Annotated in this window: 47 protein-coding genes and 1 riboswitch; of the genes, 21 read left to right on the top strand and 26 right to left on the bottom strand. The window is 70.0% G+C overall.

All coding sequences use genetic code 11. The annotated features are described in order from the left end of the window. Positions 1-263: 263 nt before the first annotated feature. Together IEY33_RS17420 and IEY33_RS17415 are read right to left on the bottom strand one after the other, a co-directional pair. Positions 264-1,484 carry a 2,3-bisphosphoglycerate-independent phosphoglycerate mutase gene (locus tag IEY33_RS17420; protein ID WP_188964567.1) on the bottom strand — a complete coding sequence of 407 codons (1,221 nt, stop codon included), beginning with the start codon at positions 1,482-1,484 and terminating at the stop codon, positions 264-266. Positions 1,485-1,561: 77 nt separating this feature from the next. Next, complete coding sequence (locus IEY33_RS17415) at positions 1,562-2,035, bottom strand: gamma-glutamylcyclotransferase family protein (protein ID WP_188964566.1); 474 nt, start codon at positions 2,033-2,035, stop codon at positions 1,562-1,564. 121 nt (positions 2,036-2,156) lie between these two features. On the opposite strand from IEY33_RS17415, the gene IEY33_RS17410 reads away from it, so the two are divergent. Continuing rightward, positions 2,157-3,338 carry a S1C family serine protease gene (locus IEY33_RS17410; protein WP_188964565.1) on the top strand — a complete coding sequence of 394 codons (1,182 nt, stop codon included), beginning with the start codon at positions 2,157-2,159 and terminating at the stop codon, positions 3,336-3,338. Positions 3,339-3,351: 13 nt separating this feature from the next. Here IEY33_RS17410 and IEY33_RS17405 read toward each other — a convergent pair whose 3' ends face one another. The 10 genes from IEY33_RS17405 to hydA form a co-directional block, all read right to left on the bottom strand. Next, positions 3,352-3,936, bottom strand: a complete 585-nt coding sequence (locus tag IEY33_RS17405) for a 5-formyltetrahydrofolate cyclo-ligase (RefSeq protein WP_188964564.1) — start codon at positions 3,934-3,936, stop codon at positions 3,352-3,354. Between the two features lie 97 nt (positions 3,937-4,033). Further along, positions 4,034-5,245: a GGDEF domain-containing protein gene (locus IEY33_RS17400; protein WP_188964563.1), complete on the bottom strand. Its 1,212-nt coding sequence runs from the start codon at positions 5,243-5,245 to the stop codon at positions 4,034-4,036. Between the two features lie 339 nt (positions 5,246-5,584). Further along, positions 5,585-6,337 carry a PucR family transcriptional regulator gene (locus IEY33_RS17395; RefSeq protein ID WP_188964562.1) on the bottom strand — a complete coding sequence of 251 codons (753 nt, stop codon included), beginning with the start codon at positions 6,335-6,337 and terminating at the stop codon, positions 5,585-5,587. 64 nt (positions 6,338-6,401) lie between these two features. After that, complete coding sequence (locus IEY33_RS17390) at positions 6,402-7,643, bottom strand: hydantoinase/carbamoylase family amidase (protein WP_188964561.1); 1,242 nt, start codon at positions 7,641-7,643, stop codon at positions 6,402-6,404. Positions 7,644-7,785: 142 nt separating this feature from the next. Then, on the bottom strand, positions 7,786-8,160 hold the full coding sequence (locus tag IEY33_RS17385; protein WP_188964560.1) for a DUF3060 domain-containing protein: 375 nt from the start codon (positions 8,158-8,160) through the stop codon (positions 7,786-7,788). Between the two features lie 346 nt (positions 8,161-8,506). Then, entirely contained in the window at positions 8,507-9,592 is a 1,086-nt protein-coding gene (locus IEY33_RS17380) for an ABC transporter substrate-binding protein (protein WP_188964559.1), read from the bottom strand. Positions 9,593-9,857: 265 nt separating this feature from the next. Next, positions 9,858-10,835 carry an ABC transporter permease gene (locus IEY33_RS17375; protein ID WP_229671126.1) on the bottom strand — a complete coding sequence of 326 codons (978 nt, stop codon included), beginning with the start codon at positions 10,833-10,835 and terminating at the stop codon, positions 9,858-9,860. Further along, the gene (locus tag IEY33_RS17370; protein WP_229671125.1) at positions 10,832-11,698 is read right to left on the bottom strand and encodes an ABC transporter permease; all 867 of its coding nucleotides are present in this window, start codon (positions 11,696-11,698) and stop codon (positions 10,832-10,834) included. Before IEY33_RS17370 ends, IEY33_RS17375 begins: the two co-directional genes overlap by 4 nt. After that, a complete protein-coding gene (locus IEY33_RS17365; RefSeq protein WP_229671124.1) occupies positions 11,695-12,513 on the bottom strand; it encodes an ABC transporter ATP-binding protein in 819 nt (272 codons plus the stop codon). Before IEY33_RS17365 ends, IEY33_RS17370 begins: the two co-directional genes overlap by 4 nt. 187 nt (positions 12,514-12,700) lie before the next feature. Next, the gene (gene hydA / locus IEY33_RS17360; protein ID WP_188964558.1) at positions 12,701-14,059 is read right to left on the bottom strand and encodes a dihydropyrimidinase; all 1,359 of its coding nucleotides are present in this window, start codon (positions 14,057-14,059) and stop codon (positions 12,701-12,703) included. An 88-nt stretch (positions 14,060-14,147) separates the two neighbouring features. On the opposite strand from hydA, the gene IEY33_RS17355 reads away from it, so the two are divergent. Continuing rightward, positions 14,148-14,525: a hypothetical protein gene (locus tag IEY33_RS17355; protein WP_188964557.1), complete on the top strand. Its 378-nt coding sequence runs from the start codon at positions 14,148-14,150 to the stop codon at positions 14,523-14,525. Positions 14,526-14,585: 60 nt separating this feature from the next. Here the strand turns inward: IEY33_RS17355 and preA are convergent, their stop codons facing one another. The 4 genes from preA to rraA all read right to left on the bottom strand — a co-directional run bounded on the left by preA (position 14,586) and on the right by rraA (position 19,434). After that, on the bottom strand, positions 14,586-15,965 hold the full coding sequence (gene preA, locus IEY33_RS17350; protein WP_188964556.1) for an NAD-dependent dihydropyrimidine dehydrogenase subunit PreA: 1,380 nt from the start codon (positions 15,963-15,965) through the stop codon (positions 14,586-14,588). Beyond that, positions 15,958-17,430 (bottom strand): NAD(P)-dependent oxidoreductase, encoded by a 1,473-nt coding sequence (locus IEY33_RS17345; RefSeq protein ID WP_188964555.1) that lies wholly within the window; start codon positions 17,428-17,430, stop codon positions 15,958-15,960. Before IEY33_RS17345 ends, preA begins: the two co-directional genes overlap by 8 nt. A gap of 581 nt (positions 17,431-18,011) precedes the next feature. Then, on the bottom strand, positions 18,012-18,851 hold the full coding sequence (truA, locus tag IEY33_RS17340; protein ID WP_188964554.1) for a tRNA pseudouridine(38-40) synthase TruA: 840 nt from the start codon (positions 18,849-18,851) through the stop codon (positions 18,012-18,014). A gap of 88 nt (positions 18,852-18,939) precedes the next feature. Next, entirely contained in the window at positions 18,940-19,434 is a 495-nt protein-coding gene (gene rraA / locus IEY33_RS17335) for a ribonuclease E activity regulator RraA (RefSeq protein WP_188964553.1), read from the bottom strand. A gap of 251 nt (positions 19,435-19,685) precedes the next feature. On the opposite strand from rraA, the gene IEY33_RS17330 reads away from it, so the two are divergent. The 3 genes from IEY33_RS17330 (at position 19,686) to IEY33_RS17320 (ending at position 24,553) form a co-directional block, all read left to right on the top strand. Then, positions 19,686-21,341, top strand: a complete 1,656-nt coding sequence (locus IEY33_RS17330) for a long-chain-fatty-acid--CoA ligase (RefSeq protein WP_188964552.1) — start codon at positions 19,686-19,688, stop codon at positions 21,339-21,341. Positions 21,342-21,510: 169 nt separating this feature from the next. Beyond that, entirely contained in the window at positions 21,511-23,337 is a 1,827-nt protein-coding gene (locus IEY33_RS17325) for an acyl-CoA dehydrogenase C-terminal domain-containing protein (RefSeq protein WP_188964551.1), read from the top strand. Positions 23,338-23,461: 124 nt separating this feature from the next. Next, positions 23,462-24,553, top strand: a complete 1,092-nt coding sequence (locus tag IEY33_RS17320) for a metallophosphoesterase (protein ID WP_188964550.1) — start codon at positions 23,462-23,464, stop codon at positions 24,551-24,553. Between the two features lie 323 nt (positions 24,554-24,876). Here IEY33_RS17320 and IEY33_RS17315 read toward each other — a convergent pair whose 3' ends face one another. From IEY33_RS17315 to IEY33_RS17280, 8 genes are all read right to left on the bottom strand, one after another. After that, positions 24,877-26,169 (bottom strand): MFS transporter, encoded by a 1,293-nt coding sequence (locus IEY33_RS17315; RefSeq protein ID WP_188964549.1) that lies wholly within the window; start codon positions 26,167-26,169, stop codon positions 24,877-24,879. 86 nt (positions 26,170-26,255) lie between these two features. Further along, a complete protein-coding gene (locus IEY33_RS17310) occupies positions 26,256-28,382 on the bottom strand; it encodes a molybdopterin-dependent oxidoreductase (protein ID WP_188964548.1) in 2,127 nt (708 codons plus the stop codon). Continuing rightward, positions 28,379-28,936, bottom strand: coding sequence for a hypothetical protein (locus tag IEY33_RS17305; protein WP_188964547.1), 558 nt, complete (start codon positions 28,934-28,936; stop codon positions 28,379-28,381). Before IEY33_RS17305 ends, IEY33_RS17310 begins: the two co-directional genes overlap by 4 nt. A gap of 1 nt (position 28,937) precedes the next feature. Further along, complete coding sequence (locus IEY33_RS17300) at positions 28,938-29,867, bottom strand: alpha/beta hydrolase (protein ID WP_188964546.1); 930 nt, start codon at positions 29,865-29,867, stop codon at positions 28,938-28,940. Between the two features lie 105 nt (positions 29,868-29,972). Next, positions 29,973-30,683, bottom strand: a complete 711-nt coding sequence (locus tag IEY33_RS17295; RefSeq protein ID WP_188964545.1) for a histidine phosphatase family protein — start codon at positions 30,681-30,683, stop codon at positions 29,973-29,975. Further along, entirely contained in the window at positions 30,680-31,768 is a 1,089-nt protein-coding gene (locus IEY33_RS17290; RefSeq protein ID WP_188964544.1) for a phosphotransferase family protein, read from the bottom strand. The genes IEY33_RS17295 and IEY33_RS17290 overlap by 4 nt, the downstream gene beginning before the upstream one ends. After that, complete coding sequence (locus IEY33_RS17285) at positions 31,765-32,565, bottom strand: SDR family oxidoreductase (protein ID WP_188964543.1); 801 nt, start codon at positions 32,563-32,565, stop codon at positions 31,765-31,767. Before IEY33_RS17285 ends, IEY33_RS17290 begins: the two co-directional genes overlap by 4 nt. Beyond that, positions 32,555-33,820, bottom strand: coding sequence for an acyl-CoA dehydrogenase family protein (locus IEY33_RS17280; RefSeq protein ID WP_188964542.1), 1,266 nt, complete (start codon positions 33,818-33,820; stop codon positions 32,555-32,557). Before IEY33_RS17280 ends, IEY33_RS17285 begins: the two co-directional genes overlap by 11 nt. A gap of 196 nt (positions 33,821-34,016) precedes the next feature. Between IEY33_RS17280 and IEY33_RS17275 the strand changes: the two genes are divergently transcribed. Beyond that, positions 34,017-36,119 (top strand): prolyl oligopeptidase family serine peptidase, encoded by a 2,103-nt coding sequence (locus IEY33_RS17275; protein ID WP_188964541.1) that lies wholly within the window; start codon positions 34,017-34,019, stop codon positions 36,117-36,119. Here IEY33_RS17275 and IEY33_RS17270 read toward each other — a convergent pair. Beyond that, entirely contained in the window at positions 36,094-37,986 is a 1,893-nt protein-coding gene (locus tag IEY33_RS17270) for a hypothetical protein (protein WP_188964540.1), read from the bottom strand. The two genes, IEY33_RS17275 and IEY33_RS17270, sit on opposite strands and share 26 nt — an antisense overlap. A 239-nt stretch (positions 37,987-38,225) precedes the next feature. On the opposite strand from IEY33_RS17270, the gene IEY33_RS17265 reads away from it, so the two are divergent. The 5 genes from IEY33_RS17265 (at position 38,226) to IEY33_RS17245 (ending at position 43,908) form a co-directional block, all read left to right on the top strand. Continuing rightward, entirely contained in the window at positions 38,226-40,340 is a 2,115-nt protein-coding gene (locus IEY33_RS17265; protein ID WP_188964569.1) for a protein kinase domain-containing protein, read from the top strand. A 305-nt stretch (positions 40,341-40,645) separates the two neighbouring features. Continuing rightward, on the top strand, positions 40,646-41,002 hold the full coding sequence (sdhC, locus tag IEY33_RS17260) for a succinate dehydrogenase, cytochrome b556 subunit (protein WP_188964539.1): 357 nt from the start codon (positions 40,646-40,648) through the stop codon (positions 41,000-41,002). 1 nt (position 41,003) lies between these two features. After that, positions 41,004-41,384, top strand: coding sequence for a succinate dehydrogenase hydrophobic membrane anchor subunit (locus IEY33_RS17255; protein WP_188964538.1), 381 nt, complete (start codon positions 41,004-41,006; stop codon positions 41,382-41,384). Between the two features lie 13 nt (positions 41,385-41,397). Then, positions 41,398-43,143: a succinate dehydrogenase flavoprotein subunit gene (sdhA, locus tag IEY33_RS17250; RefSeq protein ID WP_188964537.1), complete on the top strand. Its 1,746-nt coding sequence runs from the start codon at positions 41,398-41,400 to the stop codon at positions 43,141-43,143. A gap of 60 nt (positions 43,144-43,203) precedes the next feature. Beyond that, positions 43,204-43,908, top strand: coding sequence for a succinate dehydrogenase iron-sulfur subunit (locus IEY33_RS17245; protein WP_188964536.1), 705 nt, complete (start codon positions 43,204-43,206; stop codon positions 43,906-43,908). A gap of 67 nt (positions 43,909-43,975) precedes the next feature. On the opposite strand, the gene IEY33_RS17240 is transcribed toward IEY33_RS17245, so the two are convergent. Then, positions 43,976-44,692 (bottom strand): response regulator, encoded by a 717-nt coding sequence (locus tag IEY33_RS17240; protein ID WP_188964535.1) that lies wholly within the window; start codon positions 44,690-44,692, stop codon positions 43,976-43,978. A 276-nt stretch (positions 44,693-44,968) separates the two neighbouring features. Here IEY33_RS17240 and IEY33_RS17235 point away from each other — a divergent pair, with 276 nt between their 5' ends. The 10 genes from IEY33_RS17235 to IEY33_RS17190 all read left to right on the top strand — a co-directional run bounded on the left by IEY33_RS17235 (position 44,969) and on the right by IEY33_RS17190 (position 56,129). After that, positions 44,969-47,794, top strand: coding sequence for a 2-oxoglutarate dehydrogenase E1 component (locus tag IEY33_RS17235; protein ID WP_373288139.1), 2,826 nt, complete (start codon positions 44,969-44,971; stop codon positions 47,792-47,794). Positions 47,795-47,911: 117 nt separating this feature from the next. Continuing rightward, a complete protein-coding gene (gene odhB, locus IEY33_RS17230) occupies positions 47,912-49,180 on the top strand; it encodes a 2-oxoglutarate dehydrogenase complex dihydrolipoyllysine-residue succinyltransferase (protein ID WP_188964533.1) in 1,269 nt (422 codons plus the stop codon). Between the two features lie 132 nt (positions 49,181-49,312). Then, positions 49,313-50,020, top strand: coding sequence for a PIG-L family deacetylase (locus IEY33_RS17225; RefSeq protein ID WP_188964532.1), 708 nt, complete (start codon positions 49,313-49,315; stop codon positions 50,018-50,020). Positions 50,021-50,345: 325 nt separating this feature from the next. Continuing rightward, a complete protein-coding gene (locus tag IEY33_RS17220; RefSeq protein WP_188964531.1) occupies positions 50,346-50,864 on the top strand; it encodes an RNA 2'-phosphotransferase in 519 nt (172 codons plus the stop codon). Positions 50,865-51,051: 187 nt separating this feature from the next. Then, the gene (locus IEY33_RS17215; protein ID WP_188964530.1) at positions 51,052-51,792 is read left to right on the top strand and encodes a Sir2 family NAD-dependent protein deacetylase; all 741 of its coding nucleotides are present in this window, start codon (positions 51,052-51,054) and stop codon (positions 51,790-51,792) included. A 92-nt stretch (positions 51,793-51,884) separates the two neighbouring features. Next, positions 51,885-52,096, top strand: a riboswitch (FMN riboswitch). Positions 52,097-52,193: 97 nt separating this feature from the next. After that, positions 52,194-53,234 (top strand): bifunctional diaminohydroxyphosphoribosylaminopyrimidine deaminase/5-amino-6-(5-phosphoribosylamino)uracil reductase RibD, encoded by a 1,041-nt coding sequence (ribD, locus tag IEY33_RS17210; protein ID WP_188964568.1) that lies wholly within the window; start codon positions 52,194-52,196, stop codon positions 53,232-53,234. Between the two features lie 59 nt (positions 53,235-53,293). Then, entirely contained in the window at positions 53,294-53,950 is a 657-nt protein-coding gene (locus IEY33_RS17205) for a riboflavin synthase (protein ID WP_188964529.1), read from the top strand. Then, positions 53,947-55,152, top strand: coding sequence for a bifunctional 3,4-dihydroxy-2-butanone-4-phosphate synthase/GTP cyclohydrolase II (locus IEY33_RS17200; RefSeq protein WP_188964528.1), 1,206 nt, complete (start codon positions 53,947-53,949; stop codon positions 55,150-55,152). The genes IEY33_RS17205 and IEY33_RS17200 overlap by 4 nt, the downstream gene beginning before the upstream one ends. A gap of 62 nt (positions 55,153-55,214) precedes the next feature. Continuing rightward, complete coding sequence (gene ribH, locus IEY33_RS17195; RefSeq protein WP_188964527.1) at positions 55,215-55,679, top strand: 6,7-dimethyl-8-ribityllumazine synthase; 465 nt, start codon at positions 55,215-55,217, stop codon at positions 55,677-55,679. A 141-nt stretch (positions 55,680-55,820) separates the two neighbouring features. Next, positions 55,821-56,129: an IS1/IS1595 family N-terminal zinc-binding domain-containing protein gene (locus tag IEY33_RS17190; RefSeq protein WP_188964526.1), complete on the top strand. Its 309-nt coding sequence runs from the start codon at positions 55,821-55,823 to the stop codon at positions 56,127-56,129. Positions 56,130-56,216 lie beyond the last annotated feature (87 nt).

The raw sequence follows: 56,216 nt of genomic DNA, 5'->3' as shown, positions 1-56,216 counted from the left end.
CCGTTTTTGACGATGCGGACGGCGCCGCAGTGCGGACACGTAAGCTCGTTCATGGTTCATTGAACCACTGTCGTGCCCAAGAGTCCACGACCACCCGCGTGCATGAGTTGACACCGGGTGCATACCGGGGTATACTTTCCTTATCAGCGTCCGAAAGGGCGCTTTTTTTGTGCCTGCCGTGTGGATGGCCGGGCGCATGCGGCGAACATCAATGGAGGAGGGCCGACCGCGCATGGCAGGTCGGCCCTCCTCCACTGCTGGAGTTACGCGCCGTACTTCTGGAGTTTCAGGGCGTTCGCCATCAGGAGCGGCATGACGTCCGTGCCGCGGCGCAGGCCGAGCGTGCCTTTCTGCGCTTCTTCCTCGGTGTAGCGGGCCGCCACGTCCTTGCGGGCGTACTCGCTGTGGATGAGGAGCGGGACGGGATGCCAGCTGTGGCTGGCGAGCTTGCTGGGCGTGCTGTGGTCACCGACGATGGCGATCACGTCGGGCTTCAGCGCCAGGAGCTGCGGGAGGAGCGCGTCGAAGATCTCGATCTTGTGGACCTTCTCGTGGAAGTCGCCGTCCTCGCCGGTGCTGTCCGTCTTCTTGACGTGGAAGTAGAAGAAGTCGTACTTGTCCCAGTTGGCCTGCAGGGCGGCGACCTTGCCGTCCAGGGCGTCCTCGTGCCCCTCGACGTCCAGCACGTCCATCCCGACGAGGCTCGCGAGGCCCTTGTACATGGGGTAGCTGGCGATGCAGGCGGCCTTCAGGCCGTAGATGTCGTCCATGCTGGGGAAGTGCGGCACGTCGCTGTACCCGCGGAACAGCACGCCGTTCACCTGCGGCTCGTCCTTGAGGGCCTCCTCGGCGCGCGTGACGAAGGTGTTCACGAGGTCGGCCGTCTGACGGCTGGCGTCGTCGTGCGCCTGCGCGGTGAGGGGTTGCACGCCGGTCGCCTGGGGGTCCACGTCGCTGATGTTCGCGCCGAGGCCCGCGCCGGGGTTACGGAACACCACCACGAAGCGGTGCTCGGACTCGGTGTAGATCTCGACCTTCACGCCGCCGATCTCGGGAATGGCGGCCCTGAGCTGACCGACGATCTCGGCGTTCTTCTCGTCGCTGGGGCGGCCCGCGCGGCGGTCCTCGACGACGCGGCCCGCACCGAGCGTCGCGAAGTTGCCGCGCACGGCCACGTCGCCCGCGCCGAGCTTCACGCCGATGCCGACGGCACTCAGGGCCCCGCGACCGACGACGAACTTCAGGGGGTCGTACCCGAACAGGCTGAGGTGACCGGGGCCGCTGCCGGGCGTGATGCCCGCCCCGACGAGTTCCACCTGCCCGAGCTGCGCGTTCTTGGCGAGTGCGTCGAGGTTCGGCGTGACGGCAGTGGCGAGTTCGGTGTCGCCGCCCAGTTCGAGCGGGAGGCCGCCCACGCCGTCCAGCACGACCATCAGAATCTTCGAGTCGGTCTTCTTGGCGAGTGCCTTGATGGTGTCAAGCATACGCTAAGTGTAGGCCACGCAGGCGTGCCGGGGGTCAGGGCGGGATAGCCAGCCCGTTCATGTTCACGCGCGCCGCGTCACGCCTCCGTCTCGTCGCCGGGCCAGGGGGTGGGAGCGTGCCGGTCCGGGACGTCCGTCCAGCGTCCGGACGGCACCGGGACAGCGCCGGGCGCCGAGAGGCGCGCCTCGCGGGCGTACACGTACACCCACGCGCGGCCCGTCCCGGCGTCCGTGACGGGCGTGGCCGGAACGCGCCGGTACAGCGGCGGGCGCAGGTGCAGGCCCTCCAGGTCGTCCAGGTGCGCGAGCGCGGCCGCCCACGTGCCGGGCGCGTAGTGCAGCACCCAGCCGTGCACGGTCCCCGCGCCGGGCGTCACGGCCGGGTACCCTTCGGGGCTCAGGTGGTGCAGCACGAAGCCCGGCAGGGTCGCGCGTTCCGCACGTTCCGGCGCTCCGGCGGCCGACGCGACGCCCGAGTACCGTTCGTCCGGCATCAGGGTGCCGTACACGAAGACGCTGCTGGGAAGGTCCGGGGTGGGATCGGCAGGCATGCCTCCAGTGTGGCACGCCGCCCGGACCGGCCGCGCGCTCAAGGAAGCGTGAACGCCTCCCCGGCCCGGAAGTCGGGGATGGCGTACAACTGACCGGACGGGGCGCGGCGCATACTGAAGCATGAACGTTGCGCGCGCCCACCGCCGGGTCCTGGGGCTGTCCGTCCTGCTGCTGCTCGCCGCGCCCGCCGGGGCGCAGAAGACCTCCCGGCCCGCCCCGGCCGCCCCGCAGGTGGCGGCCGGACTGCCCGCCACGCTCGCGCCGCTCTACCAGAAGTTCCGGCCCGCCGCGCTGGAGATCGACGACTGCGCGCCCGCCGAGGAAGACCCGCAGTGCGAGGACCCGAACGGTCTGGGCAGCGGCGTCCTCGTCAGCGCGGACGGCAGCGTTCTGACGGCGTACCACGTCGTGTTCGGCGCGGACCGACTGCAGGCCGTCACGCTCGACAGGAAACGCTACCCGGTCACGGTCGTCGGCTTCGACGAACCGCACGACCTCGCCCTCCTGAAGATCGACGTGAAGGGCGCGCCGTTCGTGCCGCTCGCTCCGCAGGCCCCCAGGGTCGGTCAGCTGGCGCTCGCCATCGGCAACTCCGGCGGGAAGTTCCTGCAACCCAAGAGCGGACGCCTTCTCGCGCTGGACGCCCAGGCGGGCCGCGCGGACTTCCCGCCCGGCACCCTGCAGCTCGACGCGCCCCTCGCGCCCGGCGACAGCGGCGGCCCCATCCTCAACGAGGCAGGGCAGCTCATCGGGATCACCAGCTACATCCGCCTGCAGCCCGGCCCGAAAACGGACGCGCTCCCGCCGACCGCCAGCGTCGCCGCGTACCGCGCCACCCTGAACACCAGCTCGTACGCCGTGCCCGTCACGGCCAGCAGCGCCCTGCTGGCGCAGCTGCGCGCCGGACTGAAACGCGAGGCGCCCGTCGTCGGCATCAGCACGTCCCTCGCGGACTACGAGCTGCCCGTCAGCTTCTTCCGCAACCTCGGCCTGGGCGGCCGGGTCGGCTTCGTGTTCGACCGCGTCATTCCCGGCGGTCCCGCCGACACGGCAGGCCTGCGCCCCCTGAAAGCCACGCGCTTCGACGAGAACGGCGTCCCCACCCACGCGACCGGCGACGTCATCACGGCCGTGAACGGCACCGGCGTCAGCGACTACCTGCAGTTCCTGGCCGCCATCCGCAGCCACAGCGTCGGGGATCAGGTCACGCTCACCGTGTACCGCGACGGGGCGCTCACGCCACTGCGGTTCACCGTGAAGCTCGCGCCGCGCACCATCTCGCTCGGCCAGACGAAACCCTGACCCGCCGCCCGCCTCAGTCCGGCCGGATCTCGCGCACCCCGTCCTCGGTCGCCACGAACCTCACCGGCAGGTCATGCGCCTCGTGCGGTACGTGCGGCACCCACAGCGCCGCGGGCGTCACGCCGACCGTCGGTACGTCCCAGACTTCCAGCAGCCGGTCGTAGAAGCCGCCCCCGTACCCCAGCCGCCACCCGCGCCGGTCGAAGGCGAGGCCCGGCAGCAGCACCACGTCCACCTCGCCGCGCGGCACCTCCGGCGTCCCGCGCGGCGGCTGCAGCGCCCCGAAACGACTCACTTCAGTCGCAGCATGCCAGTCGTGCAGCGTCAGGCGCGCACTGGGCCGGAACACGGCACGCGTCGTGAACAGCTGCACGTGCCCCGCCAGGCCCGACACGTCCGGCTCGCCCGGCAACGCGTGATACGCCAGCACCCGCCGCGCCCCGCGCGCCCGCAACCACGCCAGCAGCTCCGCGCACACGCCCGCGTGGTCCGGTTCCGGCAGTGCCGCCCGCACCGCCCGCGCCCACGCACGCCACACCGACTTCGGCGCGTCCGGTGCCGGCGGCCCGAACTCGGGAGAGGGGAGAGGCGACGTCACCCGCCCATTGTGCCGCGCCACGGCACGTTTCGGCTCAGGACCGGACCTGTTGCTCGCCTCGCCCGGCCGAACTTCAGAAGTTCAGCTCAACACCGTATCAGTCGCCGGGCATGCGCCGGGCTGCCTGCCTCGCCTCGCGGCGGTCCTGGCGTGCCGCTGTGCCGGGTGCAGTGTCCGCGCCGGGCGCCGTGTCGAGTGCGGTGTCGGCGTCCGGCAGGTCGAGCCGTGTCAGGCGGCCGTCCTCCATCGCGACGCGCACCCCGTTGCGGCCCTGGCGTTTCGCGGCGTACAGGGCGGCGTCCGCGCGGCGCATCACCTTCTCCAGATCGTCGCCCACCGCGAATTCCGACACGCCGAAACTCGCGGTGAGGCCGCCCACCTGATCGAAGACGTGCTCGTACAGGTCCCGGCGGGCCGCTTCCGCCAGCTGTTTCCCCTCGCGCTTGTGCAGGCCCGGCAGCACCAGCACGAACTCCTCGCCGCCCCAGCGGGCCATGAACTGCGTGCCGTGCAGGTGACGGCCGACCACGCGGGCCGTCTCGCGCAGCACCATGTCGCCCGCCTGATGCCCGTACGTGTCGTTCACCTGCTTGAAGTGGTCGATGTCCAGCATCACCAGACTGAAGCTGCGGCCCGCCGCGAGCAGGTCCTCCAGCTGCCCCTGCGCGTACCGGCGGTTCGGGAGGCCCGTCAGGGCGTCCAGGTACGCGGCGGCCCGCACCTGATCCAGCTGCTGCCTCAGCTTCCCGACCGCGTACTGCGCGACGACCAGCACGCCGCTCGAGATCAGGAACTGCACGCACGACGCCACCATCCGGAACGTGAGCTGCCCCCGCCCGCCCAGCAGGCCCAGCTGCACCCCGCAGATCACGAGCGACGCCGCGAAGATTCCCGCGCACACCTGAATGGCCCGCTCCCCCCGGAACGCGATGAACGCCGTGGCGTACAGCACCGCGAACCAGAAGGTGCTCTCGCTGAGCATCTGGTAGTGCGGCACGAACCACCAGAACTGATGGTTGAGGCCCACCAGGAAGTACGCGGTGGTGCACAGGAACGTGATGCGCGTGGCCGCCGCGACACTCATGACGCGCACGGCCAGCGCGGTCGTCGTGAGCAGCAGCTCCAGCGCCAGCAGCGGCAACGCCACGCGGTCGAAGGGATCCATGCTGTGCCACTGCGTGGCGAGTGCCGCCGCGCACGCCAGCACCCCGACCGGACCGAACCACAGGTACACGGTGCGCTGCACGTTGTTCCACGTCTGCGTGGTCAGGCGGTCCTGCCCACCTCCCAGGCCCCACAGGCCCCTCACGCGCCGCCCCTCGCGTGGGGGCGCGCCGTCCTGGACGCGGGAGTGCTGCGCGGGCTGTGCTTCATGCTGCCGTCCGTCTCTCCATGGGTCGCTCCCGGCCTGCCGGTCGTGCTGCGCTGGATGTGATGGGTGAAACCGGTGAACCCCGTCGCGTGTGGGGAGCTGGAGATGGAGGCACGACGCTCTGCTCAGGGGCGAGCCGCAGCAGGCGATGACCCACACTGCCTGAGCTTGACATGAAGTATACCTGAAACCCGTTTCTTTCAGGCAGCGAAACCTTCACATGCCGCCCCACAGGAGAGGGGAGCTGCACGGACTGTTCACACCGGCCCTCACTCTTCAGGTGTGAGGCCGCTCCTCGCGCATCACCTCGCCCGCCTCGGACCGCGTCAACTCCAGCGCCAGATGCAGGCCCAGCTGCCGTTTCGGGTCGTTCAGGTCACCCAGCATGGCCCGCAGCTGCTCGATCCGGTAGTACATCGTCTGCCGCCGCACCCCCAGGCGCCGCGCGGACTCCGCCATGTTGAAATTCGTCTGCAGCAGCGCGTCCAGCGTACCCATCAGCACCGTGCGCGGCCGGGTCGGCAGGGCCAGCAGCGGCCCCAGCTGCCCCTGCAGGAAATCCACGCTGCGGCCCGTCTCGGCCAGCGCGTCCAGCAGCGGCGACAGCGACGCCTCGCGCACCTCGCCCCGCGCGCTCAGGATCCGCGCGTGCGCCACCCGCGTCAGCCGCGCGAAACTCACCTCCTGCCGGAACACCACCAGCGGAAACCCGTACAGCCGAGCCGCCCCCAGCACCTCGACCGGCACGTCCCGGAACCCTTGCACCAGCTCCAGCACCAGCCCCTGTGCGCCCCCCTCCGCCAGCGAACGCACGAAATCCGCCTGTCCCTGCGCGGACGCCTGCGCCAGCAGCGACCCGGTCGACAGCAGCAACTCACCGCCCGACAGGAACCGCGCCGCGTCCAGCACCTCCGACACGTGCACCCACGTCACCGGCTGCGCGAGCCGCGCGTGCCCGCTCAGCACCTCGGCACCCGAAAAGGCCGCCAGGGTCAACAGTTCAGCAAGCGTCGGAAGCGTGCGGGTCATCCGGTCCTGCTCCGGCGCCCACGCCACACGCGCCGGACCTCACGGAGCGCCGTGCGAGGACGTGTCACGCCTGTGCCTGAATCCAGGCCATCGTCTTCTCGGTCAGGGTGTCGAGCGCCTGGACGCTCATCTCGATGTGGTCCTCGAGCGTGTCCTCGATCCTGTTGTGGCTGATGCCGCGCAGGGACTGCACGAACAGCATCACGGTCGGCACGCCTGCCCGGGCGATCTCGGCGGCGTCGTGGAGGGGGCCGCTGGGGAGGCGGTGCGTGCCGGGCGTGAGGTTCAGGATGCTCGCCTCGGCCGCGTCGATCAGTTCCGGGTGGAACAGGATCGGTTCGATGTTCCAGATGTGACCGAAGCTCACGGTGCAGCCGCCCTCGTCAGCGAAGGTGCGGGCGGCGTCCTGCGCTTCCTGCCACATGGCGGCCAGGTGCTCGGCGTTCAGGTGGCGCTGGTCGAGGGTGATCTCGCAGGTCTCCACGACGCTCGTCACGATGCCGGGCAGGGTCTTGACGCTGCCGACGGTGCAGACGCCCGCGTGCCGCTGCGCGATGACGTAGATCTCCTGCGCCAGTCGCGCGGCGGCGAGCAGCGCGTCGCGGCGGACGTTCATGGGCGTGCTGCCGCTGTGCGCCGCCTGCCCGTGGAAGGTGACGGTGTGGCGCTCCACGCCGACCGTCCCGAGGACCGGGCCGAGCGGCAGGCCCAGGCCCTCCAGCACGGGGCCCTGCTCGATGTGCAGTTCGAGGTACGCGGCGGCGTTCCGCAGTTCCGCCTGCGCCTGCGGAGCGTCGGCGAGCGTCACGCCGACCCGTTCGAGCGCCTGGCCGAGCGTGACGCCGTCCCGGTCCGCGAGGGTCGCCATCTGCTGCACGTCGAAGTGCCCGCTGGCGGCGCTGCTGCCGTACAGGCTCCGGCCGAACCGTGCGCCTTCCTCGTCCGCCCAGTCCACGAGGCGCACCGTGACGGGCGGCCTGCCCGCGTACTGCTCGTTCACGCGCCGCAGGACCTCCAGGCCCGCGAGGACGTTCAGGCAGCCGTCCAGCCACCCGCCGTTCGGGACGCTGTCCAGGTGCCCGCCGATCAGGAGTTCGCGCGGCGATTCGCCCGGCAGGGTCGCCCACCAGTTCCCGGCGGCGTCCATGTGCTGCAGGACGGGCAGGGCGTCCAGGCGGTCCTGCAGGAAGCGGCGCGCGGTGAGCCACGTGTCGGTGAACGCGACGCGTTGCGCGCCGTGTTCGTCGCCGGTCAGGGCGCGGAAGTCCTTGAGTTCCTGCACGGTGCGTTTCGGGTCCAGGGGCATGAATGCAGACTCCTTGTCGTTGCGGCCGGGGCCGCTCCCGTACCGATCCCGGTGGAATCCCGCAGTGTGTGCAGGTGCAATCCGGGTGGAACGGGGAGGAAAGACGCGCGTTCCGGGATCCGGGAATGGAACGGAACGCGTCTCAGTAGTGGGGGGTGGTGTTGCCGCTGCCGGTGAGGGTGGCGGCGGGCCGCGTGCCGCTGATCGCGCGGTGCCAGCGGACGGCGTTGCCGCGCCCGTGAACGATGATCTGCCCGACCGTGCCTGCCGTGACGGTGTTGCCGTTGCCATTCACGCTCACGCGCAGGCAGCGGCCCTTCAGGGTGACGCGGTTGTCGTTGCCGTTCACGGTCATGGCGCCGCCCTGGCAGTCGAGCGTCTGCCGGGTCGCGTTCCCGGCGAGGACCTGTCCCAGGCCCGGCACGGTCATGGTGGCGCTCTGCGCGGCCGTCACGCCGTGCAGAGCGAGGACCGCCACGAGGGCGGCGGCGAGGGGAGACGTGTGGGACGTGGGCATGAGACCTCCGGCGGGAGCGGGCGGTCGGCGGCCGGGCCGCCTGACCGCCACGGGAGCGAAAGGATGGCCCCGCCCGCCGTCCGGGCCGGGGCCGGTGAAGCCGTGCCGTTCCATCCTCGCGCCGCCCGGCCGGATTCCGCAAGGGGCACGGGCTGACCACCGTGCGGGTTCCGCTTCCTCCTGCCCGCCCCGCCCGGGCCGACCCCGCTGAGGGGACGGAACCGGCCGGAACGGGCGTCATACGGTGTTGATCCGATGCCAGGGAAGCCCTTCCATCTCCTCAACACCGTACTCGTCAGTGCCCGCTTTGCTCGGCTGAACTCCTGGAGTTCAGCTCAACACCGCATCACTTCATGGCTTTCTTGCCGGTCGCCGCTTCCCACACGCCGTAATCGACCGCGCCCGCCGCCGGGTCGGCCTTGAGGATGCCGAGGGACTTCAGCAGCGTCACGTTCGCCCTGTACACGGCCGGGTCGAGGTATCCGGCCATGCCTTTCAGGGTGGGGCCCGCCTGGTACAGTTTGGCCACTTCGGTCATCTGCCACGTCTGGTGCCCGCTGGCGCTGGCGCGGCTGCCGCTGCCCTTGCAGGTGTTCCCGCACTGCACGAGCACGTCCGTCACGGCTTCCTTCTGGTTCGCGACGGCGTAATTCCAGCCTTTCAGGCTCGCGCGCACGAGTTTCGCGGCGATCTGGCGGCCCGTCATGCCGCTCCCCCTGAAGTTCTTGTCGTCCAGCACCCGCTGCGACGTGAACATCAGGTCCTCGAGCAGGTTGATGCCGTAGTCCGACGCGTGGAACACCTGCAGCTTGTCGAGCGGGTACCCGAGGCCCACGATCTGGTCGACCTCGTTGTACGTCATGGCGCTCACGAGGTCCACCTTGTCGGGGAACACGATGCTCGGATCGAAGGGGTACGTGACGGCCTGCACGCTGGGGTTGCTGACGGTGGAGTCCAGGCTGGTGGTCAGCCCGTACTTCTTGAGGAGCGCCACGGCCGGGTACTCGTTCCCGCTCGGCCAGACGCCCACGCGCTTCCCTTTGAAGTCGGCGGGCGCTTTCAGGCCGCTGCTCTTCAGGGCGACCAGGGTGTACCCGCTCTTCTGGAACAGCTGCGCGATGTGCACGACCGGGATGCCCTGCTGGCGGGCCGTGAGCAGGTCCGTGATCCAGGTGGTGCCGAAGTCCGCCGCGCCCGTCGCGACCGTCTGGATGGGGCTCTGGTCCCCGATGGGCAGCAGCGTCACGTCGAGGCCCTCGGCCTTGAAGTACCCCTTGGCCTGCGCGACGAAGAAGCCCGCGAACTGCGCCTGCGGGAACCACTTCAGCTGGAGTTTCACCGGCACGAGCTTCTGCGCGCCTGCGCTGGACGTGGCGGCCGAGACGAGCAGGGCGGCGGCGATGGTGGCGGTCAGTCTGGCGGTGTGCTTCATGGTTCCCTCCGGGGAGTGAGACAGATTCCGATGGAATCCCGCGGGGTGTGCGGGTTCAATCCGAGTGGCACGAGAAGGAAATGGATGCGTTCCGGGAGATGGACGGACAGGCGGTGAAGTCCCGACTGTCCGGGAATTGAACGGAACGCAGACGAGGCGGTACGGACTTGCGGTGAACGGCCGCGCGGGCCGGGGCGCCTGGCGCTGGAACGTCATGGCATGGCGGCTCCCGGCGGGACGGTTCCCGCTGCGGGCGCGGCGCGCGTCACGCGTCCCGTCCGGGCGCGCCCGTCACCAGGCGGCGCTCCAGCAGGCCCACCGCGCTGAAGAACGCGATGCCGACCACGCTGCTCAGCACGATGGCCGCCCACACGATGTCCAGGTTGAAGCGCCCCACCTCGATCTGAATGCGGAAGCCCAGCCCGTGCCCGTCCGTCCCGAAGAACTCCGCCACGATTGCCGAGATGAGCGCCAGCGTACTGCCGACCTTCAGCGCGCCGAACACGAACGGCAGCGCGCTCGGGACGCGCACCTCACGGAACGTCTGCGCGGGCGCCGCAGCGTACGTGTGCATCAGGTCCAGGTGCAGCGGCTGCGCCGACTGCAGGCCACGCACCGCGCCCACCACGACCGGGAACAGCACCGTGACGGCCACCACCAGCGTCTTGCTCGGCCACTCCAGCCCCACTGCCTTCACGATGACCGGCGCGAGCGCCACGATGGGAATGCTGGAGAACAGCGCCGCGTACGGCAGCAGCCCCAGCTCCAGGAAGCGGAAACGGACGACCACCAGCGCCAGCAGCAGGCCCGCCAGCGTGCCGAGCAGGAAGCCGAGCAGGCCCTCCAGCCCGAAGGTGTACAGCGTGTCCTGCAGGAGCACCGTCCGCGCGTTCCACAGGGCGCGCAGCACGAGGCTCGGCGTGGGGATCAGCCCGGCAGGCACCGCGTACGCGCGCAGCAGCGCCTCCGCGCCCAGCACGCCCAGCAGCAGCGTGAACACGGCCGGGAGGGTCCGCGCGGCGCGCGACTCGCCCTGCGCGGCCGAGCGCACGCCCACCCCGCCCAGCACCAGCAGTGCCAGCACGCCCAGCAGCCACGCGGCGGGCGACGTGGGCTGCGGCTGCCGGGCGAGCAGCAGGCACGCGCCCAGCAGGCCCGCCATGGCCACCGCCAGGGCCAGCGTTCCCACGCTCGCCGCGCGCCCCGGCGTGCGGGCGGGCACGCTCACCGTGCCGCCCGTCACGCGCGGACCTTCCAGGGCGTCACGAGCCGCTCCGCGAGGCCCACCAGGCCCACCAGCGTCACGCCCAGCACCGCGCCGTACACCATGATCACCCACAGGGCGATCGTGTCGCTCGCGCGGGAGTTCTCGGCCAGCATCTTGCCGAGCCCCGAGAAGCTGATGGTGCTGATCTCCGCGACGATGCTGCCCACCAGCGCCGCCGTCGCCGCGACCTTCAGGGCCGTGAACAGGTACGGCACGCTCGCCGGGAAGCGCAGCAGCCGGAACGTCTGACTGCCCGAGGCGCTGTACGTCCGCATCAGGTCCAGCTGCAGCGCGTCCGGGCTGCGCAGGCCCCGGCTCATGCCGACCGCGACCGGGAAGAACGCGATGAACGCCGCGATGATCGCCTTCGGCAGGAAGCCCTGCACGCCGTACTGCCCGAGCAGCACCGCCAGCATCGGCGCGATCGCCACGATCGGCACCGTCTGCGACGCGACCAGCCACGGCAGGGTCGCGCGCTCGAAGCTGCGGCTCGCGACGAGCAGCACCGCCAGCGCCAGCCCCACCACCGCCCCGAGCGCCAGCCCCAGCAGCGTCTCGCCGCCCGTCACGACCGCGTTGTACGGCGCGGACAGCGGCGAGGTCAGCGGCACGCTCAGCGCCCGGAAGCCGCCCGCCAGCTGTCCCGGCGACGGCAGCACCGGGTTGCGCAGCTGCGTCGCGCACGCGAGCGCCGTCCTGCACTCCAGTTCCGCGCCGCTCGCCAGGGTCCTGGCCGCCGGACCGTAGTTCGCCCACACCATCAAGGGCAGGTACAGCAGGGCCGCCACGGCCGCCACCACCAGCATCGGCAGCAGCGGCGAGCGGCGCGGCAGCGTCACGAATGCCCCCGTTTCAGCAGCTCGCGGATCTGGGTGGCGATCTCGAAGAACCTCGGCAGTTCGCGCGTCTCGTCGCTGCGCGGGTGCGGCAGGTCCACGTCCACGATCCCCTCGATCTTGCCGGGCCGGGCCGTCATCACCACCACCCGTGTGCTCAGGAATACCGCCTCCGGAATGCTGTGCGTCACGAAGATCACGGTCTTGCCCGTCTCGCGCCACAGGCGCAGCAGCTCCAGGTTCAACTTCTCGCGCGTGATCTCGTCCAGCGCCCCGAACGGCTCGTCCATGAACAGCAGCGGCGGGTCGAACGCCAGCGCCCGCGCGATGCTCACGCGCTGCTGCATCCCGCCCGACAGCTGCCACGGGTAATTCCGCTCGAACTTCTCCAGCCCCACCAGCCGCAGCATCTCGCGCGCCCGGCCCACGCGGTCTCCCGGCACGTTCATGACCTCCAGCGGCAGCAGCACGTTCTTCAGCACGCTGCGCCATTCCATCAGTGCGGGCGCCTGGAACACGTACCCGTACTGCCGCTCCTGCCGCGCCGCCTGCGCCGAACGGCCCGCGATCAGGATCTGCCCGCCGGTCGGCTGCACCAGGTCCGCCAGCAGGCGCAGCAGCGTGGTCTTGCCGCACCCGCTCGGCCCGATCAGGCTGATGAACTCGCCCCTCTCGATGCTGAGGTTCGCGTCCTGCAGCGCGACCGTCTGACCGCCCGGCACCTGAAACACCATCTGCAGGTCACGCACCGACACGATCGGCGCCTCCGGCGAACCCTGCAGCGGAACGGAAGTGGAACTCTGAGCAGTTTGCGTCACGGAAACCTCCCCTGAACCATCTGTCCTGCAAGCCGAGAAGCGTTCATGGCCGAGCGGAGCGAGTGAATGTCATTCCAGAGCGGTGGGGAGTGGAGCTGCTCGTGCGCCCTCGACAGGCGACGGAACGGACGACCGCCCCTGCACACCACCTCGACAGCGTCCTTCACGGCGCCCCGGCCACCCTCCACTACCGCCTGAGCAGCTGCCCGCGCCCCGCGTCACCCACGAACGCGCCGCCCTCCACCGCCACCTGCCCGCGCACCGTGACCACCTCGGGCCGCCCGTCGATCTCCCAGCCCTCGAACGCGCTGTAATCGGTGTTCATGTGACTCGTGGCCGCCGAAATGTGCCCCCGGTAGGCCGGGTCGTAGATCACGAGGTCCGCGTCACTCCCCACCGCCACCGCACCCTTGCGCGGGTACAGCCCGAACAGCTGCGCGGGCCGGGTGCTGAGCGCGTCCACGAACCTCGTCAGGCTCAACTCCCCGCGACTCACGCCGTACGTGTACATCAGGTTCACGCGGTCCTCGATGGCCGGAATGCCGTTCGGGATGAGCGTGAAATTCTCCCGCCCCATGTCCTTCTGCGCCACGTCGAACGGACAGTGATCCGTGCCGACCGTGTCGATCAGCCCGTCCTCCAGCGCCCGCCACAGCACCGCCTGATTCGACCTGTCCCGCAGGGGCGGCGACATCACGAACTTCGCGCCGTCCTCCCGCTCCGTCAGCGTCCGGTCCAGCAGGAAGTGCGGCACCACCCCCTCCACACTGATGTCCACCCCGCGCGCCTTCGCGTCCAGCGCCGCCTTCAATGCCAGCGCATTGCTCAGGTGCACCACGTACCCCTTCGCGCCCGTCATCTCCAGAAACGTCGCGAAGTGCGCCGTGCCCTCCGCCTCCACGCTCTCCGGACGGCTCGGCTCGTGCCACTCCGGCCCCGTCTTCCCCTCCGCCAGCAGCTTCCCCTGCAACTGCGCCACCAGCTCCGCGTTCTCGCAGTGCGCCGTCACGATCACGCCCAGCTCTTTCGCCAGCGCCAGCGTCCGGTACAGCGCCGCATCATCAATCCCGAACGCCCCCTTGTACGCCAGGAACACCTTGAAGGACTTCATGCCCTGCGCCGCCAGCTCCCGCAGCGTCGCCTCCGTCTCATCGTCCCAGCGGGTCACGCCGATATGAAAGGTGTAATCGCACGCGCTGCGACCCTCCGCCATGCCCGTCCACGTGCGCCACCCGTCCATCAGACGCTCACTCCCGCCCGGCGCGAGCATCTCGATGAACGTGGTCGTCCCGCCCACCAGTGCCGCCTGCGACCCCGTCGCATGCGTGTCCTTTGCGAACGTCCCCATGAACGGCAGATGGATGTGCACATGCGGATCGATGAAGCCCGGAAACACGTACTTCCCGCTCGCATCGATGACCCGCGCGCCCTCTGGCACCTCCAGATGCGCCCCGATGGCCGTGATGATCTCGCCCTCGATGAAAATGTCCGCCACGAATTGCCGCTCGTGCGTGACGACAGTACCGTTCTGAATGAGTAGGGTCATGCGGTCTCCTGAGGTTCTGCCCTGTGTTACCGTCCAGCCATGTACGCAGAGAAATCTGGACAGAATTTCAAATGGGGAGGAGGCGGAAATGACAACGAAGGCTCTTGATCGTCAGAATGTCATGACTTCTGTCGGGATTGCCCTGGTGGCTGAACTGGCGTTTGCTGGTCTGGTCGTTCGGGGACTGAATCATGCCCGGCAAACGTTTGGTATTACGGATGCTGCTGGTGTTTCCCTACCCACGTTGGGGGGCGCGATCGAAGTGATGAGTCGGCATCCTGTGAGCGTCATCGTCTGGCAGATTCTCCTGACCGCCGCTGCCACCGCACTGTCGCTCCGATTCCGGAAGGGGAGGCGTACCCTCATCCTGGGTGTCCTCGGAGCACTCCTCGGCCTGTTCGCTCTCGTGATCTGGATTTACCCGGTTGCAATCCTTCATGACGTTCTGCGTCAACTCGGTGCGTAAGTCTTCCCTCGGCAGAACAGAGGGAACACCATCGATCTCTGTGAAGTTCCCTCTGTCCCATCAGTGAATCTCGATTCCGGCTTCTTCGCGGTACTGCTGCATGGCGGTCCACTGCTGGGTGACGGCGGGCTGCTGGGCGGTCAGTTCGTCCCAGGTGACGCTCTCTCTGCCGCTGGGGACGGTGACCATGGTGATGCAGCCGTCGACGGGGCAGACGTTGGCGCACAGGGCGCAGCCGACGCAGTCGCTTTCGCGCACGACGGGGCGGGGGCGGGTGGCGGTGATCTCGCGGCCGTTCACGCGCATGTCGTAGCCAGGGTCGACGTGGATGCCGCCTGGGCTGACGAGGTCGATGCACTGGTGGGCGGTGTCGTTGCAGGCCGTGTAGCAGAGGTCGCAGCCGATGCATTTGTTCTGGTCGATGCGGGCGACGGACTGGTGGCTGAGGTCCAGCTGTCCAAAGGTGCTCATCTGTGGGAGGGAGGTGCCGGTCACGTCGGCGATGGTCTGGAAGCCGTGGTCGTCCATCCAGTTGCTGAGGCCGTCGGTGAGGTCTTCGATGATGCGGTACCCGTAGTGCATGGCGGCCGTGCAGACCTGCAGGCTGGTGGCGCCGAGGAGCAGGAATTCGGCGGCGTCGCGCCACGTCTGGATGCCGCCCATGCCGCTGATGGGGACGCCGCTGCGCAGCACCTGGGGGTCGGTCATGAGTTCGGTCAGCATGTTGAGCGCGATGGGTTTGACGGCCGGGCCGGCGTACCCGCCGTGCGTGCCGCGCCCACCGATGCTGGGCGTGACGAGGAGCGTGTCCAGGTCGACTTTCATGACGCTGTTGATGGTGTTGATGAGGGAGAGGGCGTGGGCGCCTCCGCGCAGTGCGGCGTGGGCGGGGTCGACGATGTGCGTGATGTTCGGCGTGAGTTTCACGATGACGGGGAGCCGGGTGACGCTGGTGACCCAGTGCGTGTTCAGTTCGCACATTTCGGGGACCTGGCCGACGGCGGCGCCCATGCCGCGTTCGCTCATGCCCTGCGGGCAGCCGTAGTTGAGTTCGATGCCGTCGGCGCCGGTGTCCTCGATCATCATGACGATGTCTTTCCAGGCCTGCGGGTCGGCGTCGACCATGGCGGACACGATGACGGCCCGGTCGGGCCAGAGGCGCTTCACTTCGGCGATCTCGCGGAGGTTGACGTCCAGGGGGCGGTCGCTGATGAGTTCGACGTTGTTGATGGCGAGCAGGCGTTGTCCGCCTAAGGAGAGTCCGCCGTAGCGGTTGCTGATGTTCAGGACGGGCGCGCCGATGGTTTTCCAGACGGCGCCGCCCCAGCCGTACTCGAAGGCGCGGTGGATCTGCGCGCCGCTGTTGGTGGGTGGCGCGGACGCGAGCCAGAAGGGGTTGGGGGAGCGGATGCCCGCGAAGTCGATGCTGAGGTCAGCCATGCTGGGTCTCCGTGGTGGGCGCGTGGGCCGGGGCGATCTGGTTCGGGCCGGTGGGGACGGGGCCGTGGGCGGCGAGGTACAGCGGGTGTTCGCGGACCTCGGCGGGCGGGGTGGGTTTCAGGGTGATGCGGGGCGTGCGGCCCAGGGCGCGTTCGATGCTGGCGGCGGCGATCTTGCCGTCCTGCACGGCCATCACGGTGCTGGCGTTCCCTCGTGCGCGCACACAGTCCCCGGCGGCGTACACGCGCGGCACGCTGGTCTGCAGGGCGTCGTCCACGCGGATGTACCCGGCGTCCAGCTCCAGGCCCAGCGCGGCGGCCAGTGCGGGTTTCTCCTGTCCGATGGCGCTGATGACGGTGTCGCACGGGATCACGAATTCACTGCCGGGCACGGGTTCCGGGCGGGCGCGGCCCGAGGCGTCGGGCGCGCCCAGGTGCATGCGGACGCACTTCAGGCCCGTCACGTGTCCGTTCTCGTGCAGGACCTCGACGGGCTGGGTCAGGAAGCTGAAGGTGATGCCCTCGTGCAGCGCGAACTCGTACTCGTGCCGGTACGCGGTCATTTCGTGCTCGGTGCGGCGGTACACCATCAGGGTGTCCGCGCCGGAGCGGCGGGCGATGGTGGCGGCGTCGATGGCGGTGTTGCCCGCGCCGACGATCACGGCGCGCGTGCCGACGCCGGTGGGCTGCTCCATCTTGCTGGCCTCGATGACGTTCAGGCCGTCCAGGATGTACTCCTCGCCGGGAATGCCGATGGCGGGCACGGCGCCCAGGCCCAGCGCGAGGATCACGGCGTCGTTGGCGGCGAGCAGTTCGTCCAGGCCCGCGCGGCTGCCGAGTTCGTGCCCGGTGACGACGTTCACGCCGAGGTCGCGTGCGGCCTGCACCTCGCGCAGCGCCACCTCGACGGGTTCGCGCAGCACGATGATGCCGTAGGTGCTGAGGCCGCCGCCCAGGTCACGTTTCTCGTACAGGGTGACCTCGTGCCCGGCCTTGGCGAGTTCGGCGCTGGCGCTGATCCCGGCGGGGCCGCTGCCGACCACGGCGACCCGGTGCCCGGTGGCGGGGGCGGGCGTGAACAGCTGGACGCCGCGTTCCTGCACGTGGTCGACCGCGTGCCGCTGCAGTCGTCCGATCTGGATGGGGGTGTGGTCCGCGCCGAGCACGCAGGCGCCCTCGCACAGTTCCTGCACGGGGCACACGCGGGCGCAGGTGCCGCCCAGGAAGTTGCTTTCCAGGATGGTGCGGGCCGAGCCGCGCAGGTTCCCGGTGCTGATCTTGCGGATGAAGGTGGGGATGTCGATGTGGGTGGGGCAGGCCTGCATGCAGGGCGCGTCGTAGCAGTACAGGCAGCGGTTCGCTTCGACGGCGGCCTCGTGCGCGCTCATGGGCGGCAGGAGTTCCTGGAAGTGGAAGGCGGCCGGGTCGGGGGTGTTCTCGGTGGGGTGTGGGCTGGCACGTTCCATGGGTGACCTCTCCTGTGAATGGTATCGGAGGTCGGTTCGTGCCCTCTCAGGAGCCGATTTAACCGATTGCGCCTTAATTGTAGGCCAATGAACTGCATAACGTCAACCTGAGAATGGATGTTTATGCTTCCCTGGCCTGCCATCCTGTGCTGGAATCTCTTCTGAAAGTCTCCCGCTGATGCGGGAAATAGACAGATTGTCCAGTGCGCGGGTGCAGTGGATGGTGGCGTTGGTGCATACGGATGATGAATATAAATACATCTCTTGCCCAGCCTGGACCCGGGCGCGAGAAGACCGAAACATGCGCCTGGCAGCGGCCCGTGCCGCCGAACGGTACGGCCCGCCGATGTGCAAGATGTCAATGATTATTCCTACGTTATGCACAGATGGTGCGGGGATTGGCTAATCCTCGTGCCAGAAGCCGCAGCTTGTCTTTAAAACGTTCGACATGGCGAAAGAAGCGTCGGCGCAGGGCGCGCGCGGACACCGGCAGAAGATGAGGTACACCTGCACTGTACTCCTCCGCCTGCCCGACTCCTCCGCCTGCCCGCCCCTGCCCGGACAATCCCCCTGTAGGGTCTTCAGTCGCCGGGGTAGCGTGCGCCCGTGAAGTACAGGCCGTGCGGCGGCACGTTCGGCCCGGCCCGCCCCCGGTCCCCGGACGCCAGCACCGCCACCACGTCCCCCGGCAGGCGCTCCCCGCGCCCCACCTGCAGCAGCGTCCCCACCAGCCCGCGCACCATGTGACGCAGGAAACTCTCGCCCGTCAGGTGCACCTCCAGCAGCGGCGACCCCGGCACGCGCCGCACCTCCAGCCGGTCGAGGCGGCGGCGCGTCTGCCGTTCCTCCCGCGTCGCGAACGCCGCGAAATCATGCTCGCCCAGCAGTTCCCGCGCCGCCGCCTGCATGGCGTCCACGTCCAGGCGCGGCGGCACCAGCAGCGCCCGCCCCGCCCAGAGCGGCTCGCGCTGCGGGGCGTTCAGCACGCGGTACACGTACTCGCGCGCCACGCACGAGTACCGTGCGTGAAAGTCCGGCGCGGCCAGCACGCAGCCCGTCACGGCCACGTCCTCCGGCAGGCGCGCGTTCAGGGCGCGGGCCAGCCGGTCCGGCGCGAGCCGCAGCGACCCTGGCACGTCCCAGTGCAGCGTCATGCGCTCCGCGTGCACGCCCGTGTCCGTCCGGCCCGCCGCGACCGGCCGGAACGCCGCGACCGGCGACAGCTCCGTCAGGGCCGCCTGCAGGGTGTCCTGCACGCTCCGCAGGCCCGGCTGCGACTGCCACCCCACGAAGTCCCGCCCGTCCCACTGCACGGTCAGCCGCAGCCGCAGCTGCCCCTCCGGCGGCGCGTAGGGAAGACGAGGCTCCCGGGCTGGAGCGCCGGGACCGGACACGGTGGATAAACTTGACTCGGCCTGCATACCGGGCTATCTTAAGGGTATCAGCGTCCTTCGGGGCGCTTTTTCCGTTCTGCCCGTCCTGTACCGTGCGCCTGCCCATGCCTGCAGTTCAGGGCAGCGTGAGCGGCACGGGGCTCACGAGCAGCCCGTCCTGATCGGCGTACACCCAGTCGCCCGGCTCGAAGGTCACGCCCGCGAACACCACGCTCACGCCCGCTTCGCCCACCCCGCCCTTGTGGCTGCGGCGCGGGTGCGCGGCGAGGGCCTTCACGCCCAGCGGCAGCCGGGCCAGCTGCGCCGTGTCGCGCACGCAGCCGTTCAGCACCACGCCCGCCCAGCCGTTCCGGACGGCCAGCCCGCCGAGCATGTCGCCCAGCAGCGCGCAGTTCAGGCTCGCGCCGCCCTCCACCACCAGCACGCGCCCCTCGCCGGGCGTCTCCAGGGTGGAGCGCACCAGGGTGTTGTCCTCGAAGGCGCGGACCGTGAAGGCCGGGCCGCAGAAGGCGGTCGTCCCGCCGTAGTCCCGGAAGACGGGCTGCGCGGTCCGCACGTCAGGGTAGGCGTCACAGAGGTCCGAGGTGGCGGGCGCGGCATGCAGGGTCATGCGCGCATGGTACTCCCCGCACGAACGACTTCCCCGTCCGGGCTGGCCCGGGTCTGGTCTGTCCCTGGTCTGAACGGGGGAGGCCCCGCCGGATGACGGAACCTGTGGCCCGGAACCGGGATGGGCGGTATACTCGCACTCTCTCTGCACCGCATCAAAACCTGTTTCGCTGCACCGGGTCCAACAGGTCCCGCGTTCCATGACCCTCACCCCGTACCCGGCCCGTCTTTCCGGACCACCCAGGAGGAACCATGACTGCCACCGCTCCCGTCCAACGGTACTGGCCCAAGAACAAGCCCCGCAGCATCCCCGTGCCCGTCACGGGCCTGTACGACAACCTGCACGTCACCGCGCACCGCTACCCGGACCGGCAGGCCGTGTGGTTCTACGGGCAGACGCTCACGTACGCCGCGCTCCTCGACCTGAGCGACCGCTTCAGCGGGCACCTCGCCGCGCACGGCGTGCAGAAGGGCGACCGCGTCATGCTGTGCCTGCAGAACAGCCCGCAGTGGATCGCGGCGGCGCACGCCATCTGGCGGCTCGGCGCGGTCGTGGTGCCGCTCGCCCCGATGCTCGGCCCGAAGGAGTTCGGGTTCTTCGTGCAGGACGCCGGGATTCGCGTGGGCATCGTCGCGGCCGAACTGTACGCGCACGCCAAGACGGGCGGGCTCGGGCACGCCGTCAGCGTCACGCTCGCGAACGGCCTGCCCGAAGACCGGGGCGGCGTGGCCTTCCCGGCGGGCCTGGACGCCACGCCGGACCTGCAGGCGGGCGACGTGACGTGGGAGGCGGCCGTGCAGGCCCAGCCCGCCCCGCGCGCCGAGGTGAGCGCGGACGACCTGTGCGTCATGCCGTACACGAGCGGCACGACCGGCTTCCCGAAAGGCTGCATGCACACGCACCACAGCGTGCAGGCGAACGCGGCGGGCGGCGCGTTCTGGGGGACCGTCACGAGCGGCGACACCACCCTCGCGACCCTCCCGTACTTCCACGTCACGGGCTTCACGAGCAGCCTCCTGAGCCCCATCTTCGCGGGCGCGGGCCTGATCGTGATGGCCCGCTGGGACCGCGAGACGGCCCGCGTCCTGATCCGCGACCACGGCGTGATGGGCTGGACGAACACCGCCACCATGGTGGTCGACCTGCTCGCCAACCCGAACCTCGTGAGCAGCGACCTCGTGTCCCTGAAGCTCGTGAACGGCGGCGGGGCCAGCATGCCCGAGGCGCTCGGGCGTCGCTGGAAGGAACTGAGCGGCCTGGAGTTCCTGGAAGGGTACGGCCTGTCCGAGACGATGGCGCAGACGCACAGCAACCCGCAGGAGCGTCCCAAGCTGCAGTGCCTGGGCATCCCGTTCTTCGGGGTGGACGCCCGTATCGTGGACCTCGACACCCTCAGGGAACTGCCGCAGGGCGAGACGGGCGAGATCGTGCTGAGCGGCCCGCAGGTGTTCCAGGGGTACTGGAACCGGCCCGAGGCGAGCGCCGAGGCGTTCATGGAACTGGACGGCAGGCGGTACTTCCGCAGCGGCGACCTGGGGTACATGGACGAGGAAGGGTACTTCTACTTCGTGGACCGCCTGAAGCGCATGGTGAACTCCGGCGGCATGAAGGTCTGGCCGGCCGAGGTGGAGGCCGCGCTGCACGCGCACCCGGCCGTGCAGGAGGCCTGCGTGATCGCGGTGCCGGACGCCCGGATGGGCGAGAAGGCGCGGGCGCTGCTGGTGCTGAAGGCCGGTCAGAGCGTGACGGAAGCGGAGTTCATCGAGTGGGCGCGCGGGCAGATGGCGCACTACAAGGCGCCGCGCGAGGTGCGCTTCGTGGAGGTGCTGCCGAAGGGCCCGACCGGCAAGGTCGCGTGGCGGCCCCTGCAGGAAGCGGCGCGGGCCGAGGCGGCCGCCCAGGGCTGACCCCGCCCGGGGTGAACGGGGCAGGGGAGTGTGGCCTGCGCCGCAGATGCCCACACCTCTCACGCCAGATTTGTTATACTCGGTTCAAAGAACCAACCCTCACCCGTGCCGCTCACCCGGCCCGGACCCGGTCACGGCCCGCCGCCCTCATTCCCCAGGAGGAACACCCATGCCCACCTACAAGGCCCCGCTGCGCGACATGCGCTTCCTGCTCAAAGATGTCCTCAAGGCCGAGCAGGCCCTCGCCGAACTGCCGTACTACGTCGGCCACGAGACCCACACCGCCGACCTCGCCGACCAGATCCTCGACGAGGCCGCCCGCTTCGCCAGCAACGTCATCCAACCCCTCAACATGAGCGGCGACGCCGAAGGCTGCACCGTCCAGGACGGCGTCGTCACCACCCCCAAGGGCTTCAAGGAAGCCTTCAAGCAGTTCGCCGCCGCCGGCTGGACCGCCCTCGACGGCGACCCCGAATATGGCGGGCAGGGCGTCCCTCACGTCGTCGGCAACGCCGTCAGCGAAATGATGATCGCCGCGAACGTCGCCTGGAGCATGTACCCCGGCCTGTCGCACGGCGCGTACACCGCCCTCAAGGCCTACGGCAGCGACGAAACCAAGAACGTCTACCTCCCCAAACTCCTCGCGGGCGAATGGACCGGCACCATGTGCCTCACCGAACCGCACTGCGGCACCGATCTCGGCCTGCTGCGCACCAAGGCCGTCGACAACGGCGACGGCACCTTCAACATCAGCGGCACCAAGATCTTCATCTCCGCCGGTGAGCACGACTTCGCCGACAACATCGTGCACCTCGTCCTCGCCCGCATCGAGGGCGCGCCCCAGGGCACCAAGGGCATCAGCCTGTTCCTCGTGCCCAAGTACCTCGTGAACGACGACGGCAGCCTCGGCGAACGCAACCCCGTCGTGTGCGCCAGCCTGGAACACAAGATGGGCATCAAGGCCAACGCCACCGCCGTCCTCAACTTCGACGGGGCGCGCGGCATCCTCGTCGGCCAGCCGAACAAGGGCATGCAGGCCATGTTCGTCATGATGAACGGCGCCCGCCTCGGCACCGGCATGCAGGGCCTCGGCCTCGGCGAAGCCGCGTACCAGAACGCCCTCGCGTACGCCAAGGACCGCATCCAGATGCGTCACGAGCCCCGCATCACGCCCGCCGAGCCCGCCGACCCCATCATCGGCTACCCCGACGTGCGCCGCATGCTCCTGACCGTCAAGGCCTACAACGAAGGCGCCCGCGCCCTCACGTACTGGCTGTCCCTGAACATCGACATCGAACACCACCACCCCGACGCCGCCAAGCGCGAGGACGCCGCCGACATCGTCGCGCTCCTCACGCCCGTCGCCAAGGCCTTCATGACCGACAACGGCTTCCAGGGCACCGTCCTCGCCCAGCAGGTCTTCGGCGGGCACGGCTACATCAAGGAATGGGGCATGGAGCAGTTCGTGCGCGACGCCCGCATCGGCCAGATCTACGAAGGCACCAACGGCATCCAGGCGCTCGACCTGCTGGGCCGCAAGGTCCTCGGCGACGGCGGCAAGAAACTCCAGAAGCTCGCCGGGATGCTCACCGCCTTCGTCGAAGAGAACGAAGGCAGCGAGGAACTCGCCCCGATGCTCGACGTGCTCGGCAAGGCCGCTCAGCAGGCCGGGACGCTCACCATGGTCATCGGCCAGAAGGCCATGCAGAACAGCGACGAAGCGAACGCCGCCGCCGTCGACTACCTGCGCTACATCGGGCACGTCACGTACGCGTACCTCTTCGCGCTGATGAGCAAGGCCGCCCTCGAACAGATCGCGCTCGGAAACGACAAGGACGGCTTCCACAAGGCCAAACTCCAGACCGCGAAGTTCTACTACGCCAAGCTCTTCCCCGAAACCAAGGCGCTCGCCGCCACCATCAAGGCCGGCAACGAACCCATGGAAGTCGACGACCTCGCCATGTTCGGCTTCGAGAAGGCCCTCGTCACGGCCTGAACGCCGCCCCGCCCACACCCCCGAAACGCACCCCGCAAGCCCCCGCCCCTCCAGAGGCGGGGGCGCTGCCGTTCCGGACCGCGATGACACCGGCATCACACGCGCGCCGCAGCATGAAGCCCATATGAAACTCCCTGCCCTGCTGACCGTGTCGGCCCTCCTGCTCTCCGCCTGCGCGCCCGCCATGCAGGGCGGACGCAACCCGGACGTGCTCTTCACGTTCAGCACCGTCGGCGACAGCCGCGAGGACCCCACCACCCCCAACCTCGGCGCGCAGGACAAACTCTGGCTGCAGAACACCCGCGCGTGGAGCCGCATCATGAACGAAGCGAACGCGCAGGGCGCCCGGGCCCTGTTCTTCAACGGCGACATGATCATGGGCTACACCACCGACCGCACCGTCCTCGACCGGCAGTACGCGTACTGGCGCGGCATGGCCGCCACCCTGATGGAGCGCGGCACGTACGTCGTCCCGGTCGCCGGGAACCACGAAGTGCAGGAGAAAGGCACCGACGCCGCCGGGAAGGGCTTCAAGCTCGCCCGTCCCGGCAACGAGGACGCCTGGCGCGCCAACATGGGCGACCTGATCCTCGACGCACCGCGCTTCAAGGCCATCACGGGCCTCGACGACGCCGCCTTCGACCCCGCCAACACCGCCACGCCCGGCAACGACAAGGTCAGCACCGACCAGAAGCAACTCACGTACAGCTTCGACGCGGGCAACTCGCACTTCGCGGTCATCAACACCGACGCCGTCGGCTGGGACAGCCACGCGCCCGCCGACTGGCTCGCCCGCGACCTCGCCGCCGCGAAGACGCGCGGCGCAGCGCACTTCTTCGTGTTCGGCCACAAACCCGCCTACACCTACAAGTACAACGACAAGGTCACGCCCGGCGGCTTCGACACCGACCCCGACAACCAGCGGGCCTTCTGGAACACCGTCGAACAGTACGGCGCCACGTACTTCAGCGGCCACGAACACATCTACCACGCCGAGCAGCCCACCCGCGCGCAGGGCGGCAAGGCCTGGCAGGTCATCGTCGGGTCCGGCGGCAGCCCCTTCGAAGCGAAACCCGGCGACAGCACGAACCCCCAGGACCGCATGTACGCCTGGGTGACCGTGCAGGTCATGAAAAGCGGCCGGGTCCACGTGGACGCGTACGGCTTCGACGAAACGTACGGCCCGACCCGCACCCTCGCCAGCTGGGACATGTAGCACCAGATTGAGCTGAACTTTTGAAGCTCAGCCGAGCGGAACGCGAAGCCGCCGCCCGGCCGCGAGTATCAAAAAGTACGGTTTGGAGGAGATGGAAGCGGGCAAGCGTCCCCTCCTGCGGAGCTGTGCCAGTCATGGGCGCTGTTTTGCCCAAGAAGCAGGCAGGCGTCCTGTAGGGCGTATCGTCGTGAACGGACGCGGCTGGCCACGCCACTCCTCCCGTTCTGCCCAAGAAGCGGGCAAGCGTCCTCATGGGCGCTGTTCTGCCCAAGAAGGGATGTCGGTCCTGTTCCCGGCATCCCTGGAATCGGATCAAAACCGTATCAGGATTCGGTCTGGACGGTCATTTCGGGCTTCACGGTCATTTCAGGGTCGTCGAGGTTCAGGTGGCGCAGCGCGGGGACCTTCGCGGCGACCATGCCCACGACGCCCAGCGTGACCAGTCCGCCCAGCCAGACGCTGCGGACCGTGCCGAGCCACCCGGCGGCCAGGCCGCTCTCGAAGGCGCCGATCTCGTTGCTGGACCCGATGAACAGCAGGCTGACGCTCGCCACGCGGCCCCGCAGGTGCGCGGGCGTGCGCAGGCGCAGGATGGCGCGGCGGATGACCATGCTGACTCCGTCGAACACGCCGCTGAAGAAAAGCGCGGCGAGACTGACGTACAGGTTCCGGGAGAGTGCGAACACGATGATGCTCACCCCGAAGCCCGCGATGTTCAGGAGCAGCGTGCGGCCCGCACGGTGCACGGGCGGGCGGCGCGTGGCCCACAGCATCACGAGCAGCGCGCCGACGCTGGGCGCGGCGATCAGGAAGCCCAGGCCGCGCGCGCCGACGTGCAGGATGTCGCTCGCGAAGACCGGCAGCAGCGCGACCGCGCCGCCGAACAGCACCGCGAACAGGTCGAGGGCCATGCTGCCCACCAGGACCGGGTCGCGCGTCACGAACTGCACGCCCGCGCGGATGCTCTGCCCGACGGGCTCCTGTTCCCCTTCGGGGCGCGGGACGGGTTTCGGTGCGATGCGCTGCACGCTCAGCCACGCCACGAGCTGAAAGACCGCGATGAGCAGGTACGCGCCGCGCACGCCGAGCAGGTCGAACGCGAAGCCGCCCAGGGCGGGCCCGACGATGCTCGCGCCCTGCCACGCGCTGCCCAGCCACGAGGACGCGTTCACGAAGGCCTGCATCGGCACGACCTGCGTCTCGAAGGCGCTCGCGGCCGGGTCGCCGAAGCCGCGCGCGAGGCCCGCCACGAACACCAGCGCGTACAGCGCGGCGATGTTCACGGTCCCGCCGTGCGACAGGACGGCCATCAGGAGGGCGCTGAGGATCAGGACGCTGCGCGTCACGAGCAGGATCGCGCGCCGGTCGTGCCGGTCCGCGAAGTGCCCGCCCAGCAGTGCCAGCCCCAGGGCGGGCACTGCTTCCACGAGTCCCAGCCAGCCGAGCGCGAGCGGGTTACGGGTGATCTGGTAGATCTGGTAGCCGATCACGACGGCCAGCGCGCGGCTCGCGAGGGTGCTGCTGACGCTGCTCGCGATCAGCCAGCGGAACTCCGGGTACGCGAGGGCGGACGCGCTGGCGGGCGCGGCGGTGGCGGGTTCAGGCGTGAAGGTCACCGCGTCAGCCTACGCCCGCAGGCGCGGCCTGAACATGAAGCGGGCGGCTGTCCGGACCCCGGTGACAGCCGCCATCCCCGGCATCCTCAGTCGGCGCTGAGGGCGACCGTCCCGGCGCGCTGCACGGTGACGGGCACGCCGCTCACGGCGGCATTCCCGGTCAGTTCGTCCAGCAGCAGCGGGTCGGCGAGGTCGTTGTAGCTCACGCCGGGGTGCTGCGCCGCCACCTCCAGGCGCGCGCCGTTCCGCCCGTGCCCGAAGCCGTGCGGGAGGCTCACCACGCCCGGCATGACGGCGTCCGTCACCTCGGCGGGCACCGTCACGCGGCCCACGCGGCTGTGCACGCTCAGCTGCTCGCCGGTCGTCACGCCGATGCGCGCGGCGTCGTCCGGGTGCAGCATCAGGGTGCAGCGGTCCGCGCCGCGCATCAGGCGGGGCGTGTTGTGCATCCAGGAGTTGTTGCTGCGCAGCTGCCGCCGTCCGATCAGCACGAAGTCCGGCACGGGCGCGTCCAGCGTCGCCTCCAGGCGCGGCAGGTCCGCCAGCAGCTCGGCGGGCGCGACGTGCAGGCGACCGTCCGGCGTCAGGAGGCGTTCCGGCAGGCAGGGCGTCATCGGGCCGAAATCCAGGCCGTGCGGCGCGGCGCGCAGGTCGTCCACGCTCAGGGCGTACGGGCCGTGCTTCAGGCCCAGCGCGAGCCGGGACGCGGGGTCGCTGCCTTTCTTGCCGGTCAGGCGTTCCCGCAGGCCCTCGAAGATCTGCCAGTCGAAACGCTGCCCCTCGTCGATCGGGAAGATCGGCGCGTTGAGGCGGGCGGTGTTGCGTACCGCGAAGTGATGGAAGATCGCGTCGTAGTGCTCCACTTCCAGGCCCACGGCGGGCGGCAGGATGACGTGCGCGTGCCGCGTCGTCTCGTTCAGGTACGGGTCGACGGCCACCATGAACTCCAGGCCCGCCAGGGCCGCGTCGAGGCGTTCGCCGCCCGGCGTGCTCAGCACCGGGTTGCCCGCGATGCTCACGAAGGCCCGCACCTGCACGCCCCCGTCCGTGGCGGGCGTGTCCATCTCCTCGGCGAGTGCCGCGCTCGGCAGTTCCCCGTCGAATTCCGGCAGGCCGCGCACGCGGGACGTGAAGCGTCCCAGGGGCCGTTCGCCCCGGCGGGCGCGCATGAGCAGGTCGAAGGCGGGGCGGGGCAGCATCGCGCCGCCCTGCCGGTCGAAGTTGCCGGTCAGGACGTTCAGGGCGTTCAGCAGCCACTGGCACAGCCCGCCGAACGCCTGCGTGCTCAGCCCGATGCGGCCGTACGCGACGGCCGACTCGCTCCGCGCGAAGTCCCGCGCGAGCTGCCGGATCACGTCCGCCGCGAGGCCCGTGCGGGCACTCACGCGTTCCGGCGTGAACCCGGCGGCCGCGCCGCGCAGGTCGTCCAGGCCGTCCACGAAGTCCGAGAGTCGTCCGGGGCGGTCCAGGCCCTCCTCGAAGATCACGTGGATGAGGGCCAGCAGCAGGGCCGCGTCCGTGCCGGGCCGGATGAAGTGATGCTCGGCCAGTTCGGCACTCTCGGTGCGGCGCGGGTCGATCAGGACCACGCGCCCGCCGCGCGCCCGGATGTCCTTCAGGCGGCGGCGCATGCCGGGCGCCGTCATGATGCTGCCGTTGCTGGCGGCGGGGTTCGCGCCCATCATCAGCAGGAACTGCGTGCGGTCCACGTCCGGGATCGGCAGGAGCAGCGGGTGCCCCAGCATCTCCAGGGCCGCGCGGTGGTGCGGCAGCTGGTCCACGCTCGTCGCGGAGTAGCGGTTGCGGGTGTCGAGCGCCTTCACGAACCCGCCCGCGCTGAGCAGCGTGCCGCTGTTGTGCACGCTGGGGTTCCCCTGGTACACGGCGACCGCGTCCGCACCGTGCGTGTCCCGCACGCGCCGCAGTTCGTTCGCCACGAGGTCCAGGGCGGCGTCCCACTCCATCTCCACCCACGTCTGCCCGTCCCGCCGCAGCGGGCGTTTCAGGCGGTCCGGGTCGGCGTGCAGGTCCGGCAGGGCCGTCCCTTTCGGACAGATGTGGCCCTGCGACAGCGGGTCCTGCGCGTCGCCGCGCACGTCCGTCACCACGCCGTCCTGCACGGTGAACTGCAGGCCGCAGATGGCCTCGCAGAGGTTGCAGGCGCGGTAGTACACGCCGTCGGCGGGCAGGGTGGGGGAGGGGGGTACGGTCATGGCTGAACTCCTTGAGGGCCGCCTGGCAGCGGGAATGAGGTGAGGTGGTCCATCACGTCGAGCAGGATGACTCCATCATGCACCGAGTAACTCCACGGCGGTTCCACGAACATGCTCCAGCGTTTGCGGCCGTGCAGGTCCCACGCGGCGAACTCCAGTTCGGCGGCCATCAGGACGGTGTCGCCCTGCCGGTCCCACCACCAGAAGCCCACGCTGGCGGTGTCCTCCCACAGGCGCACGGGCGGGTCGTCCAGCCGGTACGCGAGGAGCCGTTCGCCCGCCCCGACCAGCACGACTCCCGTCTCCGGCACGATCAGCACGCCGGGATCGAAGCCGCCCACGTCCGGAGAGAACCGCTGCGTCACGAGCAGGGCAGGCCAGATCTGAAACTGCGGGCTGACCGAGACGCAGAACAGGCTCCCGTCTTCGTCTTCCCGGGCGTTCAGGGGGCCGAAGGTCTCGCTCAGGTCGGCGAGGTCGCTCAGGGAACCGAAATGCCCCGGCAACTCCCTGCGCCACACCTGCACCGCGTACCCGCCCACCTGGACGCGCATATCAGGCGAGGCGCTCGCCCAGCCAGAGGGCCGCGTCGTCTACCGCGGCGGCCGACCCGGGCGACAGGGCCGCCAGCCGCGCGAAGGTGTGGATCAGGCCGGGACCGGGCCGGTGCGTGACCTGCACGCCCGCGCCCTCCAGCGCCCGCGCGAACCGCTCGCCGTCGTCGCGCAGCGGGTCGAATTCCGCCGTCAGGATCAGCGTGGGCGGCAGGCCCGACAGGTCCGGGGCGAGCAGCGGCGACGCGTACGGGTGCAGGGCGTCCCCCGGCCGCGCGACGTACATCCCGATGAAGGTCCGCATGGCGGCCGTCGTCAGGCCGTACCCGCGCGCGTTGTCACGGTAGCTGGGAGTGTCCGTGCCGCTCAGGTCCGTCGCCGGGTAGATCAGGAGCTGCGCGGCCAGGGCCGGGCCGCCCGCGTCCCTGGCCCGCAGCGCCACGCCCGCCGCGAGATTCCCGCCCGCGCTGTCGCCGCCCACCGCCAGCCGGGCCGCGTCGGCCCCCAGTTCGGCGGCGTGTCCGGCGGCCCAGCGCGTGGCGTGCCAGCAGTCGTCCAGCGGGCCGGGAAACGGCGTTTCCGGCGCGAGGCGGTACGCGACGCTCAGCACGCGCACGCCCGACACGCTCGCCAGGTCCGCGCACAGCGCGTCGTGCGTCTCCACGTCCGACGCCACCCACCCGCCCCCGTGAAAGTACAGCAGCAGGCCCGTCACGCCGCCCGCCGGGGGCACGTACAGCCGCGCGGGCAGCGGCCCGTCCGGGGTGGGGACGTGCAGGTCCCGCCGCGCCGAGAGCGGCAGGTCCCGTCTGGGCAGGATTCCGGCCGAGCGGGTGGCCGCCGCGCGGTACGCGTCCAGGTCCCCTGGCGGCGGGCCGGGCTGCGCCGCGAGACGCAGCAGGTGAGCGTGCAGTTCAGGTTCGAGCGGCATCGTGATGACTTCTCCTGTCGGTGTGATCCGGTGTTGAGCTGAACTCTTGGAAGTCAGCCGAGCGGAACGCGAAGCCGCCGCCCGGCCGCGAGCATCACAACCGTATCAGCGCCAGCTGAGCAGGTCCGGGGTCAGGTGCGCCGTCTCGTTGAAGCTGTCGAGGCTGACGCGGCCCGTCCCGAAGGTGAGGCGGGTGATGCTGGCGTTGCGGACGCGCCAGTTGAGCTTCAGGGCGGACGCGTCCGGTGCGTCCAGCACGCCTGCCACGACGCTCCCGATCACGCCGCCGGACGTGAAGGCGACCACGGTGCTGCCGGTGGGGGAGGCGAGCAGGTCGCGTACGGCGGCGCGCACGCGGGACCGGAAGTCCGCCCAGGACTCCACCTGCGGGTGCGTCGTCTCGCCCGTCAGGTAGGTGTCCGTGAGGCGTTCCAGCATCTTCTGGAAGGCGCGGTTGCGGTCTGGCAGTTCGTTCTCGCGGAGCGCCTCGGCGTCCCGGTACAGGTTCCGGAAGTCCGGGTCGCGCTCCGCGAGGATCGGTGCGAGGTGACGCAGCAGGCCGTCCCCGTCGTACTCCGCGAGGCCCGGTAGGCCTTCCGGCGCGGGCCAGTGCCCGCCTGCCGCCGCGTGCGCGAGCTGCGCGGAGCGCGTCTGCCGCACGAGCGGGCCGTGCACGACGCGCGTGGGCTGCACGCCGGACGCCTGGAGGAACGCCCCGACCGCGTTCGCCTGCCGTTCCCCGAGGGGGGAGAGGCGGTCGGTGTCCGCCTCGAACGGCGTGGCCTGCCCGTGCCGGACGAGCAGCAGCTGACTCACGCGCCGCCCGCCGCGATCTGCCGGGCCGCTTCCGTCATGAGGCTCTGCGCCTGCTCGCCCAGCACCGCGAAACGCGGGTCGCGCGTCTGCCCGGCCCGGTAGCGGGCGTAGATCTGCTGCACGATCACCGCGAGCTTGAACACGCCCAGCACCTCGTACCACCCGATGCGCGAGAGGTCGCGGCCCGACTGCCGGGCGTAGCGGGCCAGGAACTCCTCGCGGCTGAAGAAGCCCTCGTGACCGGCCCCCAGGCGAATCTGTCTGCTCGGCGGGAAGCCGCGCTGCGTCCAGTAGCAGAGCGTCAGGCCCAGGTCCACCAGCGGGTCCCCGATGGCCGTCATCTCCCAGTCGAGGAGCGCCACCACCTGCCGGGGGTCGGCAGCGTCGAGCATCAGGTTGTCGAGCTTGTAGTCGTTGTGGACCAGGGTGTGCGCGGACTCCTCGGGGACGTTCGCGAGCAGCCACCCTGCCACGTCCGCCGCGTCCGGTGTGGGGTCCGTCTCGGCGCGCTGCCAGCGGCCCGCCCAGCCTTCCACCTGACGGCGGTTGAAGCCCTGCGGTTTGCCCAGCCCGTCCAGGCCCGCCGCCACGATGTCGATGGCGTGCAACTGCGCGAGCGTGTCCGCGAGCGCCTCGCTCATGTGGCGCGGCGCGTCCGGAAGCCCCTGGTACTCGGCGGGAACGTCCGTGCGCGCCACCACGCCCCGCCGCCGCTCCATCAGGAAGAACGGCGTGCCGAGCACCGCCGTGTCCTCGCACAGCAGCACCGGGGCGGGCGCGGGCGGGAACACCGGGTGGATGCGGGACAGCAGGTGGTACTCGCGCACCATGTCGTGCGCTTTCGGCGCGACCGGACCCATCGGGGCGCGGCGCAGCACGTACTCGGCCGTGCCGCCGCCCGGCGCGTCCACCTGCAGCCAGTACGTGAGGTTGCTGTGCCCGCCCGGGAACTGCGCGAGGCTGACGCCCTCCGCGCCGCCCGGCAGGTGCGTGCTCAGGTACGCGCGCAGCGCGTCCGTGTCCAGTTCCTCGCCCGTCCGGACGGGCGCGGTGTCCGGCGCGGCGGGTGCGGTGCCGCGCGTCATGCCTGCCCGGACTTCCCGCCGAAGGCCGCCCTGCCCTGCGTGAGGAGCGCCATGGCCTTGGTCCGCAGGTGCCGCATCTTGCTGATCCAGGTGTCGTAGTCGTTGGCCTTCTGCTGGAAGCCCGTCAGGGTGGTGGGGTGCGTGGTGATCAGGAACTGTTCCTTCTCCAGCGCCTCCATGACCCTGTCGGCCAGGAAGTCGGTCGTGACGGCCGTGAGCTGCAGGCTCGGCGCGTTCTGGATCATGGGCGTCCACACGCCTTCCGGGCACAGGCACGACACGCGGATGCCCTGCTCGCCGTACGTGACGGCCAGCCACTCCGCGAAAGCCAGCGCGGCGTGCTTCGTCACGGCGTAGGGGGCGCTGTGCAGTTCCGTCAGCAGGCCCGCCGCCGACGCGGTGTTCAGCAGGTAGCCCTCGCCGCGCTCGATCATGCGCGGCACGAGGTGCCGGGCGGCCCACACGTGACTCATGACGTTCACGTCCTGAATGAGCGTCCAGTGCTTGTCGAGCGTTTCCGGTCCGGCCCCGATGGCGATCCCGGCGTTCGAGCAGAACAGGTCGATCACGCCCTCCTGCGCGTACACGTCCTCGATGAGCCGCACGATGTCCTCTTCGCGCGCGACGTTCGCCTGCACGAACCGCGCGCCTGCCTCCTGCGCCTTCTGCGCGCCGAGTTCGGCGTTCAGGTCCGACGCGATCACGCGCGCGCCCTCCTGCACGAAGCGCTGCACGAGCGCGAGCCCGATCCCGGACGCGCTGCCCGTCACGACCACCACCTTGTCCTTAATCTGCACTGACGACCTCCTGCTTTCTGGGGGTTCGCGCCCGGAATTCTTCCTTGGCGACGGTTTCGAGGTGCACGGCGTCCGGGCCGTCCGCGAGGCGCAGCGTGCGGGCCTGCGCGTACATGTTCGCGAGCGGCGTGTCCTGCGAGACGCCCGCCCCGCCGAACACCTGGATGGCGCGGTCGATCACGGCGAGCGCCACGTTCGGCGCGACGACCTTGATGGCCGCGATCTGTCCGCGCGCGGCCTTGTTGCCGACCGTGTCCATCATGTGCGCGGCGTGCAGCGTCAGCAGCCGCGCCTGGTCGATCTCGATGCGGCTCCTGGCGATCATCTCGCGCACGGTGCCCTGTTCACTCAGCGTCTTGCCGAACGCCACCCTCGCCTGGCTGCGCGTCACCATCAGTTCCAGCGCGCGCTCCGCCTGCCCGATCAGGCGCATGCAGTGGTGGATGCGGCCCGGCCCGAGGCGGCCCTGCGCGATCTCGAAGCCGCGCCCCTCGCCGAGCAGCATGTTGCTGGCCGGGACGCGCACGTTCTCGAAGGTGACTTCGGCGTGCCCGTGCGGTGCGTCGTCGTACCCGAAGACCGTCAGCATGCGCCGGATGGTCACGCCGGGCGCGTCCATCGGCACGAGGATCATGCTCTGCTGCAGGTGTCTGGGGCCGCCGGGGTCGCTCTTGCCCATGAAGATGGTGACCTTGCAGCGCGGGTCGCCCGCGCCGCTCGTCCACCACTTGTGGCCGTTGATGACGTACTCGACGGTTCCATCAGGGGCAATGTCCCGCACGATTTCCGACTGGATGTTGGTGGCGTCGCTGCTCGCCACGGCCGGTTCCGTCATGGTGAAACTGCTGCGGATCTCGCCGGCCAGCAGTGGCCGCAGCCACGTGTCCTGCTGCTCGCGCGTGCCGTAGCGGGCCAGCACTTCCATGTTGCCGGTGTCGGGCGCGTTGCAGTTGAAGATCTCGGGCGCCCACCACACGCGGCCCATGATCTCGCACAGGGTGGCGTACTCCAGGTTGGTGAGGCCCGCCCCGAACTGCCCCTCGGTGTCGGTGCGGGGCGGCAGGAACAGGTTCCAGAGGCCCTCCTGCTGCGCGAGCGGTTTGAGGTCCTCGATCAGCTGGACGTGCTCCCAGCGGTTCCCGGTGTTCACCTGCCGGTCGAACTCGGCCTCGTTCGGGTAGATGTGTTCCTCCATGAAGCGCGTCAGGCGCTGCTGCAGGTCACGGACTCGGGGTGAAGCATCGAACATGGTCATGGCACGCTCCCGGAATGAATGGAGGGCGACCCGCCCGCTCCGTGCGCGGAACGTGGGGGGCCTGTACAGGGTGTAGACGCGGGTATCTTAGCGCCTCCTCCTGAGGATGTTGTACCGGGTTGAACATGAGGGGCCGTGAGCGTTCACGGTCCACGCCTGTCGCCCGCACCGGCCGCCGCCTGACGTAGCCTGAGCCATGCCGACCCCCTTCCCGCCCGTGCCGGACGTCCCGGCCCGCCGCAGCGACCACGCCGACACGTACCACGGGCACACCGTCCGGGACCCGTACCGCTGGCTGGAGGACCCGAACAGCGCCGAGACGCGCGCCTTCGTGGACGCGCAGAACGCCCGCACGCGCGCCGCCCTGGACCCCCTCCCGCCCCGCGCGGCCCTGCAGGAGCGCCTGACGGGCCTGTGGAACCACGCGCGCCGCCAGCCCCTCTGGGAGCGCGGCGGGCAGTACTTCCAGTTCCGGAACGACGGCCTTCAGGACCAGAACGTGCTGTACGTCTCGGACCAGTCGGACGGGCAGGAGGCGCGCGTGCTGCTGGACCCCGCCACCTTCAGCGACGACGGCACGGTCGCCCTGAACGCCCTCTCCGTCAGCCGCGACGGACGCTGGCTCGCGTACGCGCTCAGCAGCGGCGGCAGCGACTGGCACGAGTGGCGCGTGCGCGACGTGCAGACCGGCACGGACCTGCCCGAACGCCTCCCGCACGGCAAGTTCAGCGGCGCGACCTGGCTGCCGGACAGCAGCGGCTTCCTGTACAACCGCTACGCCCCGCCCGCCAGCGGCGAAGCGTACACCGCCACCACCGACGCGCCCCGCGTCACGCTGCACCGCCTGCACACCGACCCCGCGCACGACGAGGTCGTCCTGCACCGCCCCGACCAGCCGGAATGGGGGTTCGGCACGCAGGTCACCGACGACGGCCGCCTCCTGATCGTGACCGTGACGCGCGGCACCGCCCGCCGCAACCAGCTGTGGGTGCGCTCCCTGCAGGACCCGCTGGACGGCGGGGCCTTCACGCTGCTCGTCCCGGACTTCCGCGCGTCCTTCCGCGTGGTCGGCAGCGACGGCGACGACCTGTACGTCCACACCGACGAGGACGCCCCCAGGGGCCGCCTGCTCAGCTGGAACGTCCGCACCGGCGAGCGCCGCGAACTGCTGCCGGAAGGCCCGGACCTGCTGGGCGACGTCCTGACCGTACCGGACGGCTTCGTGCTGCACACCCTGCAGGACGCGTCGAGCCGCCTGACGCTCGTGGACCGGGACGGCGCGCACGCGCGGCCCGTCCCGCTGCCCGGCCTGGGCACCGTGCAGGCCCTGGACGGGCACGCCACGAGCAGCGAGGTCTTCGTGGGCCTCACCGGATTCCTCACGCCCACCGCCACGTACCGCCTCGACCTGACGGACGCCGCCCTGCACCTGCTGTGGCAGCCGGACCTGGGCCTCGACCTCGCCGGGTACGAGGTCCGGCAGGAATTCGCACTCAGCCGCGACGGCACCCGCGTCCCGATGTTCATCGTGGGCCGCACCGACGCGCTGGACGGCCCGCCCGCCCCCACCCTCCTGTACGGGTACGGCGGCTTCGACATCTCGCTCACGCCCAGCTTCGAGGTGTCGCGCCTCGCGTGGCTGGAACGCGGCGCACTGCTCGCCGTGGCGAACCTGCGCGGCGGCGGCGAGTACGGCCGCGAGTGGCACGAGGCCGGCACACACGCCCGCAAACAGAACGTCTTCGACGACTTCGCCGCGTGCGCCGAGCACCTGCACGCCCGCGGGTACACCACGCCCGCCCAGCTCGGCATCGAGGGCGGCAGCAACGGCGGCCTGCTCGTCGGCGCGACCCTCGTGCAGCGCCCCGACCTGATCGCCGCGGCCGTCGCACACGTCGGCGTGATGGACATGCTGCGCTTCCAGCACTTCACGATCGGCTGGGCGTGGACGAGCGACTACGGCAGCAGCGACACCCCCGACGGCTTCGAGGTGCTGCGCCGATACAGCCCGCTGCACACCCTGACGCCCGCCCGCTACCCCGCCACGCTCGTCACGACCGGCGACCACGACGACCGCGTCGTCCCCGCCCACAGCTACAAGTTCGCGGCGCAACTGCAGCACGACCAGCAGGGTCCCGCCCCCGTCCTGCTGAGCGTGCAGACGCGCGCCGGACACGGGGCCGGGAAGCCCGCACGCCTCGTGATCGAGGAGAAGGCCGACATGTACGCCTTCCTGCTCGCGGCCCTCGGGGAGGGCCGGGGAGACGGGCGGGTCAGCGCAGGTGCGGCTCGTAACTGACCACGATCCGCCCGCCCTGCCGCACCAGCAGGATCCCGCCCGCCGCGATGTCCAGCACCAGCAGTTCCCGCAGCAGCGCGGCGGGCGCGCCCGGCAGGATCACGGCCAGGTCGCCCTTGTAGTCCAGGCGGAGCGTCACCACGCGCGCCATCACCTCGATGGTGATCGGTTCGCCCGTGAACTCCAGCACCACCAGTTCGCCCGGCCCGCCGACCCGCATGTGCCCCAGTTCCGTCACGGGGCGCGGCGTGCTGCCCGGATCGCTTTCCGGGCGGGTGGCGGGGTTCAGGACGCGCCGCAGGCTCTTCATGACGGCCTGTGTGCGCGTTTCTCCCGCCTCGACCGCCTCGTCCGCCGCGCGGAACACCGCGTCGTTGTCCTGCGCGGAACGCTGCCGCATCCGGACCAGCAGGCCCTCCACGCCCTTGCGCGCGAAGGTCAGCAGGGCGTCCGGCGACGCCGCTCCGTACCGTTCGGCGCTCAGGACGTTCACGCTGCTCGCGTCGATCCGGCCGTCCCGGTAGCGTTGCGCGGCGGCCCGCGCAAGCCGCAGGTTCAGGTACGCGCCGCTCGGGTCGAGCAGCAGCGACACCGCGCGCGCCAGCGTCAGCAGTTCCAGCAGGCCCTTGTCGTTCGGGCGGGCCACGAGGTACAGGTAATCGGTGTACAGCAGCGCCTGACCGCTCACGTCGCCCAGCATGACCGTGATGGCCGCCGCGTCCGGGTCCGGATGGCCGGGCCGGACGCGGGACGTCAGGCGGTACTCCAGCGGCCCGATCGCGACGAGCCAGCCCTCCCCGGCCCGCTTCCAGCGCAGCGGCAGGCCGCGCCACATCGCCATGCTGTGCCCGCTCAGGCGGATGCACAGCACCGAGTTCCCGTCGTCCGGGGTGCTCAGCGAGAACCTCGGGGTGGCGGCGTACAGGGCGCGCGGCAGGGGCGGCAGTTCCGGCCCGAAGCCCGCCTCGGACCCCGGAATGATGCTCTCGATGAACGCCGTGAGCCGCTCGGCCGCTTCCCGGATGCCCAGCCGTTCGCGGGCCGTGCGGGGCGGCCCGACCTCCGCGCGGATGCCCTCGATCAGGGTGCGCGTCAGGTCGGGCGGCAGGTGCTCGCGTTCGGCCGCCTGCACGCGCGCGTCCATCACGTCCTGGTCCGGGTGGCGCGGGAAGGGATTCTGGCTGAGTTCCGTCACGGCCCGCCGCAGCCGCAGCAGCGCCTGCTGCCGCGCGCCCGGCAGCAGCGACGCCGGGTCCAGGAACGCCGCGCACACCTGGTCCGCGAGTCCCAGCACGATGCGTTCCGCGACGCTCGGCGTGGACAGCGACGCCAGCGGGTCCCCGGCGCGCGGAACGGACATGCTCGTCTCGCCGCGCTCCAGGTTCACGGTCAGGGCGTACGCGCAGCGCAGCGTCACGAGTTCCGCCTCACGCAGCCACAGGTGCGCCTGCGTGCGCGCCTGCGCCCGCACGTTCTCGCGCCACACGGCGGAACGCAGGCCCTCCAGCGACAGCAGTTCCGTCTGCAACAGGTGCTCGCTGCCGCCCGCCGCCTGCATGCCCGAAGCCTCGCCCGACCCCCACGCCGTGACGGGCTCGGGTGCCGGCTGCGGCGCGGACTGCCGCCGGTGCGCCTTCCACACGCGGTCCGTGTGCCCGAACCGGCGCCGCAGCGCGCCCTCCAGCGGCGCGTTCAGCAGCACCTCGCGCAGGTCGCCCAGCGAGCGCTTCCCGCCGCGCGGCGTGCGGCCCGCCAGCAGGTCGCCCACCTTGTACTCGAACAGTTCCACCAGTTCCGCCCAGTACGACTCGCCCTCCCGCGTCGGCCAGTGGGAAGACTCGGGGGCGGGCACGTCCGTGGGCGTCATTGCCGTCAGTATAGGTCGTGGGCAGCCCGCCCGGACGACCCGGCCGCCCCCGACCGGGTGGGTGGGCTGCGCCCCGCAGGGCCTCGGTGCGCCGCAGGGGGCTTGTCAGGGTCTCGTGACGGGGGGCACGGTATAACCTGAGCCATGACGTGTCGCGTGCTGCCGGGCCAGAGTCGCCCGACCCCGGTCCTCTGGGGTCAGGGGCCTGTACGCGCATCCCGGAGGTCCCCCTGAACCTGCTGAACCTGCTGCTGCTCATCGCCATCTTCGTGGTGGCCCTGCTGCTCCTCATCCGTCCTCCGGAACGGATCACGGCGATCGCCGTCGCGGGCCTCGCCGCCCTGCTCGCCGTCTCGCTCGCCGTGCTGGGTGGCCTCGACCGCGCCTGGGGCGTGCTGGCCGTCACGGCCGTCCTCGCGACCGGTGCTTGGGTCCGCTTCAGTCAGGACCAGGAGGACGTGGTCCGCGCGGGCGGCCGCCCCACCCGCCGCCAGCCGCTGCGCGTGCAGCGCACCGCCAAACCCACCCTCACGAACAAGCACCCCAGCACCACCCAGACGGGCTTCGACCTGCGTTTTCAGGATTACGACGTGCTGGACCGCATCGGGGTGGGCGGCATGGGCAGCGTGTACCGCGCGCGCCGCAAGAACGACAACCGCATCGTGGCCCTCAAGGTCCCGCAGGAGAAGTACCTCGCGGACGCCAAGTTCGTGAAACGCTTCTACCGCGAGGCGGAAGTCCTCAAGCGCTTCTCGCACGCCAGCATCGTCCGCGTGTACGACTACAAGGCGCAGGGCGCCGAGCACTACATCGCGATGGAGTTTCTGGACGGCGAGAGCCTGGAGGCCGTGCTGGAGGAACGCCAGATGAGCTTCTCGGAGAGCGTGCAGGTCATCCGGACGCTCAGCGACGCGCTGCGCCACATTCATGCGCAGAACGTCGTGCACCGCGACATCAAGCCCGCCAACGTCATGCTGCTGCGCGGCGCCTTCGTGGACGGCAAGCTCCGCGAGGGCGGCGTGAAACTCATGGACTTCGGCATCGCGGTCGGCAAGGTCCTCACGCGCCTCACCATGACGGGCGCCCGCGTCGGCACGCCCATCTACATGGCGCCCGAACAGGCCAAAGGCAACCGCGTGGACGCCCGCAGCGACGTGTACTCGCTCGGCCTGCTCGCGTACGAGATGGTGTCCGGCCAGACGGCCTTCAAAGGCAGCTACGAGGCGGTCGTGCACCAGCAGGTGTTCGAGTCTCCCAAACCGCCCCGCCAGATCCGGCTGGAAGTGCCCGGCAAGCTCAACGACCTGATCCTCAGCATGATCGAGAAGGACCCCGCCAGCCGCCCCACCCTCGACGAGGTCATCGCGCGGATCGACGCGGGCGTCCTCAGCGACGAGCAGTTCGAGGACCCCATGGCGCTCGCCATCAGCCTGCAGGAGAAACGCGGCGCGCTGCGCCTGCTGGACCTGAGCGGCAAACTGCGCGTCTCGCTGCGCGACATCCAGGGTCCCGGCGCGCTCCCCTCCGTCCCGAACGCGCTGTGCAGCGACCCGGACGGCAACCTGTACCTCAGCATGCTGGAGTACCGGCAGGGCAAGAGCGGCGCCCTGATCCGCAAGCTCGGCCCGGACGGCACCGAACTCCTGAGCTTCGGCGCGTACGGCCTCGGCGAGGACGAACTGCTGCAGCCGATCAGCATCGCGGTGCAGGACGACCGCGTGTACGTCCTCGACGCCGAAGCCTTCCACGTCGTGGTGTTCAGCAGCGACGGGAGCTTCGTGCGCCGCTTCGGCGGGCGCGGTCCCGGCCAGGGCCGGTTCGAGGCCCCGAAACTCCTCGCGGCCGCGCCCGCAGGTGACATTCACGTGCTGGACAGCGGCAGCCGCGAGGTGCAGCGCTTCACGCCCGAAGGGCAGTACATCTCCCGTTACGCCTTCCGTCAGGACCGCAACAGCGACACCCTCCGCCCGCTGGACGGCCTGGGCGTGGACGTGCACGGCGCGGTGTACATCGTGGACGGTGCGGCCAGCAAACTCCGCAAGATCGAGGCGGACGGCACGCCCGGTCTGACCTTCCCGCTCGACACGCTGGTCGGCGAACCGAACGACGCGCCGTGGCTGCTGCAGGTCACGCCCGAAGGGCAGATCTACGCCGTGCGGCGCGGCGGCCAGGTGCTCCGCACGTACAACTCCGTCGGTGACCTCCTCACGAGCGCCGACATGTACGCGCCCGTGCAGGCCGTCGCGCTGCTGCCCCGCCCGCACGCGAGCGGCCCTGCACCGGCACTGGACGGCGGCCACGGGAACGGCACGCCCCTGCGGCCCGGCGCGCACACCCTCACCACCCTCAACTGACCGGCCCTTCCTGCGGCCCGGCACGCGCGTGAAGTGCGTGCCGGGCCGCGCGCATACCGCATGCCGGGCGGGACGCGTGACCCGGACAGTGACACCGGCTGCACTCTGACGGTGCGGCCCACCCGGGGGAAGATGGCAGCCCGGTGATATTCTGCTCAGGGTCAAGGGTTCCTGGTGTGGTCCCTGCAAGGCCGGAGTGTCTGCCCGTGCGTCCGGGATCTCCCGCACGCGACGTGGCCCGGGACCGCGCCGGAAGCCGCTGGATGTTCACAGAGACTGGATTCTCTCAAGGAGGCAATGACGATATGTACCGAGGCAGAGAGGGGCAGTGGGCATTCTTGCTTCACCGCCTGTCCGGACTGGCGATTCTGTTTTACCTGCTGTTGCACGTGGTCAGCATCTCGCTGTTCGTGTTCGGCGAGGACCCCTACATGGCCGTGCACCGCCTGTACGACTTCTGGCTGTTCCGCGTGGGCCTGATCTTCGTGACGGCGGGCGTGGTGTACCACTCGCTCAACGGCCTGCGGATCATCGTCATGGATTTCACCGGCAAGGGCATCGCGTACCAGCGTCAGATGTGGTACGGCGTGATGGCCCTGACCCTCGTCGTCATGCTGTACGTGGCGTACATGGTCGTGCCGCGCATTCTGGCGGGAGTCTGACATGATCAAGGCCAAGACACTCACGGACGCGCGCGCCCAGGCGAGCGGCAACAACGAACTGACGTGGTGGATCTTCATGCGCATCAGCGGCCTGCTGCTGGTGTTCCTGATCCTGGGGCACATCTACATGACCTTCGTGCAGGTCAGCGAGAGCGACGCGACCTTCGACGCGGTCGTCAGCAAGCTCAGCAACCCCGCCTGGAAGTTCTACGACTGGCTGATCCTGGTACTCGCCATGCTGCACGGCGTGAACGGCGCCCGCTACAGCATCGAGGACTACGTCCGCAGCCGCCCCAACCGCTTCTGGGTGAAGGGCGTGTTCTTCTCCGTGGTCGGCATCATTCTGGTGCTGGGTACGGTTGGACTGTTCAGCATCCGCTAGCCTGAGGTTCGATATGCATCATAAATACGATGTTTTGGTGGTAGGCGCGGGCGGCGCGGGACTCATGGCCGCCCTGTACGCCGCGAAGGGCGACGTGTCGGTCGCCGTGATCAGCAAACTCTACCCGACGCGCTCGCACACCGGCGCGGCGCAGGGCGGTGTGGGTGCCGCGCTCGGCAACATCGCCGAGGACCACTGGGAATGGCACATGTTCGACACCATCAAGGGTGGCGACTACCTGACCGACCAGGACGCCGCCGAGGTGTTCAGCAAGGACGTCATCGAGGCCGTGTACGAGCTGGAACACATGGGCCTGCCCTTCTCCCGCACGCCTGAAGGCAAGATCGCGCAGCGCAAGTTCGGCGGTCACACCCGCGAGTTCGGCAAGGCCGCCGTGGAACGCAGCTGCTACGCCAAGGACCGCACCGGGCACATGATCCTGCAGACCCTGTACCAGCAGAACGTCAAGGCGGGCACCACCTTCTTCAACGAGTTCCACGTCCTCGACCTGATCATCGAGAACGGCCGCTGCTGCGGCGTCGTCGCGTACGAACTCGCGACCGGCGAGATCCACACCTTCCAGGCCAAGTCGGTCATTCTCGCGTCGGGCGGGTACGGCCGCATCTTCAAGATCACCAGCAACGCCCTCACGCTGTCCGGCGACCTGATGAGCATCTACTACCGCAAGGGCCTCCCACTGGAAGACATGGAGTTCTACCAGTTCCACCCGACGGGCCTCACCAAGCTCGGCATCCTCATCACCGAGGGCGTGCGCGGCGAGGGCGGCATCCTGCGCAACAAGGACGGCGAGCGCTTCATGGAACGCTACGCGCCCACCATCAAGGACCTCGCGCCGCGCGACATGGTCAGCCGCGCCATCATCACCGAGATCCGCGAGGGACGCGGCGTCGGCCCCGACAAGGACGCCATCTACATCGACCTGACGCACCTGCCGAAAGACGTGATCGAGACGAAACTCAGCGAGATCACCGACCTGAGCCGCACGTACCTGGGCCTGGACCCCGTCACGGACCTCGTGCCGATCCAGCCGACCGCGCACTACGCCATGGGCGGCATCCCCACCACCATCGACGCCGAATGCATCGCCAACGACCAGGGTGACCTGGTCGAAGGCCTGTACGCGGCGGGCGAGGTGGCCTGCGTGTCCCTGCACGGCGCGAACCGCCTGGGCACCAATTCATTGGGCGACCTGATCGTCTTCGGGCGCCGCGCCGGCATGTTCGCCAGCAAGTACGCGAAGACCGCCGACATGCCCGACATGCCGGAAGGCGCCGATCTGTACTCGCGTGAACTCGTGGCCCGCGTCAAGGACAACGGCGGCAGCGAGAACGCCGCCCGCATCCGCAAGGAACTGCAGGCGACCATGATGGACAACGTCGGCATCTTCAGGAACGGCCCCGACATGCAGAAGCAGGTCGATATCCTGAAGGACCTGCGCGCCCGTTACAACCAGGTGTCGGTCTCGGACCCCAGCACCCGCTACAACAGCGAACTGATCGAGACGCTGGAACTCGGCTTCATGCTCGACTGCGCCGAGGCCATGACCGCCAGCGCGCTCAACCGCACCGAGTCGCGCGGCGCGCACGACCGCGAGGACTTCCACGCCCGCAACGACGAGCAGTGGCTCAAACACACCATGGCCTACAAGGGCGAGAACGGCGAGGTGCGCATCGGGTACAAGCCCGTCGCCCTGAAGGGCTACACCCGCGCCTTCGAACCCAAGCCGCGCGTCTACTGAGCTTCCGCCACCGGCCCCCGCCACGCGGGCGGCCGGGACGGGCATTCCCAAAGGAACCCCATGAAAATCAACGTCAAGATTCTCCGCTTCGACCCTGAAAAGGACAAGAAGAGCCACTGGGAGGTCTACCCGGTCGAGGCCGAGCCCGGCGACCGCGTCCTCGACGTCCTCAACAACGTCAAGTGGTACACGGACAGCACCCTCACGTTCCGCCGCTCCTGCGCGCACGGCATCTGCGGCAGCGACGCCATGCTCATCAACGGCCGCAACCGCCTCGCCTGCAAGACGCTGCTGCAGGACGTCGTCAAGGACGGCGGCAGCATCACCGTCGAACCGATCCGTGGCCTGAAGGTCGAGAAGGACCTGCTCGTCGACATGGACCCCTTCTTCGACGCGTACCGCGCCGTGATGCCCTGGTTCATCAACGACGACGCGCCGCCCGTCACGGAACGCATCCAGTCGCCTGAAGCGGCCGAGCACATGGACCACGGCAGCAACTGCATCCTGTGCGCGTGCTGCACCACCAGCTGCCCCATCTACTGGGTGAACGGCTCGTACCTCGGTCCGGCCGCCATCGTGCAGGCGCACCGCTTCATCTTCGACAGCCGCGACCACGGCGCGCAGGCCCGCATGGCGGTCCTCAACCAGAACACCGGCGTGTGGCGCTGCCGCACCGCGTACAACTGCACCGAAGCGTGCCCGCGCGACATCCCGATCACGCAGCTGATCGAGGAAGTCAAGCGCGCCGTGATGTACACGCAGTAACGCCCGCTTCCCACCCCGGCACGCGCGGCCCGCCTGGATATCCAGGCGGGCCGCGCGTGTTGCTGGCTCACGTCCGGGTGGAGGGTGAGGCGCGCAGGTGGTACTTGACGAGGCTCGCGTAACTGCTGTTCTGCAGCAGGCACACCAGCGTCGCGTCCTGCGTGGCATGCAGCCGGTAGATGAGCAGGCAGTGCCGCGCGTACTCCAGCTGCAGGCACAGCAGTTCCTCGCCGTCCGGGCGGGCGGCCGTCAGGAAGGGGCGGTACAGGTCGTCCGGGATGCCCTGGCCGCTCTGTTCGCTGGTGTGGCCGGACGCGTCCAGCAGCAGGACGCCCAGCACGCCGGGCCGGTTCATGAGCGCGGCGGGCAGGGTGGGTGCTGTGTGCTGCCGTCCGGGCGGCGGGACGGGCAGGCGCAGGTGGTGCGCGAGCCGTGCGAGCAGCAGCGTCTCGGAGAACGGTTTGCCGAGCAGGTCCAGTGCGCCCGCGTCACGGCTGTCTCGCTGCAGCCGTTCGCTCCACTGGCCACTCATCAGCAGGACCGGCAGGGCGGACATCCGCAGCTGCCGGCACAGGGCCAGGCCGTCCATGTCCGGCAGCTGCACCTCGCAGAGCACCACGTCCGGACGGTGCCGCTGGACGCTGCGGACCGCGTCCGTCGCCCGCACGGCGCTGCGTGGCGTGTACCCGTGCCGTTCCAGCAGGCGTTCCAGTGTCGTGCGCTGACTCGCGTCCGGCTCCACCAGCAGCACGTCGATCACGGCGCGCCACTGCCGTGCCTGCACGGCCCGCGTGACGGCGGGCGCGTCGGGCGTCCTGCATTGTGGTGCGCTGCGGTGTGCGTGGCTTCCCCCTCCGACTGGTCTCCCGTCAGTGAAGCGCACGCGGGCTGTCACAACTCTTACGTTCCGTGAAGGCCGGTGTGGGCGTCCCGCACTGCCGTCCTGGCAGGTGTCACCCCCTGAGGGGCAGCGCTCACGAATCGGGGGGCGCGGCGCTGTCGTGCTGGCCCGGAGGGGTATGCTGGAGCAGCTATGGACGAGTCTCTACACAGCACGGTGATGTCTGGCGCCGAATTGTCCCACGACAGCGCCACCTTCGTCGAGGCGCTGTACGAAGCCTACCTTCAGGACCCCGCGTCAGTCGCTGACGACTGGCGGGCGTACTTCGACGGGCTTCGTGGCGGCATTCAGGAAACCCCGCACGGCCCGGTACAGCAGCGCTTCCTCGCGCTGGGGCAGCAGCGGCTCACGCGGGCCGCGCCTCAGGCCGCGCCCGGCAAGGCGTCGGCGGCGCAGCAGGTGGCGAGCGCCCTGGTGAGCGCGTACCGCGTGTACGGTCACATCTCCGCCCACAAGAACCCCCTCACCATCCGGCCCGCCGCGCAGGTGCCGGAACTCACGCCCGAGTACTACGGCCTGACCGACGCCGACCTGAACGAGACGGTGCACGAAGGCCCCTTCCAGGGCACGCTGCGCGACGTGATCGGCCAGCTGCAGGGCGCGTACTGCGGCAGCATCGGGTACGAGTTCTCGTACCTGCCGTCCACCGAACGCGAGTGGTTCCAGGAGCGCATCGAGTCGGTCGGTGGCCGCCCGCAGTTCAGTGAGGCGCAGCAGCGCCGCATCCTCAGCAAGCTGAACGCCGCCGAGGGCCTCGAACGCTACCTGGGGCAGCGGTACGTCGGCCAGAAGCGCTTCTCGCTGGAGGGCGGCGAGAGCTTCATCCCGCTGATGGACCGCATCGTGCAGCTCGGCGGGGAACTCGGCATCAAGGAAACCGTGATCGGCATGGCCCACCGGGGCCGCCTGAACGTCCTCGTGAACCTCTTCGGCAAGAAGCCCGCCGACCTCTTCGCGGAATTCGAAGGCAAGAAACGCCTCTCGGACGACCCTGACGTGGCGGGCGACGTGAAGTATCACATGGGCTTCAGCAGCGACGTGCAGACGCCCGGCGGCCCCATGCACCTCGCGCTCGCGTACAACCCCTCGCACCTGGAGATCGTGTCGCCCGTCGTGCACGGCAGCGTCCGTGCCCGCCAGGACCGCCGCAACGACACCGAACGCAAGCAGGTGCTGCCCATCACCATCCACGGTGACGCGGCCGTGTCCGGCCAGGGCGTCGTGATGGAGACCATCAACCTGTCGCGCCTGCGCGGCTTCACGACGGGCGGCGCCGTGCGCATCGTCATCAACAACCAGATCGGCTTCACGATCAGCGACCCGCGCGACACGCGCAGCAGCCGCTACTGCACCGACGTCGCCAAGATCGGCAACGCGCCCGTCATGCACGTCAACGGTGACGATCCCGAAGCGGTCGCCTTCGCAGGCGAACTCGCGCTCCGCTACCGGCAGGAGTTCGGCAAGGACGTCTTCATCGACCTGATCTGCTTCCGCCGCCACGGGCACAACGAGTCCGACGACCCCACCATGACGCAGCCGATCATGTACCGCGAGATCAAGGTGCACCCCGGCACGCGCGCCCTGTACGCCCAGCGCCTCGAAGCGCAGGGCGTCCTGAAGGCCGGTGAGGCCGACGCACTCGTCGACAGCTTCCGCGACCGGCTCGACGCGGGCGAATCCGTGGTCGAGGAGATCCGCAACGACGAGCAGAGCGCCCTCGCGCTCGACTGGCGCAAGTACCTCGACACGCACTGGTCCGAGGAATCCCGCACCGCCGTGCCCGCCGCGACCCTCAAGCAGCTCTCCGAGCGCCTCACCGAGGTGCCCGAAGGCTTCGGCCTGCACCGCGCCGTCGACAAGGTCCTCAAGGCCCGCCGCGAGATGGGCGACGGTCAGGCGCCCGTCGACTGGGGCATGGGCGAAACGCTCGCCTACGCCACCCTGCTGATGGAAGGCTACAACGTCCGCCTCGACGGGCAGGACGCCGGACGCGGCACCTTCGTGCACCGTCACGCCGTGCTGCACGACCAGAACGCCTCCGACCCCGCCAGCGAGGAATTCATGCCGCTCGCGCACCTCGCGCCGCAGCAGGGCCACGTCGAGGTGATCGACAGCACCCTCTCCGAGGAGGCCGTCATGGCCTTCGAGTACGGGTACGCCACGAGCGCGCCCGACTCGCTCGTCATCTGGGAAGCGCAGTTCGGTGACTTCGCGAACGGCGCGCAGAGCGTCATTGACCAGTTCGTGTCCGCCGGTGAGAGCAAATGGCAGCGCCTCGCGGGCCTCACCCTGCTCCTCCCGCACGGCTACGAGGGCCAGGGCCCCGAACACAGCAGCGCCCGCCTGGAACGCTACCTGCAGCTGTGCGCGCAGAAGAACATGCAGGTCGTGGTGCCGAGCAGCGCCTCGCAGATCTTCCACCTGCTGCGCCGCCAGATGATCCGCCCGTACCGCAAGCCGCTCATCGTCATGAGCCCCAAGAGCCTGCTGCGCAACAAGGCCGCCATGAGCCCCCTGAGCGACCTCACCGACGGCCGCTTCTGCGAAGTCATCGGCGACACCGGCCCCAGCGGCCTGAAACGCGTCGTGATCAGCAGCGGCAAACTCCACTGGGAGCTCGACACGGCCCGCGAGAAGGCCGCCATGCAGGACGACGTGGCCCTCGTGCGCCTCGAACAGCTGTACCCCTTCCCGGCCGAGCACCTCGAAGCCGAACTGCAGAAGCACCCCGGCGCCGAAGTGATCTGGGCGCAGGAGGAACCGCAGAACCAGGGCGCGTGGCTGATGATCCAGGACAGCCTGCGCGAATCCCTGCAGCCGGGCCAGACGCTGCGCTACGCGGGCCGTTCCGCCAGCGCCAGCACCGCCGCCGGGTACGCCCAGGTGCACGCCCGCGAGCAGGCGGCCGTCATCACCGCCGCGCTCGGCGAGAAGGTCCCCGTCCAGACGCTCCCCGTCCAGCAGGAAGCCACCGCCCAGTCCTGACCGTGAGGCCCGTGGTGCGGCCATGCAGCCGCCCGCCACGGGCTTCACGCCTGCCCGGTCACGCCCGCCCCGCCACGACGGCGCGGCCCTGACCCCACCCCCCAAGGAGCTCCAAGCATGCCGAACATCAACGTCCCCGTCTTTTCCGAATCCGTGAGTGAAGGCACCCTGCTGTCCTGGAACAAGAAGCCCGGCGACAGCGTCAAGCGCGGCGAGGTCCTCGCCGAGATCGAGACCGACAAGGTCGTCCTCGAAGTGACCGCCCTGCAGGACGGCGTCCTGAGCAGCGTCAGCGCCCAGGAAGGCGACACCGTCCTGAGCGAACAGGTGATCGGCGTGCTCGGCGAGGCCGGCGCCGCTGCCCCCGCCGCTCCTGCCGCCGCGCAGGACGCCGCCGCTGGCCCCGTCGCGGGCGAGAGCACGGCGGGCGGCACCGCCGCGCAACCCGACAGCAGCAGCCAGAGCGCCCAGGCGCAGCAGAGCAGCGGCAACGCCCCTGCCCTGTCGCCCGCCGTGCGCAAGGTCGTCGCCGAGAACAACCTCGACGCGTCGCAGATTCCCGCGACCGGCCCCAAAGGCAACATCACCAAGCAGGACGCCGTGACCGCCGCCAGCGCCCCCGCCGCCCCCCAGGCCCCGGCCTCCACTCCTGCCGCCGCGCCCGCCGCCCCCGTGCAGAGCGGCCCGCGCGCCGAGCAGCGCGTCCCCATGACCCGCATCCGCCAGCGCATCGCGGAACGCCTCAAGGACGTGCAGAACACCGCCGCCATCCTCACCACCTTCAACGAAGTCAACATGAAGCCTGCCATGGACCTGCGCAAGAAGTACCAGGACCTCTTCGTGGCGAAACACGGCGTCAAGCTCGGCTTCATGAGCCTCTTCGTGCGCGCCGCCACCGAGGCCCTCAAGGCCTTCCCCGCCGTGAACGCCAGCATCGACGGCAAGGACATCGTGTACCACGGGTTCTACGACATGGGCATCGCCGTCGCCAGCGAACGCGGCCTCGTCGTCCCGATCCTGCGCGACACCGACCAGCTCAGCCTCGCCGACATCGAGAAGGCCATCAGCGGCTTCGCGCAGAAGGCCAAGGCCGGCAAGCTCACCATGGAAGACATGAGCGGCGGCACCTTCAGCATCACCAACGGCGGCACCTTCGGCAGCATGATGAGCACTCCCATCATCAACGCCCCGCAGAGCGCCATCCTGGGCATGCACAACATCATCGAGCGCCCCATCGCCCAGAACGGGCAGGTCGTCATCGCGCCCATGATGTACCTCGCGCTCAGCTACGACCACCGCATCATCGACGGCAAGGAAGCCGTGCAGTTCCTCGTGACCATCAAGAACTACCTCGAGGACCCCGCCCGCATCCTCCTCGACCTCTGATCCCCGGTTGAACTGACCGCCCGAAGGCCAGCCGGGCGGAAGCCAAGCCGCCGCCTGCCCCGCACGCCGCCCCACCGATCACGGTGCGGGCGGCGTTCCCGTACCCGGCGCGGGTGTACCCTGTGGGCCACGATGTACACCACCTACGGCAGACCCGAACCTCTCGACTGGCTGGTCCTCGCCCCTCACCCCGACGACGCCGAGATCGGCGTGGGCGGCACCCTGCTGCGCCTCGCGCACGCCGGACGCGCCACCGGCATCCTGGAACTCACGCAGGGCGAGGGCGGCACACAGGGCGACCCGGCCACCCGCGAAGCGGAATGCCGCGCCGCCGCCGCCATCCTGCAGCTGACGTGGCGCGGCCAGCTGGGCCTCCCGGACGGCGGCCTGATGGACACGCCGCAGCAGGCGCGCGCGCTCGCCACGGCGCTGCGCTGGGTGCGTCCGCGCGTGCTGGTCGTCCCGCACCACCGCGACCGGCACCCCGACCACTTCGGCGCGTACCACCTCAGCAAGCGCGCCGTGCACCTCGCGTCGCTCGCCAAGGCCGACGTGACCGGCACGCCCCACAAGGTCAGCCGCGTCCTGATGTACCAGGGGAACGCCGACATCAACGCCAACGTCCTCGTGGACGTCGAAGCGCACCTGCCGGACTGGGAGCGCGCCATCGCCGCTCACGCCAGCCAGTTCACGGGCGCGGCCATCTCCGAGACGGTCGCGCCGGACGTCGTCGAACGCCGCCGCGCCCGCCTGATGTACTGGGGCACGCTCGGCCGCCGCCGCTACTGCGAAGGCTTCGAGAGCGACGAACCGATGCTCCTCGAACCCGAAAGCCTGTAATCCCAACCTGAGCGGAACGCGAAGTCGCCGCCCGGCTGCGAGCACCAACAGGTCCGGTCTGGAGGAGACGGAAGCGGGCAAGCGTCCTCATGGGCGCTGTTCTGACCAGGAAGCGGGCAGGCGTCCCCTCCTGCGGAGCCGTGCCCGTCATGAGCACTGATCTGCCCAGGAAAGGATTCTGGAAACGGCACCGGCATTTCTGTCATCGGATCAACACCATAGAACGCAGACCCCGGAAACGGACCGCGCACCTCCGCCACACGGCCCGGCCCCGGTACGCCGTCCGGCCCATGCGCTCCCACCGCACGCCGCCCACACTGGAGGCATGAACGACCACACCCTCTCCAGACGCCTCTCGTACCTGCTGCGCCACGCCCCGCACGAGGCGGGCCTGACGCTCGCGCCCGGCGGGTGGGTGCCGCTCGCACCCGTGCTGATCCACCTGAGCGTCACGCGCGCGCAGGTCGAGGCGGTCGTGGCAGGCAGCGACAAGGGGCGCTTCAGCCTGCGCGGCGACCACATCCGCGCCAACCAGGGGCACAGCGTGCCCGTCGATCTGCAACTGACCCCGGCCACGCCCCCCGCACTCCTGTACCACGGCACGCATGCGGGCGCCCTGGCCGCCATCCGCGCCGAGGGGTTGCGCGCCATGAACCGCCACCACGTTCACCTCTCGCCCGACCCGGACACCGCCTGCCGCGTGGGTGCGCGGCGCGGCCCGCCCGTCGTCCTGACCGTCCGGGCAGGGGAGATGCACGCCGCCGGGCACGCCTTCCTGGTCAGCGAGAACGGCGTGTGGCTGACGGACACCGTGCCGCCCGCTTTCATTCACGGGGATGCATAACGTCCCCCGCCTTCCCGGTGTGGGCATGCCCTCCAGCACGGCGTGAACATGACCGTCTGGCGGGCATTGACAGGCCGTGCATACCGGGGTATCCTGTTTTTATCACCGCCGAAGAAGGCGGTTTTTTCGTTTCTCGTCCCGATCACCTGTGGTCCGGGCAGGGCGGGACGCACGCTAGCCTGACGGTATGGATCTCGCTGCTGCCCGTGCCGCCCTGCAAGCCGCCTCCCGCGTCGCCGTGCTGACCGGCGCGGGTGTCAGTGCCGAGAGCGGCATCCCCACCTTCCGTGACGCGCAGACCGGCCACTGGGCGCGCTTCCGGCCCGAGGACCTCGCCAGCCCGCCCGCCTACCGGCGCGACCCCGTGATGGTGTGGGAGTGGTACGCGGGCCGCTACCGGGACGTGCTGGCCGCCCAGCCGAACGGCGCGCACCACCTGCTCGCCCGGCTGGAGCGCGAGAAGGGCGCGGGCTTCTTTCTCGCCACGCAGAACGTGGACGGCCTGCACGCCCGCGCCGGGAGCGGCCAGGGTGGGGGGCGCATGGTGGAACTGCACGGCAATCTCCTCAGTGCGCGGGACGAGGTGACGGGCGACGTGTTCCCGCTCGCCGCGCCCGCCGAACTGGTCACGCCGCCCACCTCGCCGCTCGGGAACCGCATGCGGCCCAACGTCGTGTGGTTCGGGGAGTACCTGCCGGAAGCCGCCCTGGAAGCCGCCGCAGACGCCTTCGCGGCCGCCGAGGTCGCGCTGGTCATCGGCACGAGTGGCGCCGTGTACCCGGCCGCCGGACTGGCCGCCGAGACGCTTCAGCGCGGCGGGATCGCCATCGAGATCAACCCCGTCGAGACGGACATCTCCTGGCAGATGACGCACTGCGTGCGCGACGTCGCGTCACGCGGCCTCGCGGCACTGCTGGGCGAGGGCTGACCGGCTGTCCCCCGGCGGGTGTCTGATTTCTCCCACACCTGCGGCCTGCTGGGCTGATACCTTCAGGGTGGCCCGCTCCTCCGGGGGTGGGCCGCTTCCTTCGGGGCGGGGTGAAATTCCCTACCGGCGGTGATGTCGCTTCAGGCGGCGCGGGTCGTCCCGCGTCACCCGGGCGGAGCGAGCAGAAGCCTCGCCCTGCTGAACCGACTCAGCCCGCGAAGCCCGCGCAGACTGCACCACGCGCAGGCCCGATCTGGTGGGATTCCAGAGCCGACGGTCAGAGTCCGGATGAGAGAAGGAGGAACGCTGCCTGCCCCCCCGGCGGGCGGCGACAGACCATGTATGAAGTGAATGCTCCACCCGCAGGGGTGGCGGCGGCACTGCCGGTGGACGAGCGGTTCATGACGCTCGCGCTGGAGCAGGCTGCCGGAGGACTGGGCCGCACGGCGCCGAATCCCCCCGTGGGCTGCGTGATCGTGCAAGGTGATGAATTGGTGGGCCGAGGCTTCCACCCGAGGGCCGGTGAGCCGCACGCGGAGGTGTTCGCCCTGCAAGGCGCGGGCGAGCGGGCGCGCGGGGCCACCGCTTACGTGACGCTGGAACCGTGCAGTCATCACGGTCGGACGCCGCCCTGCGCGGACGCGCTGATCGCAGCGGGCGTGCGGCGGGTGGTCGTGGCGGCGCTCGACCCGAACCCGCTGGTGGCGGGGCGCGGCGTGCAGAGGCTCCGCGAGGCAGGGATTGAGGTCACGGTCGGCGTGCTGGAAGCCCAGGCCGAGCGGCAGCAGGCGGGCTTCCGCAGCCTGATCGTGCGGGGCCGCCCGTGGGTGGTGGCGAAGTACGCCATGACCCTCGACGGCAAGGTGGCGGCGCTGCGCGAGGGGAACGGTGCGGTCAGCGGCCCGCAGGCCCGCGAGCACACCATGCGCTGGCGTGACGAACTGGATGCCATCGCGGTCGGCAGCGGCACGCTGGGCCTGGACGACCCGGCCCTGACCACGCGCGGCGTGCCGGGGGGTCGTGACCCGCGCCCGGTGGTGTTCGACCGCCGCGCCGCCAGCCGCCCGCAGGCCCGCGCGTGGCGTGACGGGGCCGTCCTCGTGACCACTCCCGACAGCGACGCCTCCGCGCACGAGGCGGCCGGGATCACCGTGCTGCGCGCCGGCACGCCCGCCGACGCCCTGAGCGGCCTGGCGGGCCTGGGCGTCAGCAGCATGCTGCTGGAGGGCGGCCCGACCCTCCTGAGTGCCTTCCTCGCGCAGGGACTGGTGGACGAGGTCAGGGTGTTCGTGTCCACGAAACTTCTCGGCGCGGGCCTCAGCCCCCTGACCGCCCCGGCGCGGCCCATGCACGAGGCGCAGGAATTGCACGAAGTCACCGTCGAACCGCTCGGCCCGGACGTCCTGATCACCGGCCTGCTGCACGACATCCCGCGCGTCTGAACCTTCATACACCGTGGAGGGGGGGCGAGTGCGCCCCTGCCTCCACCCGAGGTCAACACATGTTTACTGGAATCATCGAACAGGTGGGCGTCATTGCCCGCACCACAGAGAACGAGGGGAACCTGACCGTCACCATCCAGCCCGCGCGCATGTGGGCGGACGTGGAACTGGGCGAGAGCATCGCCGTGAACGGCACCTGCCTGACCGTGACCACCTGGGACGCGGCGGGCTTCACCGTGGACCTCAGCCGCGAGACGCTCGCCAAAACTGCCCCGCACTGGCGGGAGGGCACGAAGGTGAATCTGGAGCGCGCCATGACCGCCCAGGCCCGTTTCGGCGGGCACGTCGTGAGCGGGCACGTGGACGGCGTGGGCACGGTCCTGCGCGTGGACGCCCAGCCCGGCGCGTACACCATGACGGTGCGTGCCGCGCCGCACCTCGCCCGCTACCTCGTGCCGAAGGGCAGCGTCACCGTGGACGGCGTGAGCCTGACCGTCGTGGACGCGGGCGGCCCCGCAGGCAGCCGCGCCGACCTGCGCCCGGACGAGTTCACGCTGTGGCTCGTGCCGCACACCCTGGAGGTCACCACGCTGCACACCTGGGCGGCGGGCACGCAGGTGAATCTGGAGGCGGACCAGATGGCCAAGTACGTCGAGCGCCTGATCCTGATGCGCGACTGGACACCCGAACAGCCCGGTCAGGAGGTGACGGCATGACGCTCGCCTCCATCCCCGAACTGCTCGCGGAACTGCGCGCGGGGCGGCCCGTGATCCTCGTGGATGACGAGCACCGCGAGAACGAGGGCGACCTGCTGATGCCCGCCGCCACGGCCACGCCCGAATGGGTGAACTTCATGGCGCGCGAGGGACGCGGCCTGATCTGCGTGACCCTCACGCCCGACCGAGCCCGGGCGCTGGACCTGACCCCCATGGTGGGCAGCAGCACCGACCCGAACGGCACGGCATTCACCGTCAGTGTGGACCACGTGAGCAACAGCACCGGCATCAGCGCCTTCGACCGCGCCGCCACCATCGCCGCCCTGATGGACGACGCGGCGAGGCCCACGGACTTCCGCCGTCCGGGCCACATCTTCCCGCTCGTCGCGCGGCCTGGCGGAGTGCTGCGCCGCGCCGGGCACACCGAGGCCGGCTGCGACCTCGCGCGACTGGCGGGCTTCGCGCCGGTCGGTGTGATCTGCGAGATCATGGGGGACGACGGCGAGATGAGCCGCCTCCCGGACCTCCTCACCTTCGGGGAGCGGCACGGGCTGAAGGTCGGCAGCATCGAGGCCCTCATCGCGTACCGCATGGAACACGACCCCTTCATGCAACTTGTGGCGGAAGCCCGGCTGCCGACCGAACACGGCGAGTTCCGCCTCGTCGGTTTCGAGGACACCCTCAGCGGCGCGGAACACGTCGCGCTCGTCATGGGCGACGTCACCCCCGACCCCCTCCTGGTGCGCGTGCACAGCGAGTGCCTCACCGGGGACGGCTTCCACAGCCTGCGCTGCGACTGCGGCCCGCAACGCGACGCCGCCATGCAGGCCATCGCCGCCGAGGGCCGCGGCGTCCTCGTGTACCTCCGCCAGGAGGGGCGCGGCATCGGCCTGCTGAACAAGATCCGCGCCTACCACCTTCAGGACGGTGGCGCGGACACCGTCGAGGCGAACCTGCAACTGGGTTTTCCCGCCGACGCCCGCGACTTCGGCATCGGCGCGCAGATGCTGCACCTGCTCGGCGCACGGCAACTGCGCGTCCTGACCAATAACCCCCGCAAACTGCACAGTCTGGGCGGCTTCGGCCTGGAAGTCGTCGAGCGCGTGCCCCTGCACGCCGGGCGCAACGCCCACAACGCCGCGTACCTCAGCACCAAGGCCGCCAAACTCGGTCACCTCGGCACGGACGGCCGCGGCGACTGAGCGGCCTGGGGGCCTCGGAGCCGCCCTCCCCACCATCCCTTTCATCCTCAAGGAGACCCACCATGAACCGAATTGAAGCCAACCTGCTCGCCACCGACCTGAAGTTCGCCGTCGTCAGCACCCGCTGGAATCACCTGATCGTGGACCGGCTGGTGGAGGGCGCGGAGCTGGCGTTCGTGCAGCACGGCGGACGGACGGAGAACCTCAATCACTACCTCGCGCCCGGCAGTTACGAGGTGCCGCTGATCGCTCGGAAACTCGCGGAGTCCGGCAGGTACGACGCCGTGGTCTGCCTGGGGGCCGTCATCAAGGGCGACACGGACCACTACGATTTCGTGGCGGGCGGCGCGGCGACTGGCATCCTGAACACCAGCCTGCATACGGGCGTCCCGGTGGCGTTCGGGGTGCTGACGACCGACACGGTCGAGCAGGCCCTGAACCGCGCCGGGATCAAGGCCGGGAACAAGGGCGCGGAGGCGGTCCTGGCGATGATCGAGACGGTGAATCTGCTGCGTCAGATCGGCTGACCCGCGTGGGCGGACGGCAGGAACGAAAAAACCGCCCCTGAAGGACGGTGATAGAAACAGGATACCCCGGTATGCACGGCAGGTCAAGCGTATGAGGGCTGTGGTCGTGGACTCTTGGGCACGACAGTGGTTCAATGAACCATGAACGAGCTTACGTGTCCGCATTGCGGCGCCGTCCGCATCGTCAAAAACGGCCATGCCCACACCGGCAAGCAGCGTTACCTGTGCCGTATCTGCAAGTATCAGTTCACGCTCGACCATACCCGACCCCCGATTTCACCTGAAACCGTCGCTCTGGTCGACCGAATGTTATCCGAACGGATCTCCCACCGGGGGATCTGCCGGGTGGTCGGCGTCAGCCGCTCCTGGTTCCGCAGACACCTGAAAACCCTGGTCAACAGCGTCCCACACCGCATCGATCCGTTGGAGGTGATGTCGTCAAAAACGTGAGCACTCCAGCACCAGCGTCGCTGGTGCTGGAGTGCGACGAACTATGCACCTTTGTGACCAAGCAGACAAAGCAGCGCTGGATCTGGC

The organism is Deinococcus aquiradiocola (assembly GCF_014646915.1).
Lineage (GTDB): Bacteria > Deinococcota > Deinococci > Deinococcales > Deinococcaceae > Deinococcus > Deinococcus aquiradiocola.
Note: the sequence above shows the minus strand (reverse complement) of the source record. Positions and strands in the feature narration are given on the sequence as shown.

Coding starts and splice junctions, on each gene's coding strand:
- preA (WP_188964556.1), bottom strand. CDS start 15,965: ATGGCTGACCTCAGCATCGACTTCGCGGGCATCCGCTCCCCCAACCCC.
- IEY33_RS17310 (WP_188964548.1), bottom strand. CDS start 28,382: ATGACCGTACCCCCCTCCCCCACCCTGCCCGCCGACGGCGTGTACTAC.
- IEY33_RS17305 (WP_188964547.1), bottom strand. CDS start 28,936: ATGCGCGTCCAGGTGGGCGGGTACGCGGTGCAGGTGTGGCGCAGGGAG.
- IEY33_RS17345 (WP_188964555.1), bottom strand. CDS start 17,430: ATGGAACGTGCCAGCCCACACCCCACCGAGAACACCCCCGACCCGGCC.
- IEY33_RS17395 (WP_188964562.1), bottom strand. CDS start 6,337: ATGACCCGCACGCTTCCGACGCTTGCTGAACTGTTGACCCTGGCGGCC.
- IEY33_RS17225 (WP_188964532.1), top strand. CDS start 49,313: ATGTACACCACCTACGGCAGACCCGAACCTCTCGACTGGCTGGTCCTC.
- hydA (WP_188964558.1), bottom strand. CDS start 14,059: ATGACCCTACTCATTCAGAACGGTACTGTCGTCACGCACGAGCGGCAA.
- IEY33_RS17290 (WP_188964544.1), bottom strand. CDS start 31,768: ATGACGCGCGGCACCGCACCCGCCGCGCCGGACACCGCGCCCGTCCGG.
- IEY33_RS17410 (WP_188964565.1), top strand. CDS start 2,157: ATGAACGTTGCGCGCGCCCACCGCCGGGTCCTGGGGCTGTCCGTCCTG.
- IEY33_RS17415 (WP_188964566.1), bottom strand. CDS start 2,035: ATGCCTGCCGATCCCACCCCGGACCTTCCCAGCAGCGTCTTCGTGTAC.
- IEY33_RS17300 (WP_188964546.1), bottom strand. CDS start 29,867: ATGCCGCTCGAACCTGAACTGCACGCTCACCTGCTGCGTCTCGCGGCG.
- IEY33_RS17235 (WP_373288139.1), top strand. CDS start 44,969: ATGTCTGGCGCCGAATTGTCCCACGACAGCGCCACCTTCGTCGAGGCG.
- IEY33_RS17355 (WP_188964557.1), top strand. CDS start 14,148: ATGACAACGAAGGCTCTTGATCGTCAGAATGTCATGACTTCTGTCGGG.
- rraA (WP_188964553.1), bottom strand. CDS start 19,434: ATGACCCTGCATGCCGCGCCCGCCACCTCGGACCTCTGTGACGCCTAC.
- ribH (WP_188964527.1), top strand. CDS start 55,215: ATGAACCGAATTGAAGCCAACCTGCTCGCCACCGACCTGAAGTTCGCC.
- truA (WP_188964554.1), bottom strand. CDS start 18,851: ATGCAGGCCGAGTCAAGTTTATCCACCGTGTCCGGTCCCGGCGCTCCA.
- IEY33_RS17215 (WP_188964530.1), top strand. CDS start 51,052: ATGGATCTCGCTGCTGCCCGTGCCGCCCTGCAAGCCGCCTCCCGCGTC.
- IEY33_RS17320 (WP_188964550.1), top strand. CDS start 23,462: ATGAAACTCCCTGCCCTGCTGACCGTGTCGGCCCTCCTGCTCTCCGCC.
- IEY33_RS17385 (WP_188964560.1), bottom strand. CDS start 8,160: ATGCCCACGTCCCACACGTCTCCCCTCGCCGCCGCCCTCGTGGCGGTC.
- IEY33_RS17190 (WP_188964526.1), top strand. CDS start 55,821: ATGAACGAGCTTACGTGTCCGCATTGCGGCGCCGTCCGCATCGTCAAA.
- IEY33_RS17220 (WP_188964531.1), top strand. CDS start 50,346: ATGAACGACCACACCCTCTCCAGACGCCTCTCGTACCTGCTGCGCCAC.
- IEY33_RS17255 (WP_188964538.1), top strand. CDS start 41,004: ATGATCAAGGCCAAGACACTCACGGACGCGCGCGCCCAGGCGAGCGGC.
- IEY33_RS17325 (WP_188964551.1), top strand. CDS start 21,511: ATGCCCACCTACAAGGCCCCGCTGCGCGACATGCGCTTCCTGCTCAAA.
- sdhC (WP_188964539.1), top strand. CDS start 40,646: ATGTACCGAGGCAGAGAGGGGCAGTGGGCATTCTTGCTTCACCGCCTG.
- IEY33_RS17380 (WP_188964559.1), bottom strand. CDS start 9,592: ATGAAGCACACCGCCAGACTGACCGCCACCATCGCCGCCGCCCTGCTC.
- IEY33_RS17245 (WP_188964536.1), top strand. CDS start 43,204: ATGAAAATCAACGTCAAGATTCTCCGCTTCGACCCTGAAAAGGACAAG.
- odhB (WP_188964533.1), top strand. CDS start 47,912: ATGCCGAACATCAACGTCCCCGTCTTTTCCGAATCCGTGAGTGAAGGC.
- IEY33_RS17275 (WP_188964541.1), top strand. CDS start 34,017: ATGCCGACCCCCTTCCCGCCCGTGCCGGACGTCCCGGCCCGCCGCAGC.
- IEY33_RS17200 (WP_188964528.1), top strand. CDS start 53,947: ATGACGCTCGCCTCCATCCCCGAACTGCTCGCGGAACTGCGCGCGGGG.
- IEY33_RS17330 (WP_188964552.1), top strand. CDS start 19,686: ATGACTGCCACCGCTCCCGTCCAACGGTACTGGCCCAAGAACAAGCCC.
- IEY33_RS17390 (WP_188964561.1), bottom strand. CDS start 7,643: ATGCCCCTGGACCCGAAACGCACCGTGCAGGAACTCAAGGACTTCCGC.
- IEY33_RS17270 (WP_188964540.1), bottom strand. CDS start 37,986: ATGACGCCCACGGACGTGCCCGCCCCCGAGTCTTCCCACTGGCCGACG.
- ribD (WP_188964568.1), top strand. CDS start 52,194: ATGACGCTCGCGCTGGAGCAGGCTGCCGGAGGACTGGGCCGCACGGCG.
- sdhA (WP_188964537.1), top strand. CDS start 41,398: ATGCATCATAAATACGATGTTTTGGTGGTAGGCGCGGGCGGCGCGGGA.
- IEY33_RS17280 (WP_188964542.1), bottom strand. CDS start 33,820: ATGACCATGTTCGATGCTTCACCCCGAGTCCGTGACCTGCAGCAGCGC.
- IEY33_RS17420 (WP_188964567.1), bottom strand. CDS start 1,484: ATGCTTGACACCATCAAGGCACTCGCCAAGAAGACCGACTCGAAGATT.
- IEY33_RS17205 (WP_188964529.1), top strand. CDS start 53,294: ATGTTTACTGGAATCATCGAACAGGTGGGCGTCATTGCCCGCACCACA.